The following is a 57,671-nucleotide window of genomic DNA, read 5'->3' as shown; positions in this document are numbered from 1 at the left end:
CCAGCGGCGACGCGCCGCCCAGTGCCTGGGCCACCGCGTCCGCCTTGGCCTCGCCGCTGACCAGCAGCCAGACCTCTTCCGCGGCGGCGAGCGCGGAGAAGCCCAGGCTCACCCGGGTCGGCGGGGGCTTCGGGCAGTCCCGGACGGCGACGACGGGGCGCTCGTCCCGGGCGGCGGGGGAGTCCGGGAAGATCGAGGCCACGTGCCCCTCGGCACCCATGCCGAGCATCAGCACGTCGATCCGGGGCAGCGTCTCACCGTCGCCGGCGGCCGCGGCGAGCTGCTCGGCGTACCAGGCAGCTGCCTCCTCGGGCTCGTCGAAGCCGGCGTCGGAGGAGGGGATGGGGTGCACCCGCTCCGGGTCCAGCGGCACCTTACCCAGCAGGGCCTCCCGGGCGCCGAGCTCGTTGCGGTCCGGGTGGTCGACCGGGACGAAACGCTCGTCGCCCCACCAGACGTCCACCGCGGCCCAGTCGACCACGGCGTGCTCGGGCTCGGCGGCCAGCTCGGCCACCCGCTCCAGCACCGCGGTCCCGATGCCGCCGCCGGTGACGACGACCGACGCCGTCCCGTGCACCGCCTGTGCGGCGGCCAGCCGGGCGACCAGCGCCGAGGCCACCGAGCGGGCGAGCCGGTCGGCGTCCGGTTCGATCACCACGTCGGGGGTCGGGAGACCGGAGTCGGCCAGCGCCTCGTCGACCCGGTCACCGGGCGAGGTCTGGCTCATCGGGTGCCCGCCTTCTTCGCGGCTGCGGCGCCGGCCTTCTTCGCCGACGGCGCGGCGGGGGACTGCACGGCCGCCTGCTCCTCGGAGTCGTCGGCGGGGGAGTCGTGCTCACCGCTGAGGGCGACCTCGTCGGTGTCCCCGGGCACGTCGGGCACCGTCGGGGCCGCGTGCGCCGTCGCGGAGCCTCCGGCGGTCTCACCCCGGACGTCGCGGGGCTCGGTGGTCTGCTCGGGCCGCATCGGGTCGAACCAGACGTGGTCGCGACAGGCCGGCCGGTCGGACAGGCCCCGTACACCGGTGACGGCCTCCAGCGCCTCGCTGTAGGGCTCGTCGGGGTCCAGCCGACGCAGTTCCTCACCGATCAGCTCACCGAGACTGCGGTCGGGGAGGGCGACGACGGACTCCGGCCGGAACGGCTGGTCGATCACCGCGCCGCCCTTGCGGTCGTCCTGCAGCCGCACCTCCTCGCCCTGGTCGAGCTGCAGGGTCACCGAGTCGATGCCGCGGGGGCCGTTCTTCCGCGGGCTGGGCACCACCTCGATGGGGCACCCGCACCGGGAGGAGAGCCAGCCGGCCACCAGCTGGGCGGTGGCGTTGTCCGGGTCGCCCTCCACGCGTCCGCCCAGCACCCGGACCGGCTCGCCGCGGCGGCCGGACACGGAGTCCAGCGTGGAGGCGAGCGTGGCCCGCCAGGGGGTGCTGCGCGTCCAGGTGATGTCGGTGTCGCCGGGGTAGTAGTCGTGCGCCCGGTTGCGCAGCGCGGCCACCGGGTCCGGCGCCATCGACGAGTCGGTGATCCGCCGGTCGGCGATCACACCGAGCGCGTCGCGGGCGATCTGCTCCGGGGGCGTCTCGTGCCACCAGGTGACCACCGGGGCGTCGGCGGCCAGCAGCGGCAGGACGACGGACTCGGCGTGCAGCCCCAGCCGGCCGTACATCCGCATGACCACGGACTCGCCGGGGCCCAGCCGGCCACCGATCTGCACCTCGGCGTCCAGCCGGGGCACCGGGGCCTCGATCTGCCGCCGGACGACGATCAGCAGCCGGCAGGGGTGTACCTCCGCGGCGGCGGTCGCCGCCTGCTCGGCCTCGGCGACGCGGCCCTCGTCGGCCACGACCACCAGGGTCAGCGCGACACCGCTCATCACGGCGCCGCCGGTGCGGCGTTGGGCGGCCAGTTCCTTGACCACCGCGGAGCCGGTGGTGTCCCAGAGTGTCGTCATGACGTTCCCTCCTCGAGGGTGGGCAGAGCGGGGCGGGGGAGGAGGGCGGTCACGGTCGGCGCCACGCCCGGCCCTCGGCCTCGAGCATCGCGTCGGCGGCGCGGGGGCCCCACTCACCGGCCCGGTAGGGGTGCGGGGTCGTGTTGGCCCAGAACTCCTCGAGCGGGTCGATGACCGCCCAGGATGCCTCCACCTCGGCGTTGCGGGGGAACAGCGTGGCGTCGCCGAGCAGCACGTCCAGCAGCAGTCGCTCGTAGGCCTCGGGGCTGGCCTCGGTGAACTGCTCGCCGTAGAGGAAGTCCATCGCGACGTCGCGGACCTCCATCACGCTGCCGGGCACCTTCGACCCGAACTTCAGCGTCACGCCCTCGTCGGGCTGCACCCGGATGACGAGCTGGTTGTGGCCCAGCTCCTCGGTGTCGGTGGGCGCGAACGGCAGGTGCGGGGCCCGCTTGAACACCAGGGCGATCTCGGTGACCCGGCGGGGCAGCCGCTTGCCGGTGCGCAGGTAGAACGGGACGCCGGCCCAGCGGCGGGTCTCCACGCCCAGCCGGACGGCGGCGTAGGTCTCGGTGGTGGAGTCGGGGGAGACGCCCTCCTCCTGCTGGTAGCCGGTGGCCCGCTGCCCGGCCAGCCAGCCCTGCTGGTACTGACCGCGGATGGCGAACCGGTCCATGTCGGCGACGTCGGGCACGGACACGGCGCGCAGCACCTTCAGCTTCTCGGTGCGGATCTCCTCCGCCGAGAACTCCACCGGCTCCTCCATGGCGGTCAGCGCCAGCAGCTGGAGGAGGTGGTTCTGCAGCACGTCCCGGGCGGCGCCGGTCTTCTCGTAGAAGCCGGCGCGGCCGCCGATGCCGACGTCCTCGGCCATGGTGATCTGCACCGAGTCGACGTGGTGGCCGTTCCACAGCGGCTCGAAGAGGGTGTTGGCGAACCGGAGGGCCAGCAGGTTCTGGACCGTCTCCTTGCCCAGGTAGTGGTCGATCCGGAAGACGTCGTCGGCGGTGAACACCGAGTCCACCAGCTCGTTGAGCTGCCGGCTGGAGGCGAGGTCGGTGCCGAACGGCTTCTCCACGACCACCCGCCGCCAGCGGTCGGGGGTGCTCTCGGCCATCCCGGTGCGCTGCATCTGCTTGAGCACGGTCGGGAACAGGGCCGGCGGGATCGACAGGTAGAACGCGGCGTTGCCGCCGATGCCGTGGCTGCCCTCGAGCTCGGCGAGGTTGCTGGCCAGCTCGTCGAAGGCGTCGTCGTCGTCGAAGGAGCCCTGGACGAAGCGGACGCTGTTGGCCAGCCGCTCCCAGACCTCCTCGCGCCACGGGGTGCGGGCGTGCTCACGGGCGGCCGAGCGGGCGAGCTCGGAGAACTCGACGTCCCCCCAGTCGCGGCGGGCGAAGCCCAGCAACGCGAAGTTGGTGGGCAGCAGCCCGCGGTTGGCCAGGTCGTACACGGCCGGCAGCAACTTCTTGCGCGACAGGTCCCCGGTGATCCCGAAGACGACCAGCGCGCACGGCTCCGGTACTCGGGGCAGCCGCCGGTCCCGCGGATCGCGCAACGGGTTGGTGGGCATCGTCAGATCCGTCCTCGATCAGCTCGCAGGGTGCCGCCGTCCGGTGCGGCGCCGGACCGGACGGCGGCGGTGTTCAGGGGGTGGTGCGGTGGGGCGGTGGCGCCGCGGTGCGGGCCGGGGGACGACGCGGACGTCGTCCCCCGGCCCGTCGGTCAGGCCTTGTCCTGCAGCTGCTCCTGGACCGACGCGGTCAGCTCGTCCCAGGCGTCGACGAACTTCTGCACGGCCTCGTCCTCGAGGACGCGGAAGACGTCGTCGAGGTCGATCCCGGCGTCGGCGACCGCCTGCATGACCTTCTCGGCGTCCGCGTAGGCCGACTGCACCGGGGTGCCGGCCTGGCCGTGGTCGGCGTAGGCCTGCATGGTCTTCTCCGGCATCGTGTTCACCGTGTCCGGGGCGATGAGCTCGGACAGGTAGAGGGTGTCGGAGTACTCCGGGTTCTTGACGCCGGTCGAGGCCCACAGCGCCCGCTGCTTGCTGGCGCCCTTGGCCTCCAGCGCCTTCCAGCGGTCGGAGGAGAACACCTCCTCGTAGGCCTGGTAGGCCAGCTGGGCGTTGGCCACGCCGGCCTTGCCCTTGAGCGAGGCGTCGGCGCCGGCGGCGTCCAGGCGCTTGTCGATCTCGGTGTCCACGCGGGAGACGAAGAACGACGCCACGGACTCGATGCCCTCGAAGGAGGCGTTCGGGTCCTCGGCCAGCCGCTGCTCGAGGCCCGCGATGTAGGCCTCCATCACGGCCCGGTAGCGCTCGAGGCTGAAGATCAGCGTCACGTTCACGCTGATGCCGGCCGCGATCGTGGAGGTGATCGCCGGCAGGCCCTCGACGGTCGCCGGGATCTTGATGAACAGGTTCGGCCGGTCGACCAGCCACCACAGGTGGGCGGCCTCCGCGGCGGTCGCGTCGGTGTCGCGGGCCAGGCCCGGGGCCACCTCCAGCGACACGCGGCCGTCCCGGCCGGTCCGCTCGGCGACCGGCGCGAGCAGGTCGCAGGCGTCCCGGACGTCGGCGGCGGTGATGGTGCGCAGCGCCTCCTCGACGCTCACCTTGCGCACCGCCATGGCGTGCAGCTGGTCGTCGTAGGACTTCGATCCGCTGATCGCCGCGGCGAAGATGCTCGGGTTGGTGGTGACGCCGACGACGCTGTGCTCGTCGACCAGCTGCTGCAGGTTGCCGCTGCGGATGCGGTCGCGGGAGAGGTCGTCGAGCCAGACGGCGACCCCCGCCTGCGACAGCTGTGCCAGGTTTTCGTTCTGGGTCATGGTCAGTTCCTTCCTAGAAGAGCGGTGCGCCTGGGGCGGCCCCGGTGCAGGGGCCCGCCCCGAGCGTGCGAGGGGTGGGGGGCACCGGGGTCCTTTCTCAGTGGTCGCCGGTGGCGTCGGAGCTGAAGACCCCGCCGCGGGAGACGCCGGCACCGCTCGGCGGGTTGGCGCCGGAGGCAGCGGCCTCGATGCTCTCCCGTGCCGCCGCGACGACGGCGTCCTCGGTCAGCCCGAACTCCTCGTACAGCTTCGAGAAGGACGCGCTGGCGCCGTAGTGGTTGAGCCCGACGATCCGTCCGGCGTCGCCGACGAACTCGCGCCAGCCCATGGGCACCCCGGCCTCGACGCTGACCCGCGCCTTGACCGACGGGGGCAGCACCTGCTCACGGTAGGCCTGGTCCTGCTCGGCGAACCACTCCCAGCAGGGCAGGGAGACGACCCGGGTCGGGACGCCGGCGGCCTCGAGCTGCTCGCGGGCGGCGACGGCGATCTGCACCTCGGAGCCGGTGCCCATGAGGATCACCTCGGGGGTGCCGCTGGACGCCTCGGCGAGCACGTAGCCGCCCTTGGCGACGCCCTCGGCGGAGGCGAACTGGGTCCGGTCGAACACCGGCAGGTTCTGCCGGGAGAGCGCCAGGCCGGCCGGCCGGTCGTTGTGCTCCAGGATCGTCCGCCACGCGACCGCGGTCTCGTTGGCGTCGGCCGGACGTACGAAGTCCAGGCCGGGGATGGCCCGCAGCGCGGCGTAGTGCTCGATCGGCTGGTGGGTCGGGCCGTCCTCGCCCAGGCCGATCGAGTCGTGCGTCCACACGTAGGTCACCGGCAGCTGCATGAGGGCGGCCAGCCGCACCGCTCCACGCATGTAGTCGGAGAAGGTGAGGAACGTGCCGCCGTAGACCCGGGTGCCGCCGTGCAGGGCGATGCCGTTCATGACCGCGCCCATGGCGTGCTCACGGACGCCGAAGTGCAGCGTGCGGCCGTAGGGGCCACCGGTCCACGCCTTGGTCTGGCGGTTCGCCGGGAGGAACGACGGCTCGCCCTTGACCGCGGTGTTGTTGCTCTCGGCCAGGTCGGCCGAGCCGCCCCACAGCTCGGGGAGCTCGGGGTAGAGGGCGGAGAGGACCTCGCCGGAGGCCTTGCGGGTGGCGACGCCCTTGGGGTCGGCGTCCCAGCTCGGCAGCTTCTCCGCCCAGCCCTCGGGCAGGGTGCGGGTGCTCATCCGCTCCATCAGCGCCGCGCCGGCCGGGTTGGCCTGCTGCCAAGCGTCGAACTGCTGCTGCCAGGCGCGGTGTGCCTCCTGGCCGCGGGTGACGGCCTTGCGGGTGTGCTCGATGACCTCGGGGCGGACCTCGAAGGTCTGCTCCGGGTCGAAACCCAGGATCTCCTTGGTCGCCTTGACCTCGTCCTCGCCGAGCGCGGAGCCGTGCACGGCGCCGGTGTTCTGCTTGTTCGGCGAGGGCCAGCCGATGACCGTGCGCAGCACGATGATCGAGGGGCGGTTCGTCTCGGCCTTGGCGGCGGCGAAGGCGGCGTCCACGGCGGCGAGGTCCTCACCGTCGTCGACGTGCTGCACGTGCCAGCCGTAGGCGGCGTAGCGCGCGCCGACGTCCTCGGTGAAGGCGACGGTGGTGTCGTCCTCGATGGAGATCTTGTTGTCGTCGTAGACGAGCACGAGGTTGCCCAGCTGCTGGGTGCCGGCCAGCGAGGAGGCCTCGCCGCTGACGCCCTCCTCCAGGTCACCGTCGGAGGCGAACGCCCAGATCGTGTGGTCGAACAGGCTCTCGCCCTCGGCGGCGTCGGGGTCGAGCATGCCGCGCTCGCGGCGGGCGGCCATCGCCATGCCGACCGCGTTGCCGACGCCCTGGCCCAGCGGGCCGGTGGTGGTCTCGACGCCGGCGGTGTGGCCGACCTCGGGGTGCCCCGGGGTCTTCGAGCCCCAGGTGCGCAGCGCCTTGAGGTCGTCGAGCTCGAGGCCGTAGCCGGCCAGGTACAGCTGGACGTACAGGGTGAGGCTCGAGTGCCCCATGGAGAGCACGAAGCGGTCGCGGGCCGCCCAGTTCGGGTCGCTCGGGTCGTGCTTGAGCCACTTCTGGAACAGCAGGTAGGCGACCGGCGCCATGCTCATCGCGGTGCCCGGGTGGCCGTTGCCCACCTTCTGGACGGCGTCCATGGCCAGCACGCGGGCGGTGTCGATGGCGGCGCGGTCCAGGTCGCCGAAGCCCTCGGGGAGGGTGGGCGTGGGCTGGCGGGGCGAGCCGGTGGAGCTGTCGGTGGCGGCCTCGGCGGGGGCCTCGGCGGCGGTGCTCTTGGTTCCGTTGTCGCTGGTCATGTGGCGCTCGGAGCTCCCTCGGGGATAGATCGGTGTCGGACCCGCCCGGGGGGCCAGGGGGTCGATCCACCCCGGGCGGACGACGGTGCACACCACGGCCGCCCCGGTCGGCGCGGTCGGAGGTCGTGAGCGTGGGCGCGCCGTCGTCCTCGACGTCCGCCCTACCCGCATCACGCGCAGAGTCAACGTGATCAAACCCTAGTGGTGCTGAGTCATTCCGCGGGGGATGCCCGGCTACAGTGGTCGCGCAACCCCATCCCCGGCGGAGAAGGACCTCGTGGTGCTCTGCTGCCCGCGCGACGCCGCGCTCCTGGGCATGCGGTGACGGCGATCGCCGACCGCTCCGTCAGCCCGGCCCGGCCGACGAGATCGGCCCGTGCGACGGTCGCCGCCTACGTCTCGCTGACCAAGCCCAAGCTCGTCGAGCTGCTGCTGGTCACCACGCTGCCGGCGATGATGCTGGCTGCCGGTGGATGGCCCGGGACCGGCCTGGTCGTGGCCACGCTCGTCGGCGGCATGCTCGCCGCCGGCGCCGCCAACACCATCAACTGCTGGTACGACCGCGACATCGACCGGCTGATGTCGCGCACCCGTGACCGGCCGATCCCCAGCGGGGTGATCCGGCCGCGCAACGCGCTGGTGTTCGGGGTGCTGCTGGCCTGGGTCGCGCTGGTCCTGCTGGGCCTGTTCACCACGCCACTGGCCACGGCGCTCACGGCGGCCGCGGTGCTGGCCTACTCGGTCTTCTACACGATGGTGCTCAAGCGCCGGACCCACCACAACACCGTCTTCGGCGGGCTGCCGGGCGCGGCGCCGGTGCTGATCGGCTGGGCCGCGGTCACCGGGTCGCTGGACTGGCCGGCGCTGGTCTTCTTCGGCATCGTCTTCTGCTGGCAGATGCCGCACTTCTGGGCGCTGGCCAGCCGGTTCCGCTTCGACTACTTCCGGGCCGGCGTACCCATGCTCTCGGTCGTCGCCGGTCCGGTCAGCGTGGGCCGCCAGTCGGTCGCGTGGGCATGGGGGACGTTGGCCGTCTCGCTGCTGATGGCCCCGGTCACCCCGCAGCTCGGCTGGGGCACCGGCATCGCGACCCTCGCCCTGGGCGCCTGGTACGTCGCCGAGTCGCACGCCTGGCTGCGCCGGATCAAGGCGGGCGTGCCCGACCGGCCGATGAAGCTGTTCTCGGTGTCGATCACCTACATGACACTGCTGTCGATCGCCCTGGTCGTCGACGTTCTCGCCTGAGGACGCTCCGGTGGCGCACGTCCCCGGCTGAGGAGCCGCCGCCTCCCGTCACGCCTCGCGGCGTCGGCCCGGGCCTCCCCGAGGTGGCCGGGCCAGCACGGCGCCGGCTCGACGCGGCCGCCCCGAGGGTCGTGCCCGCTCACTGCGTGCGGTCCTCCGGGGTCACCTCGGCTGCGCCGGCATCCGGCCGTCCTCGCGTCGGTCGGTGAGGGCGAGGAGGACGACGGCCAGGGCCACGCCGACGGACGCACCGGCGGTGTTCATCAGCCAGTCGTTGGTGTCGCACGCCCGGCCCAGGGCGGGCACGAGGGCCTGCAGCGCTTCGATCGCCCCGGACAGTGCGGCCGCCGCGGCCAGCACCAGCAGCGGGCGGCGGGTGAGCAGCGTGCCGAGGAGTGCCGGCGGCAGGAACAGCGCCACGTTGGCCAGCAGCTCGACGCTCCCCAGCGTCGGCACGGCGAACTGGACCGTGCAGCCGACATCGTCCCCTCGGGAGGTGCCGGACGGCACGAGGGTCAGGACGACCACCGGCAGCAGGGCGAGGCCCAGCAGCGCGGTGAGCAACCGGGGCCGGCGGCGCAGCACCAGGTGCCCGATCAGGGTGCTGCCGAGCACCACCAGGACCAGTGCGAGCGGCACGAGCGCCGCGTGCTCGACCAGGGCCGTGGAGGTCACCGGCGCACCATGACAGCGCGGAGCCGGCCGCCCGGCGACCGACTCTCGGCGTGTCGTACCGGCGGAGCGGCCCGGTCGCTCAGTGGACGGCGGCGGTGGTGACGGGGGAGCCGGCCACGGGCACCTCGGACGACGGCCCGCGGACCGACCAGACCAGCCGGGCGGTGTAGACGACGATCAGCACGGCGCCGGCCATGTGCAGCAGCACCAGCAGCGCGGGCAGGTCGGTGAAGTACTGGACGAAGCCGACGACGCCCTGGGCCAGCTCCACGATCAGCAGGTCGCGGGCCGCGCGGCGGACCCGGCCGGGGGCGTCGGTGGCGTGCAGGCCCACGAGCAGGGCGATGGTCAGGCCGATGAGCAGGAACACGAGGTCGGCGTGCAGCTGGCTCATCAGCTCCGGGTCCAGGCCGGTGCGGCCGGCCTCCGGGTCGCCGCTGTGCGGGCCGCTGCCGGTGACCACCGTGCCGGCCACCTGGACGGCGGCGACGGTGGCGGCGATGCCGGTGACCAGCAGCGCGAAGGGCCGGCGCACCAGCAGCTGCCCGACCCCGGGTTCGCGGGAGCGCAGCCACAGGACGGTGGCGATGGCGACCAGCACCGAGGAGACCAGGAAGTGGGCGGCCACGGTCCAGGGGTTCAGCCCGGTGAGCACGGTGACCCCGCCGAGGAGCGCCTGCGCCGGGATGCCCAGCAGGCTCAGCACGGCCAGCCGGCGCAGGTCCCGGCGTACCGAGGCGAAGACCGCCACGACGGTCGCGAACGCGATGACGACGAGGACGAAGGTCAGCAGCCGGTTGCCGAACTCGATCAGCCCGTGCCCGGCGAGCTCGGCGGTCGGCCGGATGCTGCCGTCGGTGCACTCCGGCCAGGTCGGGCAGCCCAGCCCCGAGCCGGTCAGGCGCACGGCGCCGCCGGTCACCACGATGACGCCGTTGGCGATCACGTTGGCCAGGGCGATCCGGGAGACCACGGACGGGTTCATCCGAGAGCGGAACGAGGCGGGAAGAACCGACACGCCCCGGATGCTACTTACCGTGGCGCCCCCGCCCCCCGGTTCGAGCAGAGAGCCCGCTCACCCGGCCGGCGGCACCGCCGACGCGCGACAGACCGACGGGGCAGTGACCCGGCGGACGGTGCGCAGCGTCCGCGGTGGGCAGGCGAGCGCCGTCCCGTCCCGACGAGAGGTCTCCCAGACATGACCAGCGGCTTCCCGGGCGCGCCCTTCGGTGGCGGCCCGTTCGACGACTTCTTCCAGGCGTTCCTCGGCGGCCCCGGTGCCCGCCGTGGCATGCAGCGGGTGGACATCACCCAGCTGCTCACCTCGCACTCCCGGGAGGTGGTCGCCGCGGCAGCGCGGCAGGCCGCCGAGTGGGGCAGCCCCGACCTGGACACCGAGCACCTGCTCTGGGCCCTGGCCGGGCACGAGCCGACCCGCACGCTGCTGACCCGCAGCGGCGTGGACGCCGACCGGCTGCAGGACGCGCTGGCCGGCCAGCTCGGCGGCGGCGAGCCCATCGGCCAGGCGCCGGCGCTCACCCCGGCCGCCAAGCGGGCGCTGCTCGACGCGCACCAGGTCTCCCGGGCGAGCGGCTCGACCTACATCGGCCCCGAGCACCTGCTGTTCGCACTGGCGCTCAACGGCGACTCCGGTGCCGGCCGCGTGCTGGGCGGTGCCCGGGTGACGCCCGAGGCGCTCCAGCAGGCGGCGGCCGGTGGGCCGGTGACCGCCGGCGGCGGGGGAGGCGCCGGCGAGCAGCCGCCGTCCAGCACCCCGACGCTGGACGAGTTCGGCCGCGACCTGACGGCGATGGCCCGCGACGGGAAGATCGACCCGGTGATCGGCCGCGCCCAGGAGATCGAGCAGACCATCGAGGTCCTGTCCCGGCGCAACAAGAACAACCCCGTGCTCATCGGTGAGGCCGGCGTCGGCAAGACCGCGATCGCCGAGGGCATCGCCCTGCAGATCGTGGACGGTGACGTCCCCGAGTCGCTGCGCGGCCGGCGGCTGGTGGAGCTCGACCTCACCGGCCTGGTCGCCGGCACCCGGTACCGCGGTGACTTCGAGGAGCGGTTGAAGAAGGTGATGGACGAGATCCGCGAGCACAGCGACGAGGTCATCGTCTTCATCGACGAGCTGCACACCGTCGTCAACGCGGGCGGCTCGGAGGGCTCGGCCGGGGCGGGCAACATGCTCAAGCCGGCGCTGGCCCGCGGTGAGCTGCACATCATCGGCGCCACCACGCTGGACGAGTACCGCCGCAACATCGAGAAGGACGCCGCGCTCGAGCGGCGCTTCCAGCCGGTGCTGGTGCCCGAGCCGAGCACGCTGGACACCATCGAGATCCTGCGCGGGCTGCGGGACCGCTACGAGGCGCACCACCAGGTGCGGTTCACCGACGAGGCGCTGGTCGCCGCCGCCGAGCTGTCGCAGCGCTACATCAGCGACCGGCACCTGCCGGACAAGGCGATCGACCTGATCGACCAGGCCGGTGCGCGCACCCGGCTGCGGGTCAAGCGGCCGACCACCGACCTGCGGACGCTCGAGCAGCGGGTGCAGGAGCTGCAGCGGGAGAAGGACCAGGCGGTCGCCGCGGAGCAGTACGAGCGGGCCTCCACGCTGCGCGACGAGATCACCACGGCGCAGGCCGAGCTGGAGGCGGCGCGGTCCGGCGGGGACGCAGGCATCCCGGAGGTCGGGGTCGCCGAGATCGCCGAGGTGGTCTCCCGGGCGACCGGCGTCCCGGTGGCCCAGCTGACCGAGGAGGAGCGCGACCGGCTGCTGCGGCTGGAGGACGTGCTGCACGAGCGGGTCGTCGGCCAGGACGAGGCGGTCGAGGTGGTCGCCGAGGCGATCCGTCGCTCGCGCGCGGGCCTGGGCGACCCGGACCGGCCGATCGGCAGCTTCCTGTTCCTCGGGCCCACCGGTGTCGGCAAGACCGAGCTGGCCCGGGCGCTGGCCGAGGCGCTGTTCGGTGACTCCGACCGGATGGTCCGGCTGGACATGAGCGAGTTCCAGGAGCGGCACACGGTCAGCCGACTGGTGGGCTCTCCTCCCGGCTACGTCGGCTACGAGGACGCCGGTCAGCTGACCGAGGCGGTGCGCCGCCGTCCGTACTCCGTGGTGCTGCTCGACGAGGTCGAGAAGGCCCACCCGGACGTGTTCAACACGCTGCTCCAGCTGCTCGACGACGGCCGGCTGACCGACTCCCAGGGCCGCACGGTCGACTTCACCAACACCGTGGTGATCATGACCAGCAACCTGGGCTCGGAGGCCATCGTCAACGCCGGGCGCGGGCCGCTGGGCTTCACCGCCAACGGGGACGCCGGCGACGACCTGCGCGACCAGGTGATGCGCCGGCTGCGGGAGGCCTTCCGTCCGGAGTTCCTCAACCGGATCGACGAGATCGTGGTCTTCCGGCAGCTGGAGGCCGAGCAGCTGGCCCGGATCACCGACCTGCTGCTGGACGAGACCCGGCGTCGGCTGGCCGCCCAGGACATCGCGGTCGAGTTCACCCCGGCGGCGGTCTCCTGGCTGGCCGAGCGGGGCTTCGAGCGCCAGTTCGGTGCGCGCCCGCTGCGCCGGGCGATCCAGCGGGAGGTCGACAACCGGCTCTCCCGGCTGGTGCTCGGCGGTGACCTGCAGGCCGGCCAGCGGGTGCGGGTGGACGTCGTGGACGGCGCCCTGAGCCTCCAGGTGTCCGACGTCGAGCCGAACACCGTCGCGGAGGCGGAGGCCTCGTCGCCCGCTGCGGTGTGACGTCCCTCTCCGTGGTGCGCGTGGAGCCCGCAAGTAAGGTCCGCCTTGCTTGCGGGCTCCTCGATTAAGCACACAATCGTGTTGTGGAAACTGCTGCGGCTCGCGCCGCCGTCCCTGCCGGTGCGCCGGCAGAAGACGGCCGCACCCGCGTCCGGGTGAGCGCGCTGCTGCTCGAGCACGGTCCGCAGTCCGCCGCCGAGCTGGCCGCCCGGCTGGGCATCTCGGCCGCGGCGGTGCGCCGGCACCTCGACGGGCTGGTCGCCGCCGGCCGGGTCACCGAGCGCGAGGCCCCCGGTGGGCAGCGGGGGAGGGGCCGGCCCGCGCGCCGGTTCGCCCTCACCGACGCCGGCCGGTCGGCCTTCCCGCACGCCTACGACGACCTGGCGCTCACCGCGCTCCGGTTCGTGGCCGAGCACGGCGGGCCCGACGCCGTCCGGGCCGTGGCCGAGCGGCAGCTGTCCGGGCTGGAGGAGCGGTGCGCCACCGTGGTGGAGCAGGCGCAGGCGGCCTCGCCCGGGCCGGTCGACCGCGCCCAGGTGGTCGCCGCCGCGCTGACCACCGAGGGCTACGCGGCGATGGCGATGTCGCTGGCCGGCCCGGGGAGCGGCGGCGGTGGCCAGCTGTGCCAGCACCACTGCCCGGTGGCCCACGTCGCCGCCGAGTTCCCCCAGCTGTGCGACGCTGAGACCGCGGTGATCAGCCGGCTGGTCGGCACGCACGTGCAGCGACTGGCCACCATCGCCCACGGCGACGGGATCTGCACCACGCACATCCCCGCCCAGTCCACCCCTGACCACATACCGGCCCAGCCCGTGCCCGCGCAGCGTGCACCGGGCCGGGCCACGGCCCGCGGCGGGAACAAAGCCGACCTGCCACACCCTGTACCTGCTGGTCGCGTCCCGGCTCCGGCCGCCGGCGCCAGCACTCGCAGCACCCCCTCGATCGACCGGGAGAGGACCCCCGCATGACCACCACGCAGCCGGTGCCCAGCGCGCCGATGACGCAGGACGAGACGATCGATGCGCTCGGTCGTTACAAGTACGGGTGGGCCGACACCGACGCCGCCGGCGCCTCGGCCACCCGCGGCATCAACGAGGACGTCGTCCGCGACATCTCGCGTCGCAAGAACGAGCCGGAGTGGATGCTGGAGCGCCGGCTCAAGGCGCTGAAGATCTTCGGCAAGAAGCCCATGCCCGACTGGGGCTCGGACCTCTCCGGCATCGACTTCCAGAACATCAAGTACTTCGTGCGGTCGACCGAGGCGCAGGCCACCTCGTGGGAGGACCTGCCCGACGACATCAAGAACACCTACGACAAGCTGGGCATCCCGGAGGCGGAGAAGCAGCGGCTGGTCTCCGGTGTCGCGGCCCAGTACGAGTCCGAGGTCGTCTACCACAAGATCCGTGAGGACCTCGAGGAGCAGGGCGTCCTGTTCCTGGACACCGACACCGCGCTGCGCGAGCAGCCCGAGCTGTTCCGCGAGTACTTCGGGTCGGTCATCCCGGCCGGGGACAACAAGTTCTCCGCGCTGAACACCGCGGTGTGGTCGGGTGGCTCGTTCATCTACGTGCCCAAGGGCGTCCACGTGGAGATCCCGCTGCAGGCCTACTTCCGGATCAACACCGAGAACATGGGCCAGTTCGAGCGGACCCTCATGATCATCGACGAGGGTGCCTACGTGCACTACGTCGAGGGCTGCACCGCGCCGATCTACAAGACCGACTCGCTGCACTCCGCGGTCGTCGAGATCATCGTGAAGAAGAACGCGCGCTGCCGGTACACGACCATCCAGAACTGGTCGAACAACGTCTACAACCTGGTCACCAAGCGGGCCGTGGCCCACGAGGGCGCGACCATGGAGTGGGTCGACGGCAACATCGGCTCCAAGGTGACGATGAAGTACCCGGCCGTGTGGATGACCGGTGAGCACGCCAAGGGCGAGGTCATGTCCATCGCCTTCGCCGGCGAGGGCCAGCACCAGGACGCCGGCGCCAAGATGGTGCACGCCGCGCCGCACACCTCCTCGACCATCGTGTCCAAGTCGGTGGCCCGGGGCGGTGGCCGTACCTCCTACCGCGGGCTGGTGCAGGTCGACGAGGGCGCCTACGGCTCCAAGTCGACGGTCAAGTGCGACGCGCTGCTGGTCGACACGATCAGCCGGTCGGACACCTACCCCTACGTCGACGTCCGCGAGGACGACGTCGCCATGGGCCACGAGGCCACGGTCTCGCGGGTCAGCGACGACCAGCTGTTCTACCTGATGAGTCGCGGGCTCTCCGAGGACGAGGCCATGGCGATGGTCGTTCGCGGCTTCGTCGAGCCGATCGCCCGGGAGCTGCCGATGGAGTACGCCCTCGAGCTCAACCGCCTGATCGAGCTGCAGATGGAAGGTGCCGTCGGCTGATGTCGGCTCCACAGAACACCGGTACTGACGACCAGACCACGCTGACCACGGACTCGGCCACCCTCGCCGGGGAGCTCTTCGCTCCCGGCGTGGGGGCCCAGGCCGGGCCGCCGACCACCCCGGCGGCCGGCACCGGCACCGCCGGCGACGTCCCGCCGGGCTCGCACTCGCACGGCGGGCCGACTCCCACCGGCTCGCCGGCCGAGCGGTTCACCTCCACCGACCCGGACGCCTTCCCCGTGCCCACCGGCCGCGAGGAGGAGTGGCGCTTCACCCCGATGCGCCGTGTCCGCGCGCTGCTGGACGGCGCACCGTCGGAGGCGTCCCTGCAGTGGGACACCGACCTGCCCGAGGGCGTCGAGCTGACCTCGGTGCCGGCCGACGACCCGCTGCTCAAGGGCCTGCCCGAGCCGGTCGACCGGCTCGCGGCGCTCACCCGCCAGCGCAGTGGGGACGCCACCGTCGTCCGGATCGCCAAGGACGCCGTGCTCGACCGCCCGGTGCGCCTGGGCCTGTCCGGCACCGGCGACGAGGACGTCGTCTGGGGCCAGCTGGTCGTCGAGGTCGGGCAGTTCGCCCAGGCCACGGTCGTGCTGGACCACTCGGGCCTGGCCCGCTACTCCGGCGGGGTCGCGTTCCTGCTCGGCGACGGCGCGCAGCTGACCGTCGTCTCGGTGCAGGACTGGGCCCCGGGCACGGTGCACGGCGGGCAGTTCGACGCCGTCGTCGGCCGGGACGCCACGCTCAAGCAGGTCGTGGTCACCCTGGGCGGCGACCTCGTCCGGCTGGTCAGCAACGTGCAGTACGCCGGCCCCGGCGGCTCGGTGGACATGTTCGGCCTGTACTTCGCCGACGAGACCCAGCACCAGGAGCACCGCCTCTGGGTCGACCACGGCACTCCCAACTGCCGCAGCAACGTCGTCTACAAGGGCGCGCTGCAGGGCGAGCAGGCGCACAGCGTGTGGGTCGGCGACGTGCGGATCCGTCCGGCGGCCACCGGCACCGACACCTACGAGCTCAACCGCAACCTGGTCCTCACCGACGGGGCGCGGGCGGACTCGGTGCCGAACCTGGAGATCGAGACCGGCGAGATCGTCGGCGCCGGGCACGCCAGCGCCACCGGCCGGTTCGACGACGAGCAGCTGTTCTACCTCTGCTCGCGCGGGATCGACGCGGAGACCGCGCGGCGCCTGGTCGTCCGCGGCTTCTTCGCCGACGTCGTCCAGCACATCGGGATCCCCGAGCTGCAGGACCGGCTGATGACCTCCATCGAGCGCCGGCTCGGTGCGCTGCCCGAGCTCGACGAGCAGCCCGTCGAGGTGGGCTGAGATGGCCTTCGAGCGGGTCTGTGCGCGGTCCGAGGTGCCCGAGGACGGCGCCCTGCGGATCGAGCTCACCGACGTGGACGTCGCGGTCGTGGACTTCGACGGCGACCTGTACGCGATCGAGGACCGGTGCTCGCACGCCGACGTCCCGCTGACCGACGGCGACCTGGACGAGGTCGACGGCGCCCCCACCATCGAGTGCGCGCTGCACGGGTCGTGCTTCGACCTGCGCACCGGCGCACCCACCAACCTGCCGGCCACCGAGCCGGTCCCCGTGTACCCGGTCCGGGTGGAGGGTGACGACGTCCTGGTCGACGTCGACGCCCGCCTCGCCGCGGCCAACTGACCAAGGAGCGAGAAACCCGTGACCAGCCCCACCGCGACCCCGTCCGCCACCGGCCTGTCCGCCGGCAGCGTGCTGGAGATCCGCGACCTGCACGTGACCGTCGGCGAGGGTGACGAGGCCAAGGAGATCCTCCGCGGCGTCGACCTGACCGTCCGCGGCGGCGAGACCCACGCGATCATGGGCCCCAACGGGTCGGGCAAGTCGACCCTGGCCTACTCGATCGCCGGGCACCCGAAGTACACGATCACCGGCGGCACCGTGACCCTCGACGGCGAGGACGTCCTCGCGATGACCGTCGACGAGCGCGCCCGCGCCGGCATGTTCCTGGCCATGCAGTACCCGGTCGAGGTGCCCGGGGTGTCGGTGTCGAACTTCCTGCGCACCGCCGCCACCGCGGTGACCGGCGAGGCGCCGAAGCTGCGCACCTGGGTCAGGGACGTGCGCACCGAGATGACGGCCCTGGAGATGGACGCCGCCTTCGCGGAGCGCAACGTCAACGAGGGCTTCTCCGGTGGTGAGAAGAAGCGCCACGAGATCCTGCAGATGCGGCTGCTCAAGCCCAAGGTCGCGATCCTCGACGAGACCGACTCCGGCCTGGACGTCGACGCGCTGCGGATCGTCTCCGAGGGCGTGAACCGCGCCAAGGCCGAGAGCCCGGTCGGCGTCCTGCTGATCACGCACTACACGCGGATCCTCAAGTACATCAAGCCCGACTTCGTGCACGTCTTCGTCGCCGGCCGGGTCGTCGACGAGGGTGGTCCGGAGCTCGCGCAGAAGCTCGAGGACGAGGGCTACGCCGCCTACGTCAAGGACTCCAACGAGCAGGCCGCAGCGGAGGCGCAGCAGGCATGACCGCGACCGTCTCGCGTCCTGCCGGGGCGCCTGTGCTGCCGCTGGACGTCGAGGCGATCCGCGCGGACTTCCCGATCCTGTCCCGCACCGTGCGGGACGGGCGTCGGCTGGTCTACCTCGACTCCGGTGCCACCTCGCAGAAGCCGACCAGCGTCCTGGACGCCGAGCGGCACTTCTACGAGAACTACAACGCCGCCCCGCACCGCGGTGCCCACCAGCTCGCCGAGGAGGCCACCGCCGCCTACGAGGCGGCCCGGGCCACCATCGGCGCGTTCATCGGGGCGCCGGAGAACGAGGTCGTCTTCACCCGCAACAGCACCGAGGCGATCAACCTGGTCGCCTACGCGCTGTCCAACGCGGCGACGGCGAAGGAGCCGGAGTTCCGCCGGTACGCCGTCGGTCAGGGCGACGAGATCGTCGTGACCGAGATGGAGCACCACGCCAACCTGTTGCCCTGGCAGCAGCTGTGCGAGCGGACCGGGGCGACCCTGCGCTGGCTCGGGCTCACCGACGACGGCCGGCTGGACCTCTCCGACCTGGGCACCGTGGTCAACGAGCGCACCAAGCTCGTCGCGGTGACCCAGCAGTCGAACATCCTGGGCACGATCAACCCGCTGGGCGAGATCACCGCCCGGGCCCGGGAGGTCGGCGCCCTGGTCCTGATCGACGGCGCGCAGTCGGTCCCGCACCAGCCGGTCGACGTCGCCACGCTGGGCGCGGACTTCCTGGTCTTCTCCGGGCACAAGATGCTCGGCCCCACCGGGGTCGGGGTGCTCTGGGGCCGGTACGAGGTGCTCGACGCGCTGCCGCCGTTCCTCACCGGCGGCTCGATGATCGAGGTCGTGCGGATGGAGGGCAGCACGTTCATGCCCCCGCCGCAGCGCTTCGAGGCCGGCGTCCCGATGACCGCGCAGGTGATCGGGCTCGGTGCCGCCGTGGAGTACCTGCAGCGGCTGGGCATGGCGAACGTGCTGGCCCACGAGGAGGCGCTCACCGCCTACGCCCTCGAGCAGCTGCAGGCCATCCCCGGCGTGACCGTGATCGGCCCGCCGGACACCGTCGCCCGCGGCGGGGCGATCAGCTTCACCGTCGAGGGCATCCACCCGCACGACGTCGGACAGGTGCTCGACGACCTGGGCATCGCCGTCCGGGTCGGGCACCACTGCGCCTGGCCGGTGGTGCGCCGCTACGGAGTGCCGGCCACCACCCGGGCCACGTTCTACGTGCACACCGGCTACGACGACATCGACGCGCTCGTCGACGGCGTGCGGGAAGCCCAGCGCTTCTTCGGCGTTGCACCCTCTGACAGCGAGGGAGCAACGAGCTGATGCAGCTGCAGTCGATGTACCAGGACATCATCCTGGACCACTACCGGAACCCCCACGGCCGCGGACTCCGCGACCCGTTCGAGGCCGAGGTGCACCACGTCAACCCGACGTGCGGTGACGAGGTGACCCTGCGGGTGCACCTGGACGGCGACACCATCGCCGACGTCTCCTACGAGGGGATGGGCTGCTCGATCAGCCAGGCGTCGGTCTCGGCGATGTACGACCTGGTGCTGGGCAAGAGCGTCACCGACGCCCTGCAGACCGGCGAGCAGTTCATGACGCTGATGCAGAGCAAGGGCGACGCCGCCGTGGCCGAGCGGCTGGAGGACGACCTCGAGGACGCCGTCGCCTTCGCCGGGGTCTCCAAGTACCCGGCACGGGTCAAGTGCGCACTGATGAGCTGGATGGCGCTGAAGGACGCGAGCGCCCGCGCCCTGTCCACCGCCCCGACGGGAGAGAACGCATGACCGAGAACACGCCCGACACCGCCACCGCCGACGCCGGCATCTTCGGCGGCAAGTCCGCCCTGCTCGAGGACGTCGAGGAGGCCATGCGCGACGTCGTCGACCCCGAGCTGGGCGTCAACGTCGTCGACCTCGGCCTGGTCTACGGCCTGGACGTCGACACCGAGGCCAACGTCGCGATCATCGACATGACCCTGACCTCGGCGGCCTGCCCGCTGACCGACGTCATCGAGGACCAGGCCCGCCAGGCCCTCACCGGCGGCCCCGGCCCCGGCCTCGTCGACGACATCCGGATCAACTGGGTCTGGATGCCGCCGTGGGGCCCGGACAAGATCACCGACGACGGCCGCGAGCAGCTCCGGGCCCTCGGCTTCCGTGTGTGAGCTCTGAGCTCCTTCCCGGTCTCCTGGACCGGCTGGCCGCGGGGGAGACCCCGCCGGCCGACGCCAGCGTGACCACGGTGCCCGCACCTGCCCTCTCAGACGGACGGCGGGTGCGGGCACTCGTCGTCGGGGGCACCGGCTGGCACGTGGTCGCCGCCGACGTCGACCCGGCCTGGGTGGCCGCCCAGGTCGCCCACGAGCCGATCGAGGCGCCGCTGGGCGCCCGCTTCCTCTCGACACTGGCCGACCGGGTGGGTGCCGAGCCCGGCGTCCTGGACGCCCTGCTGGTCGCCCCGCCCGCTCCGGCCGACCCCGGCCTGGACCTCGTGGAGACCGGCCCGGGGGAGCACCCGCGGGTCCGGCGGGCGCTGGCCCACCGAACCGACGTCCGGGTCTGGACGACGCCCGACGGCACCGCGCTGCTCACCCTCGGCCAGGGCGTCTGCGGGCGCTGGGAGGTGGGCGTGGAGGTCCACCCGTCCGCCCGTGGCCGCGGGCTGGGCACCGCGCTGGCGGCGGCCGCCCCGGCCCTCGTGCCGCAGGCGGAGCGGGCGTGGGCCCAGGTCGCACCGGCGAACGTCGCCTCGCTCCGGTCGTTCCTCGCCGCGGGGTGGCATCCCGTGGGCGCGGAGGTGCTGTTCGGTCCGGGGCGCCGCGTCGCGTCGTTGGTACAGCGGCTGTAACAGCGGCAGTCAGCGCAGGTCGGCGACGCGGGCGAAGGCGGCCCGAGCGCGCTCCCGCCGCTCCTCGTACACCGCGCCGACCAGCAACAGGACGATGCCCGCGGCGGCCACCGCGAGCAAGCCGGGCAGCGGGAGGTACACGGTCAGCCGGCCGACCGCGGCCGCGGCGAGGGCGACGGCACCCACGACGAGCGGTGCCTGCACCCCCCAGCGGGCGCCGGCGGTGGCCACCAGCGTGGCGGCGACCAGCAGCAGCACCAACCGGGTGAGCTCGGGCTCGGTGACGGCGTGCCAGGTCGACGGGGTGAAGGCGACGACAAGGCCCGGTCCCCAGGCCGGCCAGGAGGCGCCGGTGGACAGCCGTCGTCCTGAGTACAGCCACAGCACGACAGCGGCAGGCAGCGTGTAGGCCTCCGGCACCTCGACCCCCGCGGACCCGGCAGCCAGCCAGGCGGCGAGCACCAGGCCGACGCAGCCGCCGGCGCGGGACGGCGCCCGGCCGGTGACGGTGCCGTGCCCGAGGAAGGCCACGCCCACCACGGCCAGGCCCGCGGCCAGCCCGGTGGCGTCCCCGGCGCGCGCCAGGTGCGCGAGGCCTGCGACGGCGACGGCGGCGGCGGTCCACGCCAGCGGCACCTCGGTGCGGTGCCGGCGCAGCGCGGTGGCGCCGGCCAGCGCGAGCACGCAGAGCCCGACGAGCAGCGGGCCGGCCCACCCGGGGGAGAGGCTGCCGTCGGCCTCGGCGAACAGCACCGCGGCGGCCAGGCAGACCACCGCGACCGGCAGGGCGCCGGGCCGGTCGGCCGGCTGCCGGGCCGCCACGATCACGGCCGGGACGGCGGCCGCCGCGAGCAGCGCGGCCAGCGCGGACCAGTGCCCGGAGCCGAACAGCTGGACGACGGCGAGCCCGGTGAGCACCGCCGAGGTGGCCAGACCGGCCGGGCGGAGCAGTGCGGTGGGCCTGGGGGAGGCCACCGTGCCCACCACCGCGGCGAGCACCAGCCCCAGGTAGCCGCTGGCCATCACGCCTCCCGGCCCGGCGGCCTGCAGCACCCCGGACACCGCCGCGCCGGCGACCGAGCCGGCCAGGACCGGGACCGCGGCCCGTGGCCCGAGCAACGGCCGGAGGTCCCGGCGGCGGCGCAGGGCGAGCAGCCCGCCGGCCGCGGCCAGCATGAGCGCCCCTGGCAGCAGCGCGGTGCCCACCGACTCCGTCGTCCACACCAGGGCGGAGCCCTCGACGACCCCGGTGGACCACCAGGCCGCGGTGGTCACCAGGGCCAGCACCGCCGCGGCCCGGCGGACGACGAGGGTGACCAGCACCCCGGTGACGGCGGTGGCGAGCACGACGGCGGAGTGCGGGGAGAGCGACAGGCTGGAACCGGTGAGGCCGCTGAGCACCGCGCACTGCACGGCCGACCAGGCAGCGACCGGCCAGGTCAGGGTTGTGCGGGCGATGAGGGCCAGCACGGTGAAGACCGGGGCCAGCAGGGCCAGCAGCACCGCCGCCGCGCTGCCGTCGCCGGCCGACCACGCGCCGACGGCGGCGAGCACCACCGCGGCCGAGGCGAGCGCCTCCTCACTGCTGCGCAGCCCCCGGCGGGCGGCGCGCAGCGACCCCGCCGTGGCGGCCGCGGTCAGCAGCGTCACCACCAGCAGGCCGGCCGGCGAGCCCGCGTCGGTCAGCGAGGCGGTGCCGGCCGCCACCACGGCGACCACGCCGGCGCCCAGCAGCACCTGCTGGGGCGCCACGTCCGCCCCGCCGGTCTCCGCCGGCGCCGGGGGTGGCTGGACCGGGCGGTCCAACGGTGGCGGGTAGTCGACCTCCGGCGTCGGCACGGTGGTCCTCCTCCCGGCTGCGGTTGCTCCCCGCCACGCTACGGGCGGGTGCGGTCGCCCGCGGGGTGGACGGTGAGGACCCTCACGGCGAGGACCTGGACGGCGATGACGTGGAGGTCACCCGGGAAAGGGGTCGGAGGATCGCCGTCGAGCGCCTATCCTGGGACCAGTGATCACGACGACCGGCCTCGAACTGCGCGCCGGCGCCCGGATCCTCATCAGCGACGCCGATCTGCGGGTCCAGCCCGGTGACCGCATCGGGCTGGTCGGGCGCAACGGTGCCGGCAAGACCACCACCCTCACCACCCTCGCCGGCGAGCGCGTGCCGCACGCCGGCAAGGTCGAGGTCAGCGGTGAGCTGGGCTACCTCCCGCAGGACCCGCGCAGCGGCGACCTCGACATCACCGCCAGCGACCGCGTGCTCTCCGGCCGCGGGCTCGACGTCCTCAAGGCACAGCTGACCAAGGCACAGATCGCCATGGCCGAGCCGGCCGACGACGCCGAGCAGGACCGCGCCGTCCGGCTGTACGGGCGGCTGGAGGACCAGTTCGCCGCGCTCGGCGGGTACGCCGCGGAGAGCGACGCGGCTCGGATCTGCACCAACCTCGGTCTGCCCGACCGGGTGCTGCAGCAGCCGCTGCGCACGCTCTCCGGTGGCCAGCGCCGCCGCGTCGAGCTGGCCCGGATCCTCTTCTCCGACGCCGACACCCTGCTGCTCGACGAGCCGACCAACCACCTGGATGCCGACTCGATCGTCTGGCTCAAGGGGTTCCTCGCCAGCCACCGCGCCGGGCTGATCGTGATCAGCCACGACGTCGAGCTGCTGGAGGCCGTGGTCAACAAGGTGTGGCACCTGGACGCCAACCGGGCCACCGTCGACGTCTACAACCTCGGCTGGAAGCGGTACCTGGACGCCCGGGAGACCGACGAGCGCCGCCGCCGCTCCGAGCGGGCCAACGCCGAGAAGAAGATCGACGCGCTGACCGCCCAGGCGGACAAGATGCGCGCGAAGGCCACCAAGGCCAAGGCCGCGCAGAGCATGGACAAGCGCGCCCAGCGGCTGGCCGCTGGCCTGGCCGAGGTGCGGGTGCAGGACAAGGTCGCCAAGCTGCGCTTCCCGACCCCGGCACCGTGCGGCCGCACCCCGCTCACCGCGGAGGGCCTGTCCAAGAGCTACGGCTCGCTGGAGATCTTCACCGGCGTCGACCTGGCCATCGACAAGGGCACCCGGGTCGTCGTCCTCGGGTTCAACGGCGCGGGCAAGACCACGCTGCTGCGGATGCTCGCCGGCACCGAGACCCCGGACACCGGTGAGGTGAAGGCCGGGCACGGGCTGCGGGTGGGCTACTACGCCCAGGAGCACGAGACGCTGGACATGGACCGGACGCTGCTGGAGAACATGCGCTCGGCGGCCCCGGACTCCACCGACACCGAGCTTCGCCGGATCCTCGGGGCGTTCCTCTTCTCCGGGGAGACGGTCGACCAGCGCACCGGCACGCTCTCCGGTGGTGAGCGCACCCGGCTGGCGATGGCCACGCTGGTCATCTCCGGCGCGAACGTGCTGCTGCTCGACGAGCCGACCAACAACCTCGACCCGGCCAGCCGGGAGCAGGTGCTCGAGGCGCTGCGCACCTACCAGGGCGCGATCGTGCTGGTCACCCACGACGAGGGTGCGGTCACCGCGCTCGACCCGGACAAGGTGATCATCCTGCCCGACGGCACCGAGGACACCTGGAGCGCCGACTTCGCCGACCTGGTGTCGCTGGCCTAGTCGCACGCGCGCCGCCGATCGGCTGCGCACGTCCGATCTGCGGTGGCCGACCCCCGGTCCCTGGGTGATCATGGCGAGTGGGACGCCGTGGTCACCGGGACCGCGGCGCCGGGGGATCAGCGGGCAACGTCGGCTTCAGTCGGCAGGACCCCTGACACGGAGGGGAGTCATGGCCGACTCGAGCACTGCGGACCTGAGCAAGGGCAAGCGGATCACCGGCGACGACAGGTCGTCGCTGGCCGACGAACTGCGGGAGCGGTACGACAACGGCGAGAGCATCCGCTCGCTGGCCACCTCGACCAACCGCTCCTACGGGTTCGTCCACCGTCTGCTGTCGGAGTCGGGGGCCACGCTGCGCGGGCGGGGCGGAGCGAACCGGAACGCCAAGAAGTCTGCGTGACCGGCCAGCACGACGGATGGGTGAGGACGGCGCGGGACGGCGCCGTCCTCACCGTCACCCTCGACCGGGCCGACCAGCTCAACGCACAGACCCCGGAGACCTGGGCGGCGCTGCGCGCGGTCGGTGAGTCGCTGGACGAGCAGGTGCGGGTGGTCGTCGTCCGCGGTGCGGGCCGGGCCTTCTCCGCCGGCCTGGACCGCACGCTGTTCAGCGCCGAGCCCGGGGTCGCCGGCGGGCTGGGGGAGCTGGGCGCGATGCCCGCCGAGCTCGCTCAGGAGCGCATCCGCGGCTACCAGGCCGGGTTCCGCTGGCTCCGCTCACCGGGGATCGTCTCGATCGCCGCCGTCCAGGGGCACGCGATCGGCGCCGGCGCGCAGCTGGCCCTCGCCTGCGACCTGCGGGTGTTCACCGAGGACGCCCAGCTGCGGCTGCCCGAGACGACACTGGGTCTGGTGCCCGACCTGACCGGCACCAGCACCCTGGTCGAGCTGGTCGGCTACAGCCGCGCGGTGGAGATCTGCCTGACCGGCCGGGCGGTGGGCGCGGCCGAGGCGGTGTCGACCGGGCTGGCCAACGTCGCCGTCCCGGCCGACCAGCTGGACGCGACGGTCGCCGAGCTGACCGCGGCGCTGCTCGGACCGGACGCCGACGCCAGCCGGGAGACCCTGGCTCTGCTCCGCTCAGCCGTGCGGAACCGCCCCGACGTGCAGGACGCCGCCGAGCGGGCGGCCCAGGTGCGCCGGCTGGGCGCACTCGCCGGCCGCTGAGGAACAAGCGCCGCCGCCCCTGGGTTGTCCGGCACGATTACGCCGTTACATCTCACGCGGCGGACTGCGGGAAGGCGGTGAGCCGGTGGACGGCTCGATGACCTCCATGGCCGCGATGCGGTCGTTCAGTCGCGACTCCTCGGTCACCGCCCGGGAGATCCCCAAGGGCACGGTCCGCCGGATCCTCGGCATCGCCCGGCCCTACCGCCGCGAGCTGACCGGCTTCCTGTCGCTGGTGGTCTTCTCCTCGGTGATCGGCGTGGTCACCCCGCTGCTGGCCGGCGACATCGTCAACCGCATCGCCGGGCTGGAGGGCACCGCCGGCGACATCGTGCGGATCGCGCTCTTCATCGCCGGGCTGGCCGTGCTCGACGCTGCCAGCTCGCTGGCCCAGCGCTGGTACTCGGCGAAGATCGGCGAGGGGGTCATCTACGACCTGCGCGCCCGGGTGTTCGGCCACGTGCAGCAGATGCCGGTCGCCTTCTTCACCCGCACCCAGACCGGCGCGCTGGTCAGCCGGCTCAACAACGACGTGATCGGTGCCCAGCGGGCGTTCACCTCGACCTTGTCCGGCGTCGTCTCCAACGTGATCGCGCTGGTGCTCACCGCCGGGGTGATGCTCACCCTCTCCTGGCAGATCACCCTGCTCTCGATGGCGATGGTGCCGCTGTTCGTCGTACCGGCCCAGCGGGTCGGCAAGCGGCTGCAGACGATCACCCGGGAGTCCTACGGGCTCAACGCGTCGATGAACGCCACGATGACCGAGCGGTTCAACGTCGCCGGCGCGCTGCTGGTGAAGCTGTTCGGCCGCCCCGAGGCCGAGGCGGAGTCCTTCCGCGGACGGGCCGCCCGGGTGCGCGACATCGGCGTGCTGTCGGCGATGTACGGCCGGGCCTTCTTCACCGCGCTCACCCTCGTCGCCGCGCTGGCCACCGCGCTGGTCTACGGCCTCGGCGGGTGGCTGGCCTTCACGGGGTCGCTGTCCGCCGGTGACGTCGTCGCCCTGGCGCTGCTGCTCACCCGGCTCTACGGGCCGCTGACCGCGCTGGCCAACGTGCGGGTCGACGTGATGAGCGCACTGGTCAGCTTCGACCGGGTGTTCGAGGTGCTCGACCTCCAGCCGATGATCGCCGAGGCCCCCGACGCCGTCCCGGTCCCGGCCGACGACCGGTCGATCGAGTTCGACGCGGTCTCCTTCAGCTACCCGGCCGCCGCCGACGTGTCCCTGGCCTCGCTGGAGGACGTCGCCGTCCCCGAGCACGGCGCGCCGGCCGAGGTGCTGCACGAGGTCTCCTTCCGTGCCGAGCCCGGGCAGCTGGTCGCGCTGGTGGGCACCTCGGGGGCGGGGAAGTCGACCATCGCCGCGCTGGTGTCCCGGCTCTACGACGTCACCGGCGGCGCGGTGCGGGTCGGCGGGGTCGACGTCCGGCAGGCGACCAGTGCGTCGCTGCGGGACGCGATCGGTGTGGTCAGCCAGGACTCCCACCTGTTCCACGACACCATCGGGGCCAACCTGCGGTACGCCAAGCCCGACGCCACCGAGGAGGAGCTGTGGGCGGCGCTCACCGGGGCGCGGATCGCCGCCCTGGTGCACTCGCTGCCCGACGGGCTGGACACCGTGGTCGGTGACCGCGGGTATCGGATGTCGGGCGGGGAGAAGCAGCGGCTGGCGATCGCCCGGGTGCTGCTCAAGGCGCCGGGCATCGTGATCCTGGACGAGGCGACGGCGCACCTGGACAGCGAGTCGGAGGTGGCGGTGCAGCACGCGCTGGACGCCGCACTGGCCGGCCGGACGTCGCTGGTCATCGCGCACCGGCTGTCGACGATCCGCGGCGCCGACCAGATCCTGGTGGTCGACGACGGCCGGATCGTCGAGCGCGGCACCCATGAGGAGCTGCTGGCCGCCGGCGGCCACTACGCCGACCTGTACCGCACCCAGTTCGCCCCGGCCCCCGGCGAGCGGTCGGTCCAGGTCGGCTGAGGGACGGCGCGGGGTCGGCGGGCGGCGGGGCGGGCGCACTACCGTCACTCCTGACCCACTCGCACCACGCCGCAGGAGCAGTCCCTTGAGCGCAGGCCATCCGCAGGACACCCAGATCCGGGCCCTCTACGCCCGCTTCCTCGCGGGGTGGAACCAGCGCAGCGGTGTCTCGGTGTCCTCCGTGTTCGCCGACGACGGCGAGATCATCGACTTCGACGGCACGCTGCGCAGCGGCCGGCTGAGCATCGCCGCCGACATGCGCCGGATGTTCAGCGAGCACCAGACGCCCACGTTCGTCGGTGTCGTGCGCTCCGTGCGCAAGCTCACCGACGGCGTCGCGGTGCTGCACGCGGTGGCCGGGATGGTGCCGCCCGGTGCGGACGCCGTCGACCCGGCGCTGCACACCGTGCACGTGCTCACCGCCGTGGAGGACGGCGGGCGGTGGAAGGTCGCCGTCCTGCAGAGCACCCCGGCCCGCTACGGCGGCCGGAGCGATGCGCTCGCCGCCCTGACCGCCGAGCTGGAGGCCGCCCGGTGACGATGCTGACCCCGGCCGACCGGCTGCCGGCGGACGCCGTCCTGCTCGACGTCCGGTGGCAGCTGGGTCGCACCGACGGCCGCGAGCAGTACCTGGCCGGCCACCTGCCGGGCGCGGTCTTCGTCGACCTGCCCACTGAGCTGTCCGCCGAGCCGTCCGCCGCCGAGGGGCGGCACCCGCTCCCGTCGTTACAGGCACTGCAGTCAGCCGTACGGCGGTGGGGCATCTCGGCCGGGTCGCGCGTCGTCGTCTACGACGCCTCCGGTGGGCTGGCCGCCGCCCGGGCCTGGTGGCTGCTGCGCTGGGGTGGCCTCACGGACGTGACCATCCTGGACGGCGGGCTCGCCGCCTGGACCGGCCCGCTGGAGACCGGCGACGTCGAGCCCGAGCCCGGCGACGTCACACTGCCCGGCGGCGGAATGCCGGTGCTGACCGCGGACGAGGCGGCCGGGCTGCCGGCCGCCGGTGGGGTCCTGCTCGACGCCCGGGCCGGCGAGCGCTTCCGTGGCGAGGTGGAGCCGGTCGACGCGCGGGCCGGCCACGTGCCGGGCGCGGTCAGCGCGCCGACCGCCGACAACCTGGACGGCGAGGGCCGCTTCGCTACAGCCGCTGTACTCACCGAGCGTTTCGCCCGGCTCGGCGTCCAGCCGGGGACGGCGGTCGGCGTGTACTGCGGCTCGGGCGTCACCGCCGCCCACGAGGTCGCCGCCCTCGCCGAGGCCGGCATCGAGGCAGCGCTGTGGCCCGGCTCCTGGTCCCAGTGGTCCGCCGACCCGACCCGCCCCGTCGCCACCGGCCCCTGAGCCCCGCCCGTGCGGCCATGTCGGCGAGCATGGCCGCACGGGTGCTTCCGGGCCCGGCCATGTTGGCCAACATGGCCGGCTGGGTCAGGCGGTCGCGGCCACGTCACGGATGAACTGGGCCGACCGTTCACGCAGCTCGGTGATCCGCCGGGCCACCACCTGGTCGGCGACCGCCTCGATGCCGTCGCCGGACTCGGCGCTGGTCGGTGGCCGGCGCACGTTGCGCGAGCAGGAGAAGTCCTCACAGATCAGCGTGCCGATGGTGTTGCCGGCCCGCCCGGACCCGCCGCCGCGACGGGCGACGTACAGGGTGGCCCCCACCGAGGCGAGGTCACGGCACCAGCTGCACATCGCCGACCGCCGCCGTCCGCTGGCCGGGGCGGGGCTGGCGCGCAGCAGGACACCGGCGGGCGTGCCGTCCAGCTCCAGGACGACGTAGGCGGACAGCGGCGCCTTCCGGTCGCGCCAGCCCAGCAGGTCCATGCGATCCCACGGCAGGTCGGTGAGGTCGGGGAGGACCGCTTGGGTCACCTCGCGGCGGGAGGCGTTGACGAAGGAGGCACGGATCTGCTTCTCGGTCAGGGGGTTCATCGGTGCTCGGCTTCCAGTCGATCGGGAGCCGCCGGCCATGCGCGTGCGTGGACGCGCGTCGGGGCCCGGTCGATCGGGTCACCGGCACGGCGGGCGGCAGGGTGGTGGAGGCGGTGCGTCCACCCGCCACCGGTCGCACGCCGGCACACACGTCCCGCCGGTGGGCAGGACGTGGGGTCAGGACGTGAGGTCAGCGGCGCCGGACGCAGGTCCGGCTCGGGGTCGTGCAGGCCACGACGGCCACCCCGCAACCCGCGGCTCCACTGCGCACCCGCTCGCTCCTCGCTCCCGACGGCGGCCCACTGGCCGACGCACCCACGGTAGGCCCGTGGGTCAACCGCTTTCCGGTCGCGTCGGCGCGGTCAGGCCCGAGGAGGTGTCTCCGGCTGCGCCGTCTCCTGGTGGTGGGTGCGCAGGGCGTTCAGCACGGCCCGGTTGACCACGGAGTACAGCAGGAAGAAGAAGGCGGCGACGAGCACCACCCAGAGGGCGGCGCCGGAGAACGACAGCATGGCGAGCGACCCTAGTGGGCCGCAGCTGCTCCTGAGCGCGTTGACGCGAGTGCCGCGTCGTAGCGGTCGAGCAGGACGGCGGCGATCCGCTCGTCGGGCAGCAGCGGTGCCGTGACCCCATCGGCGCCGGCGCCCTGGAGCTTGTCGTGGAAGTGCCCCGGCGCCAGGAGGTAGGCCGCGACCACCACGCGCTCGGCGCCGGCCTGCCGGGCCGCGGCCACCGCGTCGGGCACGGTGGGCTTCGCGGCCGATCCGTAGCCGGTGGTCACCGGGCCGGCCCAGTCGCGCTGCAGCAGGTCGGCGGTGCTCTGCACGTCGGCCACCGAGCGGGGATCACTGGAACCGGCGGCGGCGAGCACGATCGCGGTCAGCGGGTCGCCGGGGTCGGTGCCGGCCTCGCGCAGCCGGTCGGTGAGCACCGCGGCCAGCCGCGGGTCCGGGCCGAGTGGCCGGGCTGCGACGGCGCCCGGGTGCGCGCCGACCGCGCCGGCGATGTCGACGTGCACGTGGTACCCGCCGGACAGCAGCAGTGGGACGACGACCGCCGGGGTGCCGGCGTCGGCCAGCCCCTGGACGACGTCGACCACGGTGGGCGGCTGGACGTCGACGAACGCGGCGGTGGTGCGGATGCCGGGCCGCTGGGCGCGGGCAGCCAGGGCGAGCTCGGCGATCAGCCGCCGTCCGGTCGGGTTGCGGGTGCCGTGCGCACAGGCGACGAGCACCGGTTGTGCGCTCATCGTCGCTCCTCCGGTCGGTGAGCGACCACCAGCGCACAACGGCGGGGGTGCATCACAGGGCGCGGGTGATGCCGCCGTCGACCGTCAGCATCGTGCCGGTGACGTAGGAGGCGGCGGGGGAGAGGGCGAAGGCGGCGACGGCGCCGAACTCCGCGGGACGGCCGACCCGGCGCAGCGGGATCGACTCCTCGGTGCGCGCCCGCATCGCGGCGGCGTCCCCGGAGGCGGCCTCGATCTCGGCGATCCGGTCGGTGGCGATGGTGCCGGGCAGCAGCCCGAACACCCGGATGCCGCGTGGGCCGAGTTCGTCGGCCAGCGCCTTGGTGGTCATCGCCAGCCCGGGCCGCAGCCCGTTGGAGATGGCCAGGTGGCCGATCGGCTGGCGCACCGAGGTGGACAGCACCAGCCCGATGGCGGCGTCGGCCGACAGGTGGGGGACGAGCGCCCGGATCAGCCGCAGCGGCCCGAGCAGCACGCTCTCCACCCCGGCCCGCCAGGCGTCCTCGGACACCTCCAGCACGCTGCCCGGCGCCGGCCCGCCGACGGAGACGAGCGCGCCGTCCACCCGGCCGAGCCGGTCGACGGCCGCGCCGACCAGCTCCTGGGCAGCGCCCTCATCGGCCAGGTCGGCCGCCAGGCCGGACGCCGACGGCGCCCCGCCGAGCGAGGCGACCGCCGCGTCGACGGACTCCGGGGACCGGGAGCTGATCAGCACCCGGGCCCCGTCCGCGACGAGGGCCTGGGCGGTCGCGAACCCCAGCCCCCGGCTCGCGCCGGTGAGCAGGAGCCCGCGACCACCCAGGCCCAGGTCCATCAGGCGGAGACGGAACCGCGCAGGGAGCGCAGCACGTACTGCATGATCCCGCCGTTGCGGTAGTAGTTCGCCTCACCGGGGGTGTCGATCCGGACGCGGGCGTCGAACTCGACGTCCCCGGCCTTGACCTTCACCGTGCGCGGGATCGAGCCGTCGTTCAGCTCGGTGATCCCGGTGATGGTGAACTCCTCGTCGCCGGTCAGGCCGAGGGACTCCCGGTTCTGGCCCTCGGGGAACTGCAGCGGCAGGACGCCCATGCCGATCAGGTTCGACCGGTGGATGCGCTCGTAGCTCTCGGCGATGACCGCCTTGACGCCCAGCAGCGCCGTCCCCTTGGCCGCCCAGTCGCGGGAGGAGCCGGAGCCGTACTCCTTGCCGGCCAGCACGACCAGCGGGATGCCCTGCGCCTGGTAGGCCTGCGAGGCGTCGTAGATCGACGTGGTCTCGCCGGTCAGGTGGTTCTTGGTGACGCCGCCCTCGGTGCCGGGCACCAGCTGGTTGCGCAGCCGGATGTTGGCGAAGGTGCCGCGGATCATCACCTCGTGGTTGCCGCGGCGGGACCCGTAGGAGTTGAAGTCGCGGCGCTCGATGCCGTGCTCCTGCAGGTACTTCCCGGCCGGGCTGTCGGCCTTGATCGAGCCGGCCGGCGAGATGTGGTCGGTGGTCACCGAGTCACCCAGCACCGCCAGGGTGCGGGCGCCGGTGATGTCCTGAACCGGGGCCGGCTCGGCCGGCATGCCGTCGAAGTACGGGGGCTTCCGGACGTAGGTGCTCTCGGCGTCCCAGGCGAAGGTGTCACCGGTCGGCGTCGGCAGGTTCTGCCACTGCTCGGTGCCGGCGAACACGTCCTGGTAGCTGTCCCCGAACTGCTCGGCGGAGACCGCCTCGTCGATGACCCGCTGCACCTCGTGCGGCGAGGGCCAGATGTCGCGCAGGTAGACGTCCTGCCCGTCGGTGCCCTTGCCCAGCGGCTCCGTCGTCAGGTCCAGGTCCATCGTCCCGGCGAGCGCGTAGGCGATCACCAGCGGCGGGGACGCCAGGTAGTTCATCTTGACGTCGGGGTTGATCCGGCCCTCGAAGTTGCGGTTGCCCGACAGCACAGAGACGACGGCGAGGTCGGCCTCGTTGACCGCCTTGCTGACCGGCTCCGGGAGCGGGCCGGAGTTGCCGATGCAGGTGGTGCAGCCGTAGCCGACCAGGTAGAAGCCGAGCTTCTCCAGGTAGGGGGTGAGCTGGGACTTCTCGTAGTAGTCGGTGACGACCTTGGACCCGGGGGCCAGCGTCGTCTTCACCCACGGCTTGGTGGTCAGGCCCCGCTCGACGGCGTTCTTGGCCAGCAGTGCGGCGCCGATCATGACCGAGGGGTTGGAGGTGTTGGTGCAGGAGGTGATCGCGGCGATCACCACGTGCCCGTGGTCGACGAAGGTCTCGGTGCCGTCCTCCATCACCACCCGGGTGGGCTTGGAGGTGCGGCCGCTGTTCGCGCCGGTGACGGCGGCGTGCGGCTTGCCGGCCTCGCCGTTGCCGTGCGCGAACGGGCTGACCGGGTCCGAGGCCGGGAACGACTCGGCCGAGGCCTCGTCGACGGCGGACTCGACGCCGTAGGGCTGCTCGTTGGACGGGACGCCTGGCTTGCGGTCCTCGCCGCCCACCTCGTCGTCGGCCACGTAGGCCGGCAGCGCCTCGCGCCAGGCCTCCTTGGCGTCGGTCATCGCGACCCGGTCCTGCGGGCGCTTCGGGCCGGCGATGGAGGGGACGACGGTGGCGAGGTCGAGCTCGAGGTACTCGGAGAACACCGGCTCGCGGGTGTCGTCGTGCCACAGGCCCTGGGCCTTGGCGTAGGCCTCGACCAGCGCGATCTGCTCCGGCGACCGGCCGGTGAGCTCCAGGTAGGTGATCGTCTCGCCGTCGATCGGGAAGATCGCCGCGGTCGAGCCGAACTCCGGGCTCATGTTGCCGATGGTGGCGCGGTTGGCCAGCGGGACGGCGGAGACGCCGGCGCCGTAGAACTCGACGAACTTCCCGACCACACCGTGCTGGCGCAGCATCTCGGTGATGGTCAGCACCAGGTCGGTCGCGGTCGCGCCGTCGGGCAGCTGGCCGGTCAGCTTGAAGCCGACCACGCGGGGGATGAGCATCGAGACGGGCTGGCCGAGCATGGCGGCCTCGGCCTCGATGCCGCCGACGCCCCAGCCCAGCACGCCCAGGCCGTTGACCATGGTGGTGTGCGAGTCGGTGCCGACGCAGGTGTCGGGGTAGGCCAGGGTGCGGTCACCCTCCTTGCGCGGGAAGACCACGCGGGCCAGGTGCTCGATGTTGACCTGGTGCACGATGCCGGTGCCCGGGGGGACGACCTTGAAGTCGTCGAAGGCGCCCTGGCCCCAGCGGAGGAACTGGTAGCGCTCGCCGTTGCGCTCGTACTCGATCTCCACGTTGCGGGAGAAGGAGTCGCGGGTGCCGAAGACGTCGGCGATCACCGAGTGGTCGATGACCAGCTCCGCGGGCGCGAGCGGGTTGATCTTCTGCGGGTCGCCGCCGAGGTCTGCCATCGCCTCGCGCATGGTGGCGAGGTCGACGATGCAGGGGACGCCGGTGAAGTCCTGCATCACCACGCGCGCCGGGGTGAACTGGATCTCCTGGTCCGGCTCCGCGGACGGGTCCCAGTTCGCCAGCGCACGGATGTGGTCGGCGGTGATGTTCGCGCCGTCCTCGGTGCGGAGGAGGTTCTCCAGCAGGACCTTCAAGCTGAAGGGCAGCTTGTCTGCGCCCTCCACCGCGTCGAGCCGGAAGATGTCGTACTCGGTGCCGTCGACGTCGAGCGTCTGCCGGGCTCCGAAGCTGTCCTTGCTGGCTGCCACTGCTTGCGCCTCACCCTCGCTGGTCCTGCGCGCGTCCTGCGCCTCGATGTGCCACCCCCGATCATCCCAGCTCCGATCGGGTCCTGCGGAGCAAGGCCACCCTTCCCTCACCCTCAGTGAGCAGGCTCACCGGTCTCGGCGCGGAGGGCACGCCTTGCCCACCCGGCCACCGCAGCCCCAGGCGCCGCGGACCGCGGCGGGCGGCGCTCGGATAGTCCCCGGTCAGCCCGGTGTCCCTCCGGCTTCGCCCGTCATGACGGGCACGGCGACGACGCCTCCCCGGTCGGCCTCGGACACCCTGCCGACCGACGCCCCGCCACGCTCCGCATGGTCCGGGTGCTGGCGCCGCGGCTGGTCGGCGTCGTGGCCCGGGCGTTCCGCGGGCCCGCCGCGCTGGGCTGCTGCCTAGCCTGGGGGAGTGCTGCTCCCCGACTGGCTGACCGGTGCCCACCGGATCTGCGTGCTCACCGGCGCGGGGATCTCCACCGACAGCGGCGTCCCCGACTACCGGGGGCCACAGGGCGTCTGGACCCGGGACCCGGAGGCCGAGAAGCTGGTCACCCTGTCCTGGTACCTGCGCGACCCGGAGATCCGCCGGCGCTCGTGGCTCATGCGCCGCGACGTGGTCACCGCCGCGCCGATGCCCAACCCCGGGCACGCGGCGCTCGCCGACCTGCAGCGGCAGGGCCGGCTGCGCGCGCTGCTGACCCAGAACGTCGACGGGCTGCACCAGGCGGCCGGGTCGACCGGGGTGCTGGAGCTGCACGGCACGGTGCACACCGTCGAGTGCACCGGCTGCGGTGCCCGGTTCCCGACCCCGGACGTGCTGGCCCGGGTGGACGCCGGCGAGCCCGACCCGGCGTGCCCGGTCTGCGGTGGGGTGCTGAAGACGGCGACGGTCTACTTCGAGCAGGCGCTGGACCCCGACGTGCTGGACGCCGCCGCGCAGGCCGCGGCCGACTGCGACGTGTTCCTGGCGGTCGGCACCTCCCTCGGCGTGTACCCGGCGGCCGGCCTGGTCGAGGTGGCCGCCGCGCACGGCGCCCGGGTGGTGATCGTGAACGCCGAGCCGACGCCCTACGACGGGCTCGCCGACCTGGTCGTGCGGGAGCCGATCAGCGCGGCGCTGCCCCGGTTGCTCGCCGCGGGGAGCTGACGAGCCGCTCGCGGGCCGCGCCGGTTAACGTGACGGCGACCACACCCCGCGGACCCGGGAGCCGGCATGCGCGTGCCCTTGACCACCCGTGACTTCCTCGACCGGGCGGAGCTCGTCTACGGCGACCGGGTCGGCATGGTCGACGAGCCCGCCCAGCCCGCGCCGTCCCTGGGGCAGCTGAGCTACCGAGAGCTCGCCCGCCGGGCCCGGGCGGTGCAGGCCGGGCTGGACGCCCTGGGCATCGGCGAGGGCGAGCGGGTGGCGGTGGTCAGCCACAACTCGGCCCGGCTGCTCGAGCTGCTCTACGCCGTCCCGTCGTCCGGGCGGGTGCTGGTGCCGGTGAACTTCCGGCTGCAGCCGGGCGAGGTCGACTACATCGTCGAGCACTCCGGTGCGCGCGTGCTGCTGGTCGACCCCGAACTGGAGCAGGCGCTGTCCGGGGTGACCGCCGAGCACCGCTTCACCCTCGGCGAGGAGTACGAGACCGGGCTGCTGCGTCCCGGCGGTGAGCCGCGGCCGTGGGCCGAACCGGACGAGGACGCCACCGCCACGATCAACTACACCAGCGGGACGACGGCGCGGCCCAAGGGCGTGCAGCTCACCCACCGCAACGTGTGGCTGAACGCGGTCACCTTCGGCATGCACATGCAGGTCAGCGACCGCGACGTCTACCTGCACACGCTGCCGATGTTCCACTGCAACGGCTGGGGGCTGCTCTACACCGCGGCCGGGGTGGGGGCCACGCAGGTCGCGCTGCGCAAGGTGGACGGCGGGGAGATCCTCCGCCGGGTCGAGGAGCACGGCGTCACGCTGATGGCCGGGGCGCCCGCGGTGTGGAACGCGGTGCTCGAGGCCGCCGCCGACTGGGACGGCCCGGTGCCCGGCCGGGACCGGGTGCGGATCGTCGTCGCCGGGGCGCCGCCGCCCTCGCGCACGATCGCCCGGGTGGAGGAGGAGCTGGGCTGGGAGTTCAACCAGATCTACGGCCTCACCGAGACCTCGCCGCTGCTCACCGTCAACCGGCCGCGCGCCGAGTACGACGGCCTGGACCCGCAGGCCCGGGCCAGGGCGCTGTCCCGGGCCGGGGTGCCGGCGCTGGGCACCCGGATCAGCACCAGCGAGTCCGGTGAGGTGCTGGCGCAGGGCAACACCGTGCTGGCCGGCTACTGGGACAACCCCGACGCGACCGCCGAGGCGCTGGACGGCGGCTGGTTCCACACCGGGGACGGCGGCACGGTCGACGAGGCCGGCTTCCTCACCATCTCCGACCGCAAGAAGGACGTGATCATCACCGGCGGGGAGAACGTCTCCTCGATCGAGGTGGAGGACGCCGTCTTCAGCCACCCCGCCGTCGCCGAGGTCGCGGTGATCGGCGTCCCGGACGAGCGGTGGGGCGAGATGGTCACCGCCCTGGTCGTCCTGGCCGAGGGCGCCTCCGCCACGGAGGCGGAGGTCATCGCGCACTGCCGGACGACGCTGGCCGGCTACAAGGTGCCCAAGCGGGTCGAGTTCCGCGAGGCCATCCCGCGCACCGCCACCGGCAAGATCCAGAAGTTCAAGCTGCGCGAGTCGTTCTGGGAGGGCTCCGAGCGCCGCGTGAACTAGACGGGCCTCTCCTGCCGTGGCCTGGCCCCCGGACGGGGCCGGGCTGTTCACCCTGCGTGCCTGCCGGCCTCACCCCGGAGGGTGAGGTGGCTCCGCGTGCCCTCAGTCGTTCACCCGATCCGGTCGACGTCCCCCGTGAGAGCACACCCCGACGGGTGTGCCGGGACTGGTCGAGACCGGCGCCGCCGAAACACCCTGGCGCCGGGCAACGGAGGAGCAGGCACAGTGCGCGCACAGGTCGGGACGCAGGTCGGTACGGGACATCGGGCGGGGGCTCGACGGGCCCGTCGGTGGGTGCACCGTCTCGTCGCCGCAGCGGTGGTGACCGCCGCCTGTCTGGTGACCGCCCCGGGGACGGCCTCGGCGCGACCGGTCGCCCCCAGTGACGCCCAGCTCAGCCAGGCCCAGCAGGCCCAGCAGGCGGCCGCCGCCCAGGTCGGCCAGCTCACCGCCGCCCTGGCGCAGGCGCAGTCGGCCGCGGCGAGCGCCGCCGCGGCCGCCGACATCGCGCTGCAGGACTACGAGGAGAAGCAGGCCGCCTGGGAGGAGGCGCGCGTCGCCGCCGAGGCCGCCGCCGCTGCCGCGGCGCAGGCCCAGGCCGAGCTGCAGGTCGGCCAGGACGAGGTCGTCGCCTTCGCCCGGGACAGCTACATGCAGGGCAGCACCTCCGCCGGTGCGCGGGCGTTCATGACCGCCGGAGGCCCAGCGGAGCTGATGGAGCGGGCAGCGCTGCTGGAGACGGTGGGGGAGCACCGGGTCGACGTCGTCGCCCAGCTGACCGTGCTGCAGGAGCAGGCCTCCGCCGCGGACGCCACCGCGCAGCAGACCGTCGTGCAGGCCGACACCCTCAAGGCCGAGTCGGCCACGCTGCTGGCCGAGGCGCAGGAGCAGAAGGTGGCGGCCCTGGTGCAGGCCGACACGCTGGCCGTGCAGCAGGTCGAGATGCAGGAGCAGCTCGAGGTCGCCCAGCAGACCCTCTACGGCCTGGAGGGCGCCCGCGAGGCCGCCGCGGCCTACGCCGCGCAGCAGGCGGCTGCCGCTCCGCCGGCCGTCTCCACCACGCCGCGTTCGAACTCCGGCTCGTCCGGCTCCGGTTCGTCCAACTCCGGCTCGTCGAACTCGGGCTCGTCGAACTCCGGGAGCGGTGGCTCCAGCCGGCCGGCCCCCGCGCCGGCCCCGGCGCCCGCGCCGCCGGCCGACACCACCGCCGGGACGCCGTCCGGGTCGGTGGTGCAGACCGCGATCGCCGCGGCCAAGACGCAGCTCGGCGTCGCCTACTCGTGGGGCGGCGGGGGCAGCAACGGGCCCAGCTACGGCATCTCCCCGGACACCGGGGTGTGGGGATTCGACTGCTCGGGGCTGACCCAGTACGCCTACGCCCGCGCCGGGATCTCCATCGGCGGGACCAGCCGGGCCCAGTGGTCGCAGTTCAGCCACCGCACCGTGGCCCGCGACGACCTTCAGGCCGGGGACCTGGTGTTCTGGGCCAGCGGCAGCAACTACAACTCGATCTACCACGTCGCCCTGTACCTCGGCGGTGGCAAGGTCATCCAGGCGCCGCAGAGCAACGACGTCGTCCGGATCAGCTCGATGTGGTTCGGCAACGACTACTTCGGTGCCGTGCGCCCCACGGGCTGAGGCGGGACGCGCCCTCGGCACACTCGGCGTGGGGTGCGGGAGGGGGCTTGGGCGTCGGGCAGCCACGGGGGGAGCTGCCCGACGCGACGCACACGCTAGCAGTCCGCCCACCGTCCCGGCAGTCCCCGACGGAGCGCCCTGACGAGTGTCGCAGCGGGTGTCGTGACCGGTGCTCTGGCAGGGGTCATGGCGGGGGTCCGGCGGCCCCGTCGGCGGGTGCGCGGGCCGCGGGGTGCGGTCCTCCGGCAACGGTGGCCGGCACAGCCAGGTGTAGGACACTGGCGCCGTGACCGCTGCCGGCAGCTCGCCCGTATCCGCACAGCCCACCCCACCGTCGGTCGACGCAGCGCGACTGGAGCGCGCGCTGTTCGAGGTCAAGCGCGTGATCGTCGGTCAGGACCGGCTGGTCGAGCGGATGATGGTCGGCCTGCTCGCCCGCGGCCACGTGCTGCTGGAGGGTGTGCCCGGCGTGGCCAAGACCCTCGCCGTGGAGACGCTGGCCACCGTGGTGGGCGGCCGATTCTCCCGGCTGCAGTTCACCCCCGACCTGGTGCCCGCCGACATCCTCGGCACCCGGATCTACAAGGCCGGGCAGGACGCCTTCGACACCGAGCTCGGCCCGGTGTTCGCCAACTTCGTGCTCGCCGACGAGATCAACCGGGCGCCGGCGAAGGTGCAGTCGGCGCTGCTGGAGGTCATGGCCGAGCGGCAGGTCTCCATCGGCGGGGTGTCGCACAAGCTGCCCGACCCGTTCCTGGTGCTCGCCACGCAGAACCCGATCGAGAACGAGGGCGTCTACCCGCTGCCCGAGGCCCAGCGCGACCGCTTCCTGCTCAAGGTGCTCGTCGACTACCCGACGCCGGAGGAGGAGCGGGAGATCATCTACCGGATGGGCTCGACCCCGCCGAGCGCGGAGACGGTGCTCGGCCCGGACGACGTCCGGAGGCTGCAGCGCACCGCCTCGGAGGTGTTCGTGCACCACGCGCTGGTCGACTACGTCGTCCGGCTGGTGGTGGCCACCCGCGCGCCCCGCGAGCACGGCATGGACGACGTCGCCAGCTGGGTCTCCTACGGCGCCAGCCCGCGCGCCTCGCTGGGGCTGATCGCCGCCAGCCGGGCGCTGGCGCTGATCCGGGGGCGGGACTACGTGCTGCCCCAGGACGTGCTGGACGTGACCGCCGACGTGCTGCGGCACCGGCTGGTGCTCTCCTACGACGCGCTCGCCGACGGCGTGCCGGCCGACCACATCGTCCGGCGGGTGCTGGAGAGCGTGCCGCTGCCGCAGGTCACGCCGCGGCAGCGGGCCGGCGGCTACGGCCCGGGCAACCCGGGCGGCCCGATGGTGCCCGGCTTCGGCGGCCCCGGCTACGGCCCGCCGCAGGGGATGCCGCAGCCGAACGGGATGCCGCACAACGGTGCGCCGCAGCAGCCGAACGGGGCGCCGCCGCAGAACGGCGGCCGGCCCGACGGCGGCCCCGGGCCGCACGCGGGATGACCGAGGGCAGCTCGGCGGTGGACGCCGGGGCGAACGGGGCGCCGCCGCACTTCGGACCGGGCAGCAACGCCCCGGTGCTGCTGCGCCGGCTGGAGCTCACCGTGCGCCGCCGGCTGGACGGGCTGCTGCAGGGCGACCACCTCGGCCTGGTCCCCGGCTCGGGCAGCGAGGCCGGCGACTCTCGCAGCTACCACCCCGGGGACGACGTCCGGCGGATGGACTGGCCGGTGACCGCGCGTACCCAGGTGCCGCACGTCCGGGAGACGATCGCCGACCGGGAGCTGGAGACCTGGGTGGTGCTGGACCTGTCGGCCAGCCTGGACTTCGGCACGGCGAACTGCGAGAAGCGCGACCTGGCGATCGCCGGGTTGGCCGCGGTCAGCCACCTCACCGTGCGGGGCGGCAACCGGCTGGGCGCGATCGTGACCACCGGCGAGCGGGTCGACCGCTACCCGGCCGCGCCGGGCCGGCTGGCCGCCGACCGGCTGCTGCGCCAGGTCGTCGCGACGCCGCGGGCCGGCAGCGGTCGCCGTGGTGACCTGGCCGCCGCGTTGGAGTCGCTGCGCCGTCCGCCGCGCCGCCGCGGGCTGGTCGTGGCGATCTCGGACTTCCTGGGGGAGGCCGACTGGGAACGGCCGCTGCGCGGACTCTCGCCCCGGCACGACCTGCTGGCGATCGAGGTGGTCGACCCCCGGGAGCTGGAGCTGGCCGACGTCGGCCTGCTCACCGTGGTCGACCCGGAGAGCGGCCAGACGCTGGAGGTGCCCACCGGCAACGCCGAGGTGCGCCGCCGGTTCGCCGAGGGTGCTGCTGCCCAGCGCCGCGAGGTCGCCGCGGCGTTGCGCCGGGCGGGTGCGGGCCACTTGCGACTGCAGACCGACCGCGACTGGCTGACCGACGTCGTCGGTTACGTCGCGCACCGCCGGCGCGCCGGCAACGGAGGGGCTTCCCGATGACGTTCCAGTCGCCCTGGTGGCTGTTCGCGTTGCTGGCGGTGGTCGCCGTCGTCGCGCTGTACGTGGTGCTGCAGCTGCGCCGCGCGCGGTACGCCGCCCGGTTCACCAACGTGGCGCTGCTCGGCACGCTGGTCCCCAAGCGGGCCGGCTGGCGCCGGCACGTCGCCTTCGGCCTGGTCGCCCTGGGCCTGGGCGTGCTGGTGGTCTCGCTGGCCCAGCCGAGCACCGAGGTCCGGGTGCCTCGCGAGCGGGCCACGGTGATCATGGCCGTGGACGTCTCGCTGTCCATGCGCGCCACCGACGTGGAGCCCGACCGGTTCGAGGCGATGCAGCAGGCCGCGCAGGAGTTCGTCGAGGTGCTGCCCGAACGGATCAACCTCGGGCTGGTGTCCTTCGCCGGGACGGCGACCACGCTGGTCACCCCGACCACCGAACGCGAGGAGGTGGCCACCGCGATCAGGAACCTGGAGCTCGCGGAGGCGACCGCGATCGGGGACGCGGTGTTCACCTCGTTGACCGCGATCACCAACTTCCAGGCCAGCCTGGAGGCGCAGGGCGAGGAGCTGCCGCCGGCCCGGATCGTGCTGCTGTCCGACGGCTACAGCACCGTGGGCCGGGACGAGACCCAGGCGATCGACGCGGCCAACGCCGCGCAGGTGCCGGTCTCGACCATCGCGTTCGGCACCGACTACGGGACGCTGGACCTCAACGGCGAGCGGGTGCCGGTGCCGGTCGACCGCGCGACGCTGGAGCAGATCGCCGACGAGACCGGCGGCAGCTACAGCGAGGCGGCCACCGTCGCCGAGCTGGAGGAGGTCTACGAGGACCTGGGCAGCCAGATCGGCTACACCACCGAGCCGCAGGACATCAGCCCGTGGTTCGTCCGCGGTGGGCTGCTGTTCGCCGTCCTCGGCGTGATCGCCTCGCTGCTCTGGACCAACCGGCTGCTGTGACGCCCCTCCCCGCGGCAGGGGAGGGGCGCCGGCGTCAGCGGCTGGGGTCGAGGGTGAGCTTGCCGGTGGTGCGGCGGGCGAGGAGGTCCTGGTGCGCCTCGCGGACGGCGGTCAGCGGGTAGCGGCCGCCGTCGATGGGGCGCAGGTCGCCGGCCGCGGTGAGCGCGAGCAGGTCGGTCATCGCGTCGTCCATCATCTGCGGCCGGGTCATGCAGTGCGCCAGCCAGAAGCCGATGACCGCCCGGCTGGTGCCCATCAACGCGGGGACGCTGGCCGAGGCCGGGGCCTCACGCCCGGCCATCCCGTAGGCGGCCAGCCGGCCGAACGGGGCCAGCGCCGACAGCGAGCCGGTGAACACGTTGCCGCCGGTCATCTCCAGCACGATGTCCACCTTCTTCCCGCCGTTGGCCTCGCGGAGGGCGGCGGTGAAGGTCTTCGGGTCGTCCTCGGCCAGCGCCGGGTCGACGGTGGCGTCCGCGCCCAGGGACTCGGCAAGCTGGCGCTTCTCCGGGCTGGAGGCGGTGGCGATGACCCGGCCCGCGCCCCAGTGCTTGGCCAGCTGGATCGCCAGCGTGCCCACCCCGCCGGCGCCGGCGATGACGACGACGGACTCGCCGGGGGAGAGGTGGGTGGAGGTGCGCAACAGGTGCCAGGCGGTGGCGCCCTGCAGGACGACGGCCAGCGCCTGCTCGTCGCTCACCCCATCGGGCACCGGCCAGGTCAGCCGCGGGTGCGCGGCGACCTTCTGGGCGTACCCGCCGCCAGGCAGCAGGCCGACCACCCGCTGGCCGCCGCCGGCCGGGGTGCCGACGAACTCCGCGCCCGGGATCAGCGGGAGCTGCTGCTTGGCCAGGTAGCTGTCCTCGGTCTGGTGTGTGTCCGCAAAATTGACGCCGGACGAGCTGATGTCGAAGAGTGTCTGGCCTTCGGCGGGGACGGGGTCGGGGAGGTCGACGATGTCCAACACCTCGGGGCCACCGAAGCGGGTGATCTGCACTGATCGCATGGCGGTCAGGCTATGGCCTGTGTGCCCGGCGGTCGGCCGTGCTCCAGACGGTGAGCAGCCGGGGTAGCAGGCGGCGGCTGTACCGAGCGGCTGGAGTCACCGGCCACAGCCCGAGGGCTGGGACCCCGAGCAGTGCACGGGTGCCGGTGAGGCCAGGACCAGCCAGGAGCACAGGACTGAGCTCACGGCCACGACCCGATGGCCAGGCGCGGCGGCGGGGACGGTCGGCGCGGAGGCGCATCGAGCAAGACCATCCGGGTCGGGTTGCATGCCGGCGAGGGCGATGTCCAGCGCTGTGGGACGAACGCCGGACCGCCTCGACGACGGAGGCCGCTACCTGGTCGGTAGCGGCCCCGTCGTCGCGGGATTGCGGTCAGCTGGCCATTGCCGGCTGCTTGGGCGCCTCGTGCTCGTGGCTGTCCAGGGAGTGGCCCTCGACGTCGACGTCGGGGATGACCTTGTCCAGCCAGCGGGGCATCCACCACGCGGATCGGCCGAGCAGGGACAGCAGGGCCGGCATCAGCACCATCCGGACGATGAACGCGTCAGCGGCCACGCCGACCATCAGCCCGAAGGCGATGGAGGCGCCGACCGCGAAGGAGCTGGTGGCGAACCCGGCGAAGACCACGACCATGATCGATGCGGCGGCGACCAGCACCGGAGCGGACCGTCCGAAGCCCTCCCGGATCGCGGTCCTCGGGTCCATGCCCTTGCGGTACATCTCCTGGATCCGCGAGACCAGGAACACCTGGTAGTCCATGGCCAGGCCGAACAGGACGCCGACCAGCAGGAGCGGGAGCAGGCTGAGCATCGGGTCGCCCTGCGGGGCGGCGATGAGCGGGTCGAGCCAACCCCACTGGAACACGGCCACGCTGGCGCCGAAGGACGCACCGACCGAGAGCAGGAACCCCAGCGTGGCGACCAACGGGATCAGCAGGGACCGGAAGAGCACGATCAGCAGCAAGATCGAGATGAACACGATCACGATCACGTACTTGATCAGCGCGGACCTGAGCTGCTCGTCCTGGTCGATCCCGATCGCGGTCTCGCCGGTGACCTCCAGGTGCACACCGGACACGCTGTCGGCGTTGTCGCGGATCTGGTGCACCAGGTCCTCGGTGGAGTCGTCGATCGGCCCGCCGGACGGGATCACGATGAGGCGAGCGGTGTCACCGTCAGCGCTGATCTGCGCCGGCGCCACGCTCCGCACGCCGGTGTAGCCGCTGAGCTGGGCCTGGACGGCGGCGGCCTGGGTGGCGGCCTGGTCGCCCTCGGCGAGGACGATCAGCGGGCTCTGCACGCCACCGAACTCCTCGACGATGAGGTCGTAGGCCGTGCGCTCGGTCGAGGTGGGGTCCGCACCGCCGGGCACGCTGAACGCCGTCTTCATGCTCAGCAGCGGCACGGCCGCCACGACCAGGACCAGCACCCCGCCGATCAGCGAGATGACCGGCCGCTGGACGACGAAGCCGCCCCAACGGCTCATGATCCCGCGCTGCTGGGTCTGCTCCTCGTCGAACAGCTCGCCGCGGGCGAGGGCCTGCCGGTGCTTCCTGGACAGGGCGCGCATCCCGAGGAACCGCATCATGGCCGGCAGCAGCGTGAGTGCCAGGAGGACCGCCACGAGGACGCCGAAGGCGCCGGCGACGCCCATCTGCGTGATGAAGCTGAGGTCGGCCACCATGAAGGCGACGAGGGCGACGATCACGGTGAGGCCGGCGAAGACGACGGCGGTCCCGGCCGTACCGGAGGCGCGGGCGATGGCGTCATCGACGGTCCGCCCGGCGCGGAGTTCGTTCCGGAACCGGAAGAGGATGAAGAGGCTGTAGTCGATTCCGACGGCGAGGCCGAGCATCGCGGTGAGGACGATGCTGTTGCCGTCGATCGGGGTCAACGAGCCGTAAGCCAGGACGCCGACGAGCCCGACGCCGACCCCGATGACAGCGATCAGCAGGTTCACCCCGGCTGTGACCAGGGAGCCGAAGGTCAAGGCCAGTACGAGGAAGGCCACGATCACCCCGACAGCCTCACCGGGTCCCTGCTCGGGAGCGCCGAGTGGGACCAGGTTGCCACCGAGCTCGGTCCCCAGCGCCGGGGGTGCGTTCTCCTGCAGCGCGAGTGCGGCGTCGTAGAACTCGACCTGTTCGTCCTCGGTCAGCTCACCGTAGGTGATCGTCGCGACGGCGAGCGTGCCGTCGGCAGCCAGGTAGGGGCTAGCCGGGTCCAGCGGATCACTCACGGACTGCACGCCCGGCAGGCTCTCGGCCTGGGTGCGGACCGCGGCGATCTCCTGCGCCACCGACGGGTCGGTGACGGCGCCGTCGTCGGGGTGGAACACCAGCTGAAGGCTCGCGCCGGCGGCGTCGGTCTCCGACGGGAACTCCGCGTTCAGCCGCTCCAGCGCCAGCGACGCCTGCGACTCGGGGACCGAGACCTCTGCCTCGCCTGCGGAGTCGCCACTGCTCCCCACCGCCAGGACGCCGATGAGCGCGGCGAGGACTGCGATCCAGGCGCCGACCACCAACCACCGGAACCGGGCGCTGAGACGTCCCAGGCGGGACAAGAACGTAGACATGAGGTCCTTTTCGGGGAGGGGAGCAGATCGGACCTCAGGTTTCCGCCGCCTCGCTGCGATGGGATCGTCCGAGCAGATCGACTTCTCCTACTGCGTCCGCAGTACGCCTCGCCCGTGGCTCTCGCGGTGGCCGACCAGCTGGGCGGCCCGCCGCCCTGCCCGGCCCGCGCAGCCGTGCCGTGGACGGACCGAGGGAAGGCCTGCAGGAGTGGGCGTGTGCCGTTGGCGCGGTGTCGTACTGCGAGCGCAGTAGGTGGACCCGGTGCGTGCGGATGACGACGGACCGTCGTCCAGGCTGGACGATGTGCGCAGCAGCAGGTCCGGTGGGCGCGGCCAGCACGGTCTGGCACCGACCGGCTCGCCCGGCGCGCATGGCGGGGAGGCCGGTCGTCATGACCGGGTCCTGGGGGCTCGGTGACTCGTCGGCTGACGCTCCTGGGCTGACATGGAAGAGGAGCGGACGCGAGATGCACACCCAGCTCGGTCGGGTGCAGGACGGCGCGAACCCCGGCATGAGCCAGCGGGCTGGTGTGAGGATGAGCCGGTGAGCAGGTTCCCCGCCCAGCTGCCGGAGCTGCCCGCCCCGCCGCTGTGGATGCGCAGGCCCCGGCTGCTGGAGAAGACCACCCCGATCGTCATCGCCGCCAGCCTGGCTGCGGGTGTTGCGACGTCGCCCTTCAGCGACCGGCCGGTGGGTGCGGTGCTCACGCTGGTGGTGAGCGCAGCCGGGGTCGTCCTGGGCTATCGCCGCCCGGTCCTGGGGCTGGGCCTCCTGGCAGCCGGACCGTTGGTCGCCGCCGTGGCCGGTGTCGAGCCGATCGTGGCCTGGCAGGTGTCCATGTTCGGGGCCTTCCTGCTGTGTCTGCGCGGGTTGTCCGGGGTGTGGTGCGCAGTGGTGATCGGTGCAGCCGACTTCCTGGCCATGGGCCTGGCGGCGGGCAGCTTCGGCTTTGACGACCCGATCGCCTGGATCGCCGGTACGACCGCGTTCGCTGCAGCTGCTGCCGGCAGCGCGATCCGCGGTCAGCAGCAGTACTGGGCCGCGTTGCAGGAACGCACCCATGAGGCGGTCGCCGGGCGGGACGCCGCTGTCCAGCGCAGCGTCGCCGAGGAGCGGTTGCGCATCGCCCACGACCTGCACGACACCCTGGGACACGAGATCGCCGTGGTGAGCATGCACCTGGGCGCCGCCGAGGTGCACCTGCCGGCCACCGCCGCTCCCGCCCGGGAGCACCTGGTGGCCGCGCGCGGCAGCGTGAAGTCGCTGCTGGCGGAGACCCAGGAGATCCTGAGCGTGCTGCACACCGGCCCGGGCGGCGTCCCTCCGGGCCCGGTCGCCAGCCACCACGAAATCCCCGATCTGGTGGACAAGGTCCGCGCCGCCGGCATGGACGTGGACGCCTGCATCGGGGACCTGTCCCGCGAGCTCTCCCCGCAGACCAGCGCAGCGGCCTACCGGATCACCCAGGAGGCGCTGACCAACGCCCAGCGGTACGGCCGCGGACAGGTGCGGTTGGCCGTCGAGGTGGCCGGACCTGCGGTGACCGTCGAGGCGGTCAACGCGGTCGCATCGCCGGCCTCGGATCCCGACCGGATCGGCCAGGGCCTCATCGGCATGAGGGAGCGGGCTGCCGCCGCAGGCGGCCGACTCGAGGTGACCAACGACCGCGGTACGTTCCGGGTCCGAGCGGCGCTGCCCGTCGTCGAGGAGGTCCTGCGGTGATCCGCGTGATGGTGGTCGACGACCAGGAGATGATCCGGGCCGGGCTGCGCTCGATCATCGGCACCCACCAGGACCTGGAGGTGGTGGCCGAGGCCGGGGACGGGCTGGCCGTCCTCCGGCAGGTGGACGAGGTCCGGCCCGACGTCGTCCTCATGGACATCCGGATGCCCGGCATCGACGGCGTGGAGGCCACCCGCCGCATCCGGCTCACCCACCCCCCGCAGCAGCTGCGGATCCTCGTCCTCACCACGTTCGACCAGGACGAGAACGTGCTGCGTGCGTTGCGCGCCGGCGCCGACGGCTTCCTCAGCAAGGGCGCGGGACCCACCGAGCTCACCGACGCGATCCTGGCGGTCGCCGCCGGCAGTCGAGCGCTGTCGCCCACCGCGGTCAGTGCGGTGGTGGACCACGTCGTGCAGCAGCGGGCGGTGGACCTGGACCCGGTGCTGACCGCCCGGTTCGCTGAGCTGACACCACGGGAGCGGGAGGTCGTCACCGCGATCGTCTCCGGGCTGGACAACGCCGAGATCGCCGAGCGGTTCTTCCTCTCCCCGTTCACGGTCAAGACCCACGCCAACCGGGCCATGACCAAGGTCGGTGCCCGGGACCGCGGCCAGCTGGTCGCCATGGCCATCCGCGCCGGTCTCCAGCCGACCTGAAGCCGGTGCGCGGCCATGACGGCTGCGGTACCTCCACTCAGCTGGGGTGCTGACGGCGCCGGGTGCTGTGGTCGTCGGGTGTCGCGATGGTGTCCGTCCGCTCCACGCGAAACGGGCGCTTGCTCGGCTGGCCGGGGTCTGCGCCGAGGTCGTTGGCGAGGGCTGACTCGACCCCCGGGCCCAGTCAGACCTCCCGGTCACCCCGTGGGGAGCTTGCGCTCAGACTCCGTCGTTCGAATCCGTCAGACGTCGTCTCGGCGGACGGGATCCGGCTGCTGCGCCGCGCAGGAGTCGGGGCTGCCGATCACCCCGTCGCTGCCCGGCTCGGGGTGGATGACGGCACGGAGGGCCAGCAGGGCTCGGATCGGGTTCCGCAGGTCGGCGAGGTGCGGTCATCGGGCCAGCCCGGTGTCCTTGCCCCCATCTCCTCATCGACCGCCGCTGGGTCGTGCACGCGGGCGCAGCACCGTGTGCTGGGTCGCGAAGTTGGCGAGACCGACGAGACCGTTGGTCCCGTACGCGATCAACAAGGAGCTCACGTCCCCGGCGTCCGGGGCAACCCACTGCCAACCGGTCAACGCCAGGCTGCTCATGACCAGGCCGACAGCGGCCATGCCCAGGCCGGTGGCTTGGCCACGTGCCACGGACGCCGGGGTGCCGGCGCGGAAGGTGAAGCGACGGTGCAGCTCGTTGCCCAGGACGGCGGAGTCCGCGGTGGCCACCACGTTGACCACCAGGTGTGGCGCGTCGGTGAAGGAGCTCAACAGCATGAAGATCACGCCGTAGACAGCGCTGGAGACCAGGCCCACCGCTACGAACCGCGGGAACTCGGCGCGCAGGAGGTCGCTCCTCGACCGAGCGAGGGTCTGCGCAGCGGTGGCGCGCTGCTCGCCTGGGGGCCGCGCGGCACTCGTTGACATGGTCAGGCCAGATGCATGTCTGGCCGGTGGGCCCCAGTCCTTCACTCCACGAGGGTCGTGCCTGGTCAGTGGGTCGTCGTCATCCTGGCGCGGTGGTCTCGTCTACTGCGTTCGCTGTAGTCGGAGAGTCAGTGGAGGAACGGGCCGACCAGATCCCGGAGCGACCGGCCGGGCACCGCAGCCATGTCCTCGTGCGCAGCCCGCGGGCGCACAGGGAGACGGCACCGGCCAGTCCGGGGAACAACGCGTCCCCCCACCGCGTAACGCCGCTGCCAGTGTGTGACCCGCCCGGCAGGGTCGATGCCCGCGTCGCTGAGGGCGGGGCCCTACGGTTCCGCAACCCACGGCCGTGTCAGTTCAGTTGCCCGACAGGCGGTGGTGGGTGTCGGCGAAGTTGACGCCGGCCGAGGAGATGTCGAAGAGCTGCTCGCCGTCGCCGGGGACCGGGTCGGGCAGGTCGACGACGTCCATGACCTCGGGGCCGCCGAAGCGGGTGATCTGCACTGATCGCATGACGTGAGGCGATGGCCCGGTCGATGAGGTCGCCCGTGTCCCGGTGGGCCGCACGGCTGGGACACACGTCCACCGTGCACGCTCCGACGGTCGGCGGCGCCCGGACACCGGGTGGGTCACGTCCTCGGGGTGGAGCAGGTCAGCGGACGGGCAGCGATGCCAGCCGAACAGCCAGTTCCGCGTTGCGATGCAGGAAGGCCGCCCACCCGTCGGGCGCCCGGGTGCCGGGCACCGGCCGGGAGCAGGTCTCCTGCTCCCAGGAACGGAGTCGGCCGTTCCGGATCCGCAGCCGGACGAGGACGTCGTCCGCCCAGGCGGTGACGTCCCGGTCGCCTTCCTCGCCGAGCGTGGTGACCCGCTGAGGCGCGACCACCCACGTGACCGCCTCGATCTCCTCCTGGAGCCGGGCCGCGGCCTCGTAGGCCTGCGACCCCGCCGCGGCGTCGCGCCGGGAGGCCAGCGCCGCCAGCGTGTCGGCGACCGCTGTCGGCTCGCGGTCCAGCACGGACGCCACAGCGCTGGCGAGGTGCGCGACCGGGGCGTCCTGCCCGCCGCGCAGCCGCGCCAGCTCCCGCTCGGCGGCGGTGCGGGTGGGGGCGGCGTGGTTGATCGGGTACAGCCGTTCCAGTCCGGACACGGCCAGCTGCACCTTGCGGGCCCCGAGGTAGGGCCCGAAGCAGCGGACACCCGGTGCCGACCGGTGCGATGAGGCGAGCTCGAGGCGCGGCGCCTCCGGTGAGGGGTCCAGGCGGATGACGACGGGCACCTCGAAGCCGCCGACGATCCGGTTCCACGGCGGCAGCGACCGCTCGAGCAGGTTGCGTTCGGCCCACGCCGCCTCGTGCGCGGAGTCGCAGACCAGCGCCTCGAGCCGGGCGACCCGGGGCATCATCCGCCGCAGGTGGCGGCGGTCCCGCAGGTCGCCCCAGTAGGAGCCGACCCGGCGGCGCAGCTCTCCGGCCCGACCGACGTACAGCACGCGGCCACTGTCGTCCCGGAAGCGGTACACGCCCGGAGCAGCCGGCAGGGCGGCAACGGCGTCCGGTCGGGCGAGCACGTCCCCATGGTGCGCACGGCACGGGCGGCGGTGATGGCGCCGCGCCCCACGGCTGTCCGGTGTCGGTGCCTCACCGGGACGGGTTCGCAGCTCCGGCCCGAGTCTGCGCCCGGACTCGCAGCCGATCGAAGCCGACGGCGAGCAGGAGCAGCGGAACGGCGAGGTGGGCCAGGAGACCCGCGACGCGCTTCGCTGCGGTGGCGGCCCCGCCGAGGTGTGCGGGGAGGTCCCCGACGGTGGGCCAGGTCGACAGGATGGTCCAGACAGTCGCGTTCTCGCCGTAGTCGAGCACGGTCATCGCGAGTGCGGGGATGAGCAGCAGGCGCCATCTCCGGGTCGGCAGGCGTCGGACCAGCAGGGCGGACACGAGCAGCAGGGCCAGGCCGCAGAGCAGGGGGTACGCGAGGTCGAGCAGTTGCAGCCGGAGGTAGGCCGCCCGTCCCTCGGCACCGCAGGCTGCGACCAGGTCGCGTGCGTCCGCGGCGGTCCAGTGGTTGCGTACGTCCAGGGCGCTCCTCCCGTGGCAGGCCTGGGAGACCGCGCCGGTCAGGCCGGGCCACCCGAACATCGCCAGTGCGCTGATACCGAAGAGGACCCAGACCGCTACGACCACTCGGCCACGACTCATCGCGCGCCACATTTCCACCACAGCCTCCGATGCTACGATCTCGCACTACCTGTCCGAGGAGGGATAGTGCGAGATCGCAGCAGTCCTGTCGATGGTGATGATCCGTCGAACGTGCTGTTCGAGACCTGGCTGACGGCCCGCGCCGCCATCGCACTGCTGGACAGAGCGCTGGCCAGCGCTGATCTGGACGCCGAGGACTTCGCCGTCTACTCCGTGCTGCGTCAGGCCGGCGAGATCAGCCCCGGCGAACTCGCCCGGTGGATGTCCGCCCCGGCGACGACGGTCTCCAGCCACGTCAAACGACTGGTCGCGCGCGGGCACGTCCGGCAGGTCCCGCACCCAGGGGATCGTCGGTCGTACCGCCTCACGCTCACCGACGCAGGCCAGCACGCTCACACCTCGGCAGGTCAGCACTTCCTGCCGGCCCTGGCCGCTGTCGAGGCCGCCCTCCCTCGGCCCGCCGGCGACGTGCAGCAGGCGCTCCGGGAGCTGCATGGCGCGATCGGCGTGGCCGCCGAGCGGGTGTGATCGCAGGTCCATGTCGCGATGTGGATGACTGGAGCGCTCGCTCACGGCCGCAGCTCGGTGCTGCACCCACGTCGTGCTGGGTGCTGCCGGGAGGTGGCGAGCTGATCGTCGCTCTGCCGGGCTGCCGACGGCGGCTCAGAGCTGGGTGTCCCGGTCCGGCGATGGGTCACGGGCAGCTGTCGGCCTGGGGGAGGCCGGCCAGCCGTTCCTGCGTCCACTGCTCCAGATCGGCGTTCAGGGGGGAGTCGGGCTCGAGCACGCCCATGTGCGACCTGTCGGCGTACCTCGTGTACAGCAGGGGGCGCCCGGCAGCGCAGAGCCGGGACACGTAGTCGTCCTGGAGGCGGGGGACGATGACCTCGTCCGCGCCTCCCTGGGCCAGGAACAGCGGTGCCTGCCAGGGCCCCAGCGGCACGTTCTCGCGCAGGCGGCGGCCGACCGCGCCGGCCGTCGGGTCCGTCCGGAGGATCGGGGTGTCCGCGGAGACCGCGACGCCGGTCAGGACGGTGACGAGGCTCCCCGGCTCGCTGGTGCAGCGGGCGGCTGCCTCCCGGACCAGCGTCCGCGCCGCCGGGGTGACGTCGTCCAGGGAGATGTCCGGGTACCACCGGCTGTACGCGGCCACCACGAAGGAGATGCCCAGGCTCGCGCCGAGGGCGCCGGGGTGTGCGGTGACGACCTGCGCGAGTGCCAGTGGGTCGCTCGCCGCCGACAGTGCGGCGATCCCGACGACGGCGACGTCCGGCGCGTACGTCGGGGCGAGCTGGCCGGCCCACAGGGCGGCGTGGCCTCCCTGGGAGTGCCCCCAGATGACCGTCTCCGGGGACAGGTCCAGGCCTGCGACCTGGTGCGCGGCGCGGACGGCGTCCAGCACCGAGCGCCCCTCTCCCTGCCCGATCAGGTAGGGGAAGTCCCCTTCGGTGCCCTGGCCGGTGTAGTCGGTGGCGACCATGCCCCACCCGTTGCGGGCCAGGGCGTCCATCGCCGGCATGCCCTCCGTGGAGATGGCGTCGCGGCCCAGGCTGGGCGCGCACGCTCGCGCGACACCGACCGTGCCGTGGGCCCAGGCGACCAGGGGGACCGGCCGACCCGTGGACTCGGCGGGCACCGCGACCACACCGCTCGCCAGCGCGGGGACGCCGTCGTCTGCGGTCGTCGTGTAGAGGATGCGGTGGGCCTCGAGCCCCGGCGGCAGGTCCCCGCCGTACGGCTCGACGCGCAGCAACTGCCCGGCCTCGTCGGGGACGGCGTCCGGAGCGTCGTAGAAGCCGTCCAGCACCGGGATGCCTTGCCGGAGCTCGTGGCTCACCGCTAACGTCGTGCCCGCCACCAGCAGGACGACGCCTGCGGCCGTCCACCTCACCGCGACGGGGCCGCGGGACGGCCGCCGGGCACCCGAGGGGGTTCGACGGGCGACTCCTCGCCAGAGCAGGGAGAGACCGAAGGCGGCGGTGCGCATGCCGAACAGGAACGCGACGACCAGCAGGGTGGCATCGGGCCACGCGAGTGCGACGACGCCGAACGCGATCTCCGACAGGCCGAACACGCCGGACAGCGCCCGGTCCGCGGTCGGGCCGCGGCGCAGGTCGAGCAGTCGCGCGGCGCCACTGGCGATGAGGAGAACGGCAACGGAGGGGCCGAGGAGCTCGAGGCTGCGACCGAGCCACACCAGGACGGCGACGCCGGCGAGGACCCAGCCGGCGCCGCTGACGAGTGGCCGCCAGCCGGCACCGTCGCGGTGCGTCACGAGGTCACCGACTCCGGAGACGACGCAGCTCAGGCCGACATAGACACCGAGCACGGTCAACGAGCTGAGCGGGCGGACGGCCAGGAGCACGCCGAGCGCCGTGGTCACCACGCCGACGAGGAGGAGCACCCACGACGGCGCACGGGACATCAGACCGGGCAGTGCCCGGACGCGGCGGCTCAGGTGGCGGTACGGGCTCCCGACCGGCATGAGCGCACCCTAGGGGGCCACCCACCTGCACATCGCCCGGGTCGCCCGAGTGCGCTGCACGTGCTCGCGGCCGGGGTGATTGGATCGGGGCGTGGGCCCGCCGACGGAGTTCGCCGCGCGGAACCTGGCAGCTCTCCTCGGGGTCCTCGTCGTGGGCGCGGCGCTGGTCTGGTCGCTGCGGAGGGACCCGCGGGCTCTGCGCAACGGCGTCCTGGTGGTCCTCCTCGGCCACTACCTGCTGGGCTCGGTCGCCCTGCTGACCGTGCGGTCGACCGGGCTGGAGGTCGCCACCGGCGTCGTCGTCCTCGCGGCGGCTGCACTGGTCGGGCTCGGCCTCGCCCTCCTGCCGCTGCTCCTGGTGGTCGACGGTGTCCTGGTGCTGCGCCGGGAGAGCAGATCGCTGGCCAACGCCCTCTCCCTGCTGGCAGGGCTGTCGATGATCGGCTTCCCCGTCGTCCTCGTCGCTCTGCTCCGGCACGAGAACCCCGTGACCGGCGCGCTGGCGGTGGGCCTGCTGACCGCACAGGCCTGCGCCGGCCTGCTCTTCCTGGCCTTCGCGACGCACACCGCGCTCTACGCCTGGCTCGCCCGGCGGGCCGAGGCCCGGGCGGTCATCGTGCTCGGGGCCGGTCTGGTCGGAGGGGAGGTCTCGCCGTTGCTCGCCGCGCGCCTGCACCGTGCCGTCACCGCCGTCGAGGAACGGAGGGAACGGTCGGGTGGGCTGCCGATCGTCCCCAGTGGCGGCCAGGGCGTCGACGAGCTGCGCGCCGAGGGGGTGGCCATGGCCGAGTGGCTGCGCCAGCACGACGTCCCCGCCGAGGACGTCCTGGTGGAGGACCGGTCACGCACCACGCGGGAGAACCTCCGGTTCAGCGCGCGGCTGCTGGAGCAACGAGGTGTGCCGGGGCCCTACCTGATCGTCACCAGCAACTACCACGCTCCGCGCGCGGCGCTGCTCGCGCGGCGGTTGGGGATCGACGCCCAGGCGATCGGTTGCCCGACCGCGCTCTACTACTGGCCGAGCGCCTACCTGCGGGAGTTCGTCGCGGTGATGCTCGACCACCGCGCCCTGCTCGCTCTCTCCGGACTCGCCGTGGTGGGCATGGCCGGCCTGGCCGGGCTGTCCCTGGCTGCGGCATGACCACCGGCCTGGTGCGCGCAGCGCGGCGGTCGGGACGGACGTCGGGTGTCGACGTCCGGTCAGGGGGAGTGCACGGCATGCAGGTGGGACACGCACGGTCGACGAGGGAGCCGATGTGATCGCGGTGCTCGACGCCTTCCGCGGGCAACTGGGCCTGGGGGCGGTCCTCGCGCTGCTGACAGTGGGCGTGCTGGCCGTCCCGGTGCTGGTCGTGCAGTACCGACGTTTCGGGGTGGTCGACCGGGGGCGTGCGGCGGGCATCTACCTCTTCACCGTCTACGCCGTCTTCGTGGTCGCGCTGACGTTGCTCCCACTGCCGTCACCCGATGACGTGGTCTGCGTCGGGAGGAACCTGGAGCCACTCGCCTTCGTCGGGGCCGTTCGCGGCGACCTCGCCGAGGGGCACTCCCTGTCGTCCAGTCCCGCCCTGTTCCAGCTGCTCTACAACGTCGCGATGTTCGTCCCCGGTGGTGTGCTGCTCCGGCGGTCCTTCCGGTGGTCGCTTCCCCGGATCCTCGTGGTCGCACTGGCGGCCTCCGCGGCGATCGAGGCGGTCCAGGGCAGCGGCGTCCTCGGGCTCTACGACTGCGCCTACCGCGTCCTCGACGTCGACGACGTCCTGACCAACGTCTGCGGCGCCCTCATCGGCGCTCTGCTGGCGCCGGCGGTCGTGGTGGTGCCGCACCCGGGCCACGGGGCGGCGCGCTCGGGCCGGTCCGGTCCGTTGCGCCGAGCGACCGCGGCTGCGGTCGACTTCGTGCTCGTCGGCCTCCTCGACGGCAGCTCCCTGATCGGGCTGGGTGTCTCCCTGCTGTTCGTCTTCGTCGCCGTCCCGGTCCTCGCCGGCGGCGCGACTCCCGGGCAGCTCCTGGTGCGGGCTGCCGTGGTGCAGCGGGACGGCCGCCCCGCTGCACGTCGTGCGCTGGCGGTGCGGGGCGTCCTGATCTCGGGTCCGTGGTTCGTCGTGGCTGCGTTCTCGCGGTGGTCCGGTGACAGGGCCGCGGAGCTGCCCGGCCTCGTCGTCCTGGCACCGCTGGTCCTGTGGGCCGGCCTGGTCGCCGCGGTCATCGGCACCGTCGCCCTCCGACGGGACGACCGAGCACCTCAGGACCTGCTGACCGGTACCGACCTGCGCGTCAGCGCGCGGGGCCGGGACGGTGCGGTCGGGGCCGCGGAGGAACCGGCGTGAGCCGGCCGGCCGATGGGCTGTCCGCCGGGCTCGGCGTCGGGCCGTGGGCGTGCGGTCCAGTCGTGCAGTGCGCTGCTCGCCAAGCTGACCCGACCGTTCGTGGCGCTCAGGTCAGATGAGCCACTTGGACAGGCGGTCCCCAGGCCGCAGACGCGGCCCTGCAGGCACCCACCACGCCCGCACCGGATTGCAGGGTCCGCCGTAGCGGCTGCGCTCTCGGTGCCCGCGACAGCCGCTCGCGCGCCTTGCGCACGTGCCGCGCGCCGGTCGGTACCGGGCTGGAGGACCTCACCGGCCCGGAGCCCGGTGGCCCCAGCGGAACCACGCCAGCGGCCCGACGAAGCTGACCGCAATGGCCAGGGCCCACCGGCCTCTCGGCCCGTTGACCTGATCGGCCGGACGGGTGACCAGATCGGCGTATGCGGTGGCGGCGAGCGAGAGCTGCACCGATGCGGCTATCAGGACCGCGGTCTGCTGGCGGCTGCTCAGTTCCGCCCAGCGGCGAACGTGCACGGCAACTCCTCGTGTCAGGTGGTCTCGTGGGCCGGCGGCCGCCAAGAGCGCGGGACCGAGGCGGCGATTCGGCCACGTCGTACTGGCTGTGCGCCGGCCCGACCAGGCCCACAGTCAGAGCAGCTAGTGCTCCGGCGCGAAGGCCTGCGTGCCGAGGACGGCGAGGAGCGCGAGTCTGCTCGCGGTTTCGCTTCCCGGAGGGGCGGTGAGCACGAGCAGCACCTGGGACTCGTCCTCGGTGAACAGCGCCTGGCAGTCGACCTCGATGGGACCGACCTCGGGGTGCAGGAGGACCTTGTGGTCCTCGAACCGCCGGCCCACCTCGTGGGCGTCCCACAGCCGCGCGAACTCGGGGCTCATGCGGGTGAGCACCCGGACCAGCTCACCGGCTCGGGACGTCGCTCCCATCGATCCGTAAGCGGCGCGCAGCGAGGCCACCTGGGCGCGGCTCTGTCGGTCGCGGTCGTCCTCCGGGTAGCGCACCCGTTCCTGCTCGGGGTGCACGAACCAGCGGTAGATGCCGCTGCGTTCGAAGCCGGTGAGGTGGCTGACGTCCCCGAAGAGGGCACGGGCCGGGTCGTTCTGGACGAGCGTCTCGCCCAGTGCGGACAGGATGAGGGCCGGTGTGTCGGTCAGCCGGTCGAGGACGCGCAGCAGCCCGGGAGCGACGTGGTCGTCCCCGCCGACCCGGTCGGGGGCGTCGTGTCCGGCGACCCGGTAGAGGTAGGCACGCTCGTCCGCGGTCAGCCGGAGCGCCCGGGCGAGCGAGGCGAGCATCTGCGTGCTCGGCTGCGGTCCGCGCCGCTGCTCCAGCCGCGTGTAGTAGTCGGTGGACATCGCGGCGAGCTGCGCGACCTCCTCCCGCCGCAGCCCGGCGGTGCGCCGGCGCGGCCCCGCGCTCAACCCCACGTCCGCGGGCTGGAGGCCGCTGCGACGCCGGACGAGGAAGTCGGCGAGATCGTCTCGGTTCACCCGAGCAGTGTCACTGCTGCGCGCCTGCGGCAGCCAGGGATCGGCGATCCCCCGATCACCACGCTCTGCCACGGCACCGGGACCCGGCGAACGCTGAGGGCATGGACATCGCAGGGAACACCGTCTTCATTCCCGGCGCGACGAGCGGCATCGGCCTGGCCCTGGCGCTGCGCCTGCGCGAGGAGGGCAACACCGTCATCGTCGGCGGGCGGCGCACCGCGCTGCTGGCGCAGATCACCGCCGAGCACCCCGGTCTGCACGCCGTCCAGATCGACACCACCGACCCGGTGAGCATCCAGC

At 73.3% G+C, this 57,671-nt stretch carries 51 protein-coding genes (1 of these 51 running past the window's edge); 29 read left to right on the top strand and 22 right to left on the bottom strand.

Going from position 1 to position 57,671, the window contains the following annotated elements; all coding sequences use genetic code 11:
* The 5 genes from pgl to tkt form a co-directional block, all read right to left on the bottom strand.
* On the bottom strand, positions 1 to 727 hold the 5' portion of the coding sequence (gene pgl, locus HLA93_RS19370; protein ID WP_222196083.1) for a 6-phosphogluconolactonase. 86 nt of this gene lie to the left of the window's left edge; only the first 727 of its 813 coding nucleotides appear in the window; the start codon lies at positions 725 to 727; its stop codon lies beyond the left edge, outside the window.
* Entirely contained in the window at positions 724 to 1,950 is a 1,227-nt protein-coding gene (locus tag HLA93_RS19365) for a glucose-6-phosphate dehydrogenase assembly protein OpcA (protein WP_222196082.1), read from the bottom strand. Before HLA93_RS19365 ends, pgl begins: the two co-directional genes overlap by 4 nt.
* A gap of 49 nt (positions 1,951 to 1,999) precedes the next feature.
* Entirely contained in the window at positions 2,000 to 3,523 is a 1,524-nt protein-coding gene (zwf, locus tag HLA93_RS19360; protein WP_222196081.1) for a glucose-6-phosphate dehydrogenase, read from the bottom strand.
* 152 nt (positions 3,524 to 3,675) lie between these two features.
* Positions 3,676 to 4,782 carry a transaldolase gene (tal, locus tag HLA93_RS19355; RefSeq protein WP_222196080.1) on the bottom strand — a complete coding sequence of 369 codons (1,107 nt, stop codon included), beginning with the start codon at positions 4,780 to 4,782 and terminating at the stop codon, positions 3,676 to 3,678.
* 97 nt (positions 4,783 to 4,879) lie between these two features.
* Positions 4,880 to 7,111, bottom strand: a complete 2,232-nt coding sequence (tkt, locus tag HLA93_RS19350; RefSeq protein ID WP_222196079.1) for a transketolase — start codon at positions 7,109 to 7,111, stop codon at positions 4,880 to 4,882.
* Between the two features lie 321 nt (positions 7,112 to 7,432).
* Here tkt and HLA93_RS19345 point away from each other — a divergent pair, with 321 nt between their 5' ends.
* Positions 7,433 to 8,356, top strand: coding sequence for a heme o synthase (locus tag HLA93_RS19345; protein WP_222196078.1), 924 nt, complete (start codon positions 7,433 to 7,435; stop codon positions 8,354 to 8,356).
* Positions 8,357 to 8,518: 162 nt separating this feature from the next.
* Here HLA93_RS19345 and HLA93_RS19340 read toward each other — a convergent pair whose 3' ends face one another.
* On the bottom strand, positions 8,519 to 9,031 hold the full coding sequence (locus tag HLA93_RS19340; protein WP_222196077.1) for a VanZ family protein: 513 nt from the start codon (positions 9,029 to 9,031) through the stop codon (positions 8,519 to 8,521).
* Between the two features lie 79 nt (positions 9,032 to 9,110).
* Positions 9,111 to 10,049: a COX15/CtaA family protein gene (locus HLA93_RS19335; protein WP_308128243.1), complete on the bottom strand. Its 939-nt coding sequence runs from the start codon at positions 10,047 to 10,049 to the stop codon at positions 9,111 to 9,113.
* A gap of 180 nt (positions 10,050 to 10,229) precedes the next feature.
* Between HLA93_RS19335 and HLA93_RS19330 the strand changes: the two genes are divergently transcribed.
* The 10 genes from HLA93_RS19330 to HLA93_RS19285 all read left to right on the top strand — a co-directional run bounded on the left by HLA93_RS19330 (position 10,230) and on the right by HLA93_RS19285 (position 20,576).
* Positions 10,230 to 12,791, top strand: a complete 2,562-nt coding sequence (locus HLA93_RS19330; RefSeq protein WP_222196076.1) for an ATP-dependent Clp protease ATP-binding subunit — start codon at positions 10,230 to 10,232, stop codon at positions 12,789 to 12,791.
* An 83-nt stretch (positions 12,792 to 12,874) separates the two neighbouring features.
* Positions 12,875 to 13,759, top strand: coding sequence for a helix-turn-helix transcriptional regulator (locus HLA93_RS19325; protein WP_222196075.1), 885 nt, complete (start codon positions 12,875 to 12,877; stop codon positions 13,757 to 13,759).
* Positions 13,756 to 15,195: a Fe-S cluster assembly protein SufB gene (sufB, locus tag HLA93_RS19320; RefSeq protein WP_222196074.1), complete on the top strand. Its 1,440-nt coding sequence runs from the start codon at positions 13,756 to 13,758 to the stop codon at positions 15,193 to 15,195. The genes HLA93_RS19325 and sufB overlap by 4 nt, the downstream gene beginning before the upstream one ends.
* Positions 15,195 to 16,523, top strand: a complete 1,329-nt coding sequence (gene sufD, locus HLA93_RS19315; RefSeq protein WP_222196073.1) for a Fe-S cluster assembly protein SufD — start codon at positions 15,195 to 15,197, stop codon at positions 16,521 to 16,523. The genes sufB and sufD overlap by 1 nt, the downstream gene beginning before the upstream one ends.
* Before the next feature lies 1 nt (position 16,524).
* Positions 16,525 to 16,866, top strand: a complete 342-nt coding sequence (locus HLA93_RS19310; protein WP_222196072.1) for a non-heme iron oxygenase ferredoxin subunit — start codon at positions 16,525 to 16,527, stop codon at positions 16,864 to 16,866.
* 18 nt (positions 16,867 to 16,884) lie between these two features.
* Positions 16,885 to 17,718, top strand: a complete 834-nt coding sequence (gene sufC / locus HLA93_RS19305) for a Fe-S cluster assembly ATPase SufC (protein ID WP_308128242.1) — start codon at positions 16,885 to 16,887, stop codon at positions 17,716 to 17,718.
* Positions 17,715 to 19,046 carry a cysteine desulfurase gene (locus HLA93_RS19300; RefSeq protein ID WP_222196071.1) on the top strand — a complete coding sequence of 444 codons (1,332 nt, stop codon included), beginning with the start codon at positions 17,715 to 17,717 and terminating at the stop codon, positions 19,044 to 19,046. Before sufC ends, HLA93_RS19300 begins: the two co-directional genes overlap by 4 nt.
* Positions 19,046 to 19,513, top strand: a complete 468-nt coding sequence (sufU, locus tag HLA93_RS19295) for a Fe-S cluster assembly sulfur transfer protein SufU (protein ID WP_222196070.1) — start codon at positions 19,046 to 19,048, stop codon at positions 19,511 to 19,513. Before HLA93_RS19300 ends, sufU begins: the two co-directional genes overlap by 1 nt.
* Positions 19,510 to 19,893, top strand: coding sequence for a metal-sulfur cluster assembly factor (locus tag HLA93_RS19290; protein WP_281425482.1), 384 nt, complete (start codon positions 19,510 to 19,512; stop codon positions 19,891 to 19,893). Before sufU ends, HLA93_RS19290 begins: the two co-directional genes overlap by 4 nt.
* A complete protein-coding gene (locus HLA93_RS19285) occupies positions 19,890 to 20,576 on the top strand; it encodes a GNAT family N-acetyltransferase (protein ID WP_222196069.1) in 687 nt (228 codons plus the stop codon). The genes HLA93_RS19290 and HLA93_RS19285 overlap by 4 nt, the downstream gene beginning before the upstream one ends.
* A gap of 9 nt (positions 20,577 to 20,585) precedes the next feature.
* Here HLA93_RS19285 and HLA93_RS19280 read toward each other — a convergent pair whose 3' ends face one another.
* Positions 20,586 to 22,415 (bottom strand): SCO7613 C-terminal domain-containing membrane protein, encoded by a 1,830-nt coding sequence (locus tag HLA93_RS19280; protein WP_222196068.1) that lies wholly within the window; start codon positions 22,413 to 22,415, stop codon positions 20,586 to 20,588.
* 169 nt (positions 22,416 to 22,584) lie between these two features.
* Here HLA93_RS19280 and HLA93_RS19275 point away from each other — a divergent pair, with 169 nt between their 5' ends.
* The 6 genes from HLA93_RS19275 to HLA93_RS19250 all read left to right on the top strand — a co-directional run bounded on the left by HLA93_RS19275 (position 22,585) and on the right by HLA93_RS19250 (position 28,675).
* Complete coding sequence (locus tag HLA93_RS19275; RefSeq protein WP_222196067.1) at positions 22,585 to 24,186, top strand: ABC-F family ATP-binding cassette domain-containing protein; 1,602 nt, start codon at positions 22,585 to 22,587, stop codon at positions 24,184 to 24,186.
* 169 nt (positions 24,187 to 24,355) lie between these two features.
* Positions 24,356 to 24,586 (top strand): helix-turn-helix domain-containing protein, encoded by a 231-nt coding sequence (locus tag HLA93_RS19270; RefSeq protein WP_222196066.1) that lies wholly within the window; start codon positions 24,356 to 24,358, stop codon positions 24,584 to 24,586.
* Positions 24,583 to 25,353, top strand: coding sequence for an enoyl-CoA hydratase/isomerase family protein (locus HLA93_RS19265; RefSeq protein WP_222196065.1), 771 nt, complete (start codon positions 24,583 to 24,585; stop codon positions 25,351 to 25,353). The genes HLA93_RS19270 and HLA93_RS19265 overlap by 4 nt, the downstream gene beginning before the upstream one ends.
* Before the next feature lie 85 nt (positions 25,354 to 25,438).
* Positions 25,439 to 27,334 (top strand): ABC transporter ATP-binding protein, encoded by a 1,896-nt coding sequence (locus HLA93_RS19260; protein WP_222196064.1) that lies wholly within the window; start codon positions 25,439 to 25,441, stop codon positions 27,332 to 27,334.
* 85 nt (positions 27,335 to 27,419) lie between these two features.
* The gene (locus HLA93_RS19255) at positions 27,420 to 27,872 is read left to right on the top strand and encodes an SgcJ/EcaC family oxidoreductase (protein ID WP_222196063.1); all 453 of its coding nucleotides are present in this window, start codon (positions 27,420 to 27,422) and stop codon (positions 27,870 to 27,872) included.
* Positions 27,873 to 27,874: 2 nt separating this feature from the next.
* A complete protein-coding gene (locus HLA93_RS19250; RefSeq protein WP_246627140.1) occupies positions 27,875 to 28,675 on the top strand; it encodes a sulfurtransferase in 801 nt (266 codons plus the stop codon).
* Positions 28,676 to 28,759: 84 nt separating this feature from the next.
* Here HLA93_RS19250 and HLA93_RS19245 read toward each other — a convergent pair whose 3' ends face one another.
* The 5 genes from HLA93_RS19245 to HLA93_RS19225 all read right to left on the bottom strand — a co-directional run bounded on the left by HLA93_RS19245 (position 28,760) and on the right by HLA93_RS19225 (position 34,187).
* On the bottom strand, positions 28,760 to 29,266 hold the full coding sequence (locus HLA93_RS19245) for an FBP domain-containing protein (protein WP_222196061.1): 507 nt from the start codon (positions 29,264 to 29,266) through the stop codon (positions 28,760 to 28,762).
* A gap of 362 nt (positions 29,267 to 29,628) precedes the next feature.
* Positions 29,629 to 29,778, bottom strand: coding sequence for a hypothetical protein (locus HLA93_RS19240; protein WP_222196060.1), 150 nt, complete (start codon positions 29,776 to 29,778; stop codon positions 29,629 to 29,631).
* Between the two features lie 11 nt (positions 29,779 to 29,789).
* A complete protein-coding gene (locus tag HLA93_RS19235; protein ID WP_222196059.1) occupies positions 29,790 to 30,515 on the bottom strand; it encodes a sirohydrochlorin chelatase in 726 nt (241 codons plus the stop codon).
* A gap of 52 nt (positions 30,516 to 30,567) precedes the next feature.
* Positions 30,568 to 31,329, bottom strand: coding sequence for an SDR family oxidoreductase (locus HLA93_RS19230; RefSeq protein WP_222196058.1), 762 nt, complete (start codon positions 31,327 to 31,329; stop codon positions 30,568 to 30,570).
* Entirely contained in the window at positions 31,329 to 34,187 is a 2,859-nt protein-coding gene (locus HLA93_RS19225) for an aconitate hydratase (RefSeq protein WP_222196057.1), read from the bottom strand. The genes HLA93_RS19230 and HLA93_RS19225 overlap by 1 nt, the downstream gene beginning before the upstream one ends.
* A gap of 418 nt (positions 34,188 to 34,605) precedes the next feature.
* On the opposite strand from HLA93_RS19225, the gene HLA93_RS19220 reads away from it, so the two are divergent.
* The 6 genes from HLA93_RS19220 to HLA93_RS19195 all read left to right on the top strand — a co-directional run bounded on the left by HLA93_RS19220 (position 34,606) and on the right by HLA93_RS19195 (position 41,990).
* Positions 34,606 to 35,343, top strand: a complete 738-nt coding sequence (locus HLA93_RS19220; protein WP_222196056.1) for an SIR2 family NAD-dependent protein deacylase — start codon at positions 34,606 to 34,608, stop codon at positions 35,341 to 35,343.
* Positions 35,344 to 35,409: 66 nt separating this feature from the next.
* Positions 35,410 to 36,948 carry an AMP-binding protein gene (locus HLA93_RS19215; protein ID WP_222196055.1) on the top strand — a complete coding sequence of 513 codons (1,539 nt, stop codon included), beginning with the start codon at positions 35,410 to 35,412 and terminating at the stop codon, positions 36,946 to 36,948.
* 294 nt (positions 36,949 to 37,242) lie between these two features.
* Complete coding sequence (locus HLA93_RS19210) at positions 37,243 to 38,586, top strand: C40 family peptidase (RefSeq protein WP_308128241.1); 1,344 nt, start codon at positions 37,243 to 37,245, stop codon at positions 38,584 to 38,586.
* Positions 38,587 to 38,872: 286 nt separating this feature from the next.
* Complete coding sequence (locus tag HLA93_RS19205) at positions 38,873 to 40,081, top strand: MoxR family ATPase (RefSeq protein ID WP_308128240.1); 1,209 nt, start codon at positions 38,873 to 38,875, stop codon at positions 40,079 to 40,081.
* Complete coding sequence (locus tag HLA93_RS19200) at positions 40,078 to 41,037, top strand: DUF58 domain-containing protein (protein WP_222196054.1); 960 nt, start codon at positions 40,078 to 40,080, stop codon at positions 41,035 to 41,037. Before HLA93_RS19205 ends, HLA93_RS19200 begins: the two co-directional genes overlap by 4 nt.
* Positions 41,034 to 41,990, top strand: a complete 957-nt coding sequence (locus tag HLA93_RS19195) for a VWA domain-containing protein (RefSeq protein ID WP_222196053.1) — start codon at positions 41,034 to 41,036, stop codon at positions 41,988 to 41,990. The genes HLA93_RS19200 and HLA93_RS19195 overlap by 4 nt, the downstream gene beginning before the upstream one ends.
* A 34-nt stretch (positions 41,991 to 42,024) precedes the next feature.
* On the opposite strand, the gene HLA93_RS19190 is transcribed toward HLA93_RS19195, so the two are convergent.
* Together HLA93_RS19190 and HLA93_RS19185 are read right to left on the bottom strand one after the other, a co-directional pair.
* Positions 42,025 to 42,996, bottom strand: coding sequence for a quinone oxidoreductase family protein (locus HLA93_RS19190; RefSeq protein WP_222196052.1), 972 nt, complete (start codon positions 42,994 to 42,996; stop codon positions 42,025 to 42,027).
* 373 nt (positions 42,997 to 43,369) lie between these two features.
* Complete coding sequence (locus HLA93_RS19185) at positions 43,370 to 45,571, bottom strand: MMPL family transporter (protein ID WP_222196051.1); 2,202 nt, start codon at positions 45,569 to 45,571, stop codon at positions 43,370 to 43,372.
* Positions 45,572 to 46,115: 544 nt separating this feature from the next.
* On the opposite strand from HLA93_RS19185, the gene HLA93_RS21865 reads away from it, so the two are divergent.
* Together HLA93_RS21865 and HLA93_RS19175 are read left to right on the top strand one after the other, a co-directional pair.
* Positions 46,116 to 47,294, top strand: a complete 1,179-nt coding sequence (locus tag HLA93_RS21865) for a sensor histidine kinase (RefSeq protein ID WP_222196050.1) — start codon at positions 46,116 to 46,118, stop codon at positions 47,292 to 47,294.
* Positions 47,291 to 47,953: a response regulator transcription factor gene (locus HLA93_RS19175; RefSeq protein WP_222196049.1), complete on the top strand. Its 663-nt coding sequence runs from the start codon at positions 47,291 to 47,293 to the stop codon at positions 47,951 to 47,953. The genes HLA93_RS21865 and HLA93_RS19175 overlap by 4 nt, the downstream gene beginning before the upstream one ends.
* Before the next feature lie 428 nt (positions 47,954 to 48,381).
* Here the strand turns inward: HLA93_RS19175 and HLA93_RS19170 are convergent, their stop codons facing one another.
* From HLA93_RS19170 to HLA93_RS19155, 4 genes are all read right to left on the bottom strand, one after another.
* Positions 48,382 to 48,873, bottom strand: coding sequence for a GtrA family protein (locus HLA93_RS19170; protein WP_222196048.1), 492 nt, complete (start codon positions 48,871 to 48,873; stop codon positions 48,382 to 48,384).
* Positions 48,874 to 49,230: 357 nt separating this feature from the next.
* Entirely contained in the window at positions 49,231 to 49,386 is a 156-nt protein-coding gene (locus tag HLA93_RS19165) for a Zn-dependent oxidoreductase (protein ID WP_222196047.1), read from the bottom strand.
* Positions 49,387 to 49,525: 139 nt separating this feature from the next.
* Entirely contained in the window at positions 49,526 to 50,443 is a 918-nt protein-coding gene (locus tag HLA93_RS19160) for a hypothetical protein (protein WP_222196046.1), read from the bottom strand.
* Between the two features lie 70 nt (positions 50,444 to 50,513).
* Positions 50,514 to 51,071: a hypothetical protein gene (locus HLA93_RS19155; protein ID WP_222196045.1), complete on the bottom strand. Its 558-nt coding sequence runs from the start codon at positions 51,069 to 51,071 to the stop codon at positions 50,514 to 50,516.
* Positions 51,072 to 51,182: 111 nt separating this feature from the next.
* Between HLA93_RS19155 and HLA93_RS19150 the strand changes: the two genes are divergently transcribed.
* Entirely contained in the window at positions 51,183 to 51,599 is a 417-nt protein-coding gene (locus HLA93_RS19150; RefSeq protein ID WP_222196044.1) for a MarR family winged helix-turn-helix transcriptional regulator, read from the top strand.
* Between the two features lie 166 nt (positions 51,600 to 51,765).
* Here the strand turns inward: HLA93_RS19150 and HLA93_RS19145 are convergent, their stop codons facing one another.
* Positions 51,766 to 53,556 (bottom strand): lipase family protein, encoded by a 1,791-nt coding sequence (locus HLA93_RS19145; RefSeq protein WP_222196043.1) that lies wholly within the window; start codon positions 53,554 to 53,556, stop codon positions 51,766 to 51,768.
* A 91-nt stretch (positions 53,557 to 53,647) separates the two neighbouring features.
* Here HLA93_RS19145 and HLA93_RS19140 point away from each other — a divergent pair, with 91 nt between their 5' ends.
* Entirely contained in the window at positions 53,648 to 54,697 is a 1,050-nt protein-coding gene (locus tag HLA93_RS19140; RefSeq protein WP_222196042.1) for a YdcF family protein, read from the top strand.
* Between the two features lie 115 nt (positions 54,698 to 54,812).
* Entirely contained in the window at positions 54,813 to 55,886 is a 1,074-nt protein-coding gene (locus HLA93_RS19135) for a VanZ family protein (RefSeq protein ID WP_222196041.1), read from the top strand.
* 288 nt (positions 55,887 to 56,174) lie between these two features.
* On the opposite strand, the gene HLA93_RS19130 is transcribed toward HLA93_RS19135, so the two are convergent.
* Both HLA93_RS19130 and HLA93_RS19125 read right to left on the bottom strand, forming a co-directional pair.
* Positions 56,175 to 56,399, bottom strand: coding sequence for a hypothetical protein (locus HLA93_RS19130; protein WP_222196040.1), 225 nt, complete (start codon positions 56,397 to 56,399; stop codon positions 56,175 to 56,177).
* A 123-nt stretch (positions 56,400 to 56,522) separates the two neighbouring features.
* Positions 56,523 to 57,371, bottom strand: coding sequence for a helix-turn-helix transcriptional regulator (locus HLA93_RS19125; RefSeq protein WP_222196039.1), 849 nt, complete (start codon positions 57,369 to 57,371; stop codon positions 56,523 to 56,525).
* 101 nt (positions 57,372 to 57,472) lie between these two features.
* On the opposite strand from HLA93_RS19125, the gene HLA93_RS19120 reads away from it, so the two are divergent.
* Positions 57,473 to 57,671 (top strand): SDR family NAD(P)-dependent oxidoreductase (locus HLA93_RS19120; protein WP_222196038.1); only part of this gene is annotated, 199 nt, incomplete at its 3' end.

Origin of the sequence: Modestobacter italicus (assembly GCF_019799965.1) — a bacterium.
In the GTDB taxonomy this organism is placed as follows: Bacteria; Actinomycetota; Actinomycetes; order Mycobacteriales; family Geodermatophilaceae; genus Modestobacter; species Modestobacter italicus_A.
The sequence above is the reverse complement of the archived record's forward strand: the minus strand, read 5'-3'. Positions and strand labels throughout refer to the sequence as shown.

Bases quoted from the DNA above. Each gene is read 5' to 3' on its own strand.
- HLA93_RS19170 (WP_222196048.1), bottom strand. From the start codon at position 48,873: ATGTCAACGAGTGCCGCGCGGCCCCCAGGCGAGCAGCGCGCCACCGCT.
- HLA93_RS19230 (WP_222196058.1), bottom strand. From the start codon at position 31,329: ATGGACCTGGGCCTGGGTGGTCGCGGGCTCCTGCTCACCGGCGCGAGC.
- HLA93_RS19310 (WP_222196072.1), top strand. From the start codon at position 16,525: ATGGCCTTCGAGCGGGTCTGTGCGCGGTCCGAGGTGCCCGAGGACGGC.
- HLA93_RS19185 (WP_222196051.1), bottom strand. From the start codon at position 45,571: ATGTCTACGTTCTTGTCCCGCCTGGGACGTCTCAGCGCCCGGTTCCGG.
- sufB (WP_222196074.1), top strand. From the start codon at position 13,756: ATGACCACCACGCAGCCGGTGCCCAGCGCGCCGATGACGCAGGACGAG.
- HLA93_RS19240 (WP_222196060.1), bottom strand. From the start codon at position 29,778: ATGCTGTCGTTCTCCGGCGCCGCCCTCTGGGTGGTGCTCGTCGCCGCC.
- HLA93_RS19300 (WP_222196071.1), top strand. From the start codon at position 17,715: ATGACCGCGACCGTCTCGCGTCCTGCCGGGGCGCCTGTGCTGCCGCTG.
- HLA93_RS19155 (WP_222196045.1), bottom strand. From the start codon at position 51,071: ATGAGTCGTGGCCGAGTGGTCGTAGCGGTCTGGGTCCTCTTCGGTATC.
- sufU (WP_222196070.1), top strand. From the start codon at position 19,046: ATGCAGCTGCAGTCGATGTACCAGGACATCATCCTGGACCACTACCGG.
- sufD (WP_222196073.1), top strand. From the start codon at position 15,195: ATGTCGGCTCCACAGAACACCGGTACTGACGACCAGACCACGCTGACC.
- HLA93_RS19365 (WP_222196082.1), bottom strand. From the start codon at position 1,950: ATGACGACACTCTGGGACACCACCGGCTCCGCGGTGGTCAAGGAACTG.
- HLA93_RS19215 (WP_222196055.1), top strand. From the start codon at position 35,410: ATGCGCGTGCCCTTGACCACCCGTGACTTCCTCGACCGGGCGGAGCTC.
- zwf (WP_222196081.1), bottom strand. From the start codon at position 3,523: ATGCCCACCAACCCGTTGCGCGATCCGCGGGACCGGCGGCTGCCCCGA.
- tal (WP_222196080.1), bottom strand. From the start codon at position 4,782: ATGACCCAGAACGAAAACCTGGCACAGCTGTCGCAGGCGGGGGTCGCC.
- HLA93_RS19290 (WP_281425482.1), top strand. From the start codon at position 19,510: ATGACCGAGAACACGCCCGACACCGCCACCGCCGACGCCGGCATCTTC.
- HLA93_RS19270 (WP_222196066.1), top strand. From the start codon at position 24,356: ATGGCCGACTCGAGCACTGCGGACCTGAGCAAGGGCAAGCGGATCACC.
- HLA93_RS19330 (WP_222196076.1), top strand. From the start codon at position 10,230: ATGACCAGCGGCTTCCCGGGCGCGCCCTTCGGTGGCGGCCCGTTCGAC.
- HLA93_RS19145 (WP_222196043.1), bottom strand. From the start codon at position 53,556: ATGCCGGTCGGGAGCCCGTACCGCCACCTGAGCCGCCGCGTCCGGGCA.
- HLA93_RS19195 (WP_222196053.1), top strand. From the start codon at position 41,034: ATGACGTTCCAGTCGCCCTGGTGGCTGTTCGCGTTGCTGGCGGTGGTC.
- HLA93_RS19235 (WP_222196059.1), bottom strand. From the start codon at position 30,515: ATGAGCGCACAACCGGTGCTCGTCGCCTGTGCGCACGGCACCCGCAAC.
- HLA93_RS19245 (WP_222196061.1), bottom strand. From the start codon at position 29,266: ATGAACCCCCTGACCGAGAAGCAGATCCGTGCCTCCTTCGTCAACGCC.
- HLA93_RS19165 (WP_222196047.1), bottom strand. From the start codon at position 49,386: ATGCGATCAGTGCAGATCACCCGCTTCGGCGGCCCCGAGGTCATGGAC.
- HLA93_RS19250 (WP_246627140.1), top strand. From the start codon at position 27,875: ATGCTGACCCCGGCCGACCGGCTGCCGGCGGACGCCGTCCTGCTCGAC.
- HLA93_RS19200 (WP_222196054.1), top strand. From the start codon at position 40,078: ATGACCGAGGGCAGCTCGGCGGTGGACGCCGGGGCGAACGGGGCGCCG.
- tkt (WP_222196079.1), bottom strand. From the start codon at position 7,111: ATGACCAGCGACAACGGAACCAAGAGCACCGCCGCCGAGGCCCCCGCC.
- HLA93_RS19190 (WP_222196052.1), bottom strand. From the start codon at position 42,996: ATGCGATCAGTGCAGATCACCCGCTTCGGTGGCCCCGAGGTGTTGGAC.